The following is a 57,671-nucleotide window of genomic DNA, read 5'->3' as shown; positions in this document are numbered from 1 at the left end:
CACTTTTATCAGTGGTTGCAATCAGGCACCAACTCATCAAGCGGAGATTTTGTTTATTACGAAAGATCAGTCAGATACCAGAAGTCTTAATCCGACAAGGATGGAAGTGGCGGCAACTATGGCACTGGAGGCTTGTCGGAGCGAAAATAAAGAGGCAAAAAGTATTCATCATCATTTTATTCGATATACTGGTGACGAAACAGAAGGATACCATAAAGCGAAAGCTTATCTGGAGTCAAATCAGTCCGTAGTAGCACTGGTAGGAGACTTTAACTCCGATGGGACAGCATACGTTGCCCGGTTGGCAGAAGAGTTTCAGTTACCACACTTGTCCTTTTTTGCAACGGATATCCGTATTTTTGAGGAGCATCCACAAAGTTATTCTTATCGCAGCCAGATGAGCCATGAAACCACGGACTTAATGGCGATGGCTTCCTATGCACTAAATAAGCCGTACAAGCCTTATCAACCTACGGTGGCGGTAGTTTATAATGATTTAAGTAATATTGAAGCACGGTGGCTGGAATTTGAATCACTGGCTCCTGCTCACGGTATTCAGGTAGTCGAAAAAAGGCAGGTAAGCCGGGAAGAGCGAGATTTTCGACCTGTATTGGCAGCGTATAAAGAGCTGGAGCAGAATGTGGACAGCATCATACTTTTCCTCTCCTCCGGTCAGCTTGAACACTTTCTGCAGCAGGCAAATATGGAAAAAATCGCAACACCGATCATTGCATCACCGGTTACTTTTTCACCGGAAACGGCTAAAGAGCTTCCAAGGCTTCATATGCCCTTTTATAGTACGGTGCAGGGTATATATATGAATCTTCAGCAAGGCAAAGATGAGACGTTAGAAGGTTTTGCCAATGCTTATCGGGTGCATGTCGGCTACCACCAGATGGACGGACTGGGACCTTGGATTTATGACGGAGTAAGGCTGATCCACGAATTGACCCTTCAGGAACTAAGACCAATGGAAATCAAAGAAGCGTTGGATCAATATCATGAAAAAAGAATGATTGGCCAGGTATCCTTTGACAAATATGGCCTTATTAAAGAAAGCACTTATGTGAAAGTACTCATCGAAGACGGGTATCTAAAGGAGATAAAGGATGAAGAAAATCATTAAGTCATTAAGAGGAAAAAACAATAGTCTACAGCTTCGCTTTTTCTCATACTTTATGGTTTCTGGCCTTCTCTTAATATTGATTATTGCGGCAATGGGCTTCGGTATTGTTCATCGATATGCCATGGAACACTTCAAAAGCAATGCCGTAGAAAGAGGAGCTAACTTGGAAGTAAGGATGAAAGGATATATTGAGCGGGAAATGGAAATGCTGACAGCACTGCATCGTGCCCTTGGGCCATCAGATCCGGAGCAGATCGTGGCCAGCTTGAAGGAGACGGAACGATACCACGAATCAATGATTCTTTCGCCGCAAGGTCTGGTAAAGTGCGCATCGAATGCTGGAATTGTCGGATATCAATATGAAAACAAGGACTTCTTTCGTAAAGCAATGAAGGGAGGAAAAGAGAGCCAATTTTTGGTGATGCATGACCCTTTTGAACAGCAGGCTTTTCTTCATTTTATAATTCCTTTGATGGATGAGGAGGACAATATGGTTCACCTTGGTGTGCATCGCATGTTGCCAGCCTGGCTAAAAGATCAGATGGCGAGGGAACATCTTATCACAGATGGGGAGTTTCTGGTGACGGATGAGCAAGGAGTAGTACTCTTTTTAATTGATCATCAAGGATTTCAAGAATCAGCATCAAACCAGATAAAGCCACCCTCCATTTTTGACCATGGGATTACTTATGAAGCAGCCATCAACCCAATAGAGCCAATGGAGGAACCAGTTCATCGGCTTGGAGATGGTTATATGGTCACGTATCACAAGATGGAAGGCTCCTGGGGGATTGTGTCCGGAAAGCTAAGCACAGAAACAGTGGACAGACAGTATGCTGTTATTACAGTGGGAATCCTTCTATCCATTCTGTTGACTGGAATCATTTTTGCTTTTTTTGGCGCTTTAATGGCAAAAAGAACCATAAAACCCATTGATGATCTCACCAACCAATTGAAAGAAACCTTGGCAGGGCGTCAACCACAGATTTATCCCCAGCAAAACTTAGAGTTAAACCAACTGGTGGAAGGGTTTAATGATTCCTGGGAAGAAAATCGGCTTGCTCAGAAAGCAATCATAAAAGAAAAGCAGGCGGCAGAAATTGCCCACAGAGAAGCTGAACAGGCAAATAAGGCGAAGTCAGAATTTCTGGCTAACGTCAGCCATGAACTCAGAACCCCGCTGAATGGAATCATTGGGACCATTCAACTTGTAAAAAGCCGGACGGAGGATAAACAAACGGTAGAATTGCTGGAAAACGCTTATCAACTTTCACGACAATTACTGGGAATCATTACAGATTTATTAGACTTTTCTCATTTGGAAAGAGACGGCTTGATGTACAAAAATCAGCCATTTCAACTAGATGAAATGATTTGGAACTTGGTGGAGATGTATGATGCTCTGGCGGAAAAAAAGAATTTAGACTATGTGGTGGAAGTTGAAGATAATGTTCCGTCTGATGTAATGGGAGATGTTGAAAGAATAGAGCAGGCATTGAAAAAACTTTTGGACAATGCCTTTAAGTTTACTCAGCATGGTGCTGTGATATTGCGGGTATCCTTCAAAAACGATCATAGAGGGAATGAAAATCTCCTGTTTTCTGTTGAAGACACAGGCATTGGCATTCCGGAAGAAAAAAAAGAAATGATCTTTGATCGTTTCAGTCAGGTTGATGGCACGACGGAGCGGGAATATGAAGGACTTGGCGTTGGCCTTAGCATTGCCCAGAGTCTTGTTGAAGGGATGGGTGGAAGGATTTGGCTGGAAGGCAAAAAAGAAGGGAGTACTTTTTATGTCATGATTCCTGCCGTCAGATCAGACAATCCTTCAAGAAAAGATGAAGCGAGCTGGAAATTTTCAAGCAGACCAAGCATGAGAGAAAAACCGGCTTTTGCCAGGGAACTAATGCAGATGAGTGGGTTTGATCTGAAGGAGGGGCTGGAAAGAATAGGCGGTAACTGGGAGGTCTACCAGGAAGTTCTGTTTCGTTTTCTTGATCGGGCAAAGAGCCTTCAGCAGGAAAAAGAAGACGATCTGGACAGTCTTTACGAATTGAAGGGTTCGGCTGGGAACATCGGGGCGATCAACGTGATGAAAGCTTGTAACGATATGATTGAAGCAAAAAAAACAGGCACCGAAGCCAATTTTTATCGAAATCGACTGGAATCTGAAGTAGAACAGCTATGGCAGTTGCTTATGCCCTATAGGAAAAAAGCTTTTAGAATGATGCCGGATGAAGAGGCGATCAACGGAAGAGAAAAAATGGAGAAAGATCAAGATAAAGAAATGGAACTGAATCCTGTTATTGTACAGCGATTATTGAATGTGAAGCAACGACTAATACATGCGGAGTTTATTGAAGATGAGGAACTGCAGGAAATCAGAAAAGCATTGGAAGGTAAAAGGTCAGCCTTACGCTTGTTTGATCATATTCAAAACTCCATTACGGCATTTGAGTATGAAAAAGCACTGGAGCAATTGGACATGCTAATATCCCTGAAATCCAGTGACTGGGAAGACGTATAACCCGGTAATGACCTCACCGTCTAACATCCGGTTGGTTTTAGTGTGAAAATTTTCTAGAAGACGGGTTACTTTTTACAAAAACTGGAAAATTGGAAAATGGGAAAACTGGATGAAAAATTCCACGGGTACACGCTTTATAAGGTATGATAGGTGAAGAGTCTGGAAAACGAACCAATAGATGTCCGTTAGATGTCCGTGAAAGGCTCTGGATAAATGGGAAATGGAGAATAAGTAAATTATTCAAGCCTGACCCCAACTCCAAACGCACACTAATATGCATGACAAAGGTGGATATGATGCATGAAAAAATCAAAGCAATACCATCAAATTCAAGAGATTAACTCCATTATCAGAAAGGATCTAGGATCTCGTGGCATTATACCGCTGATAAGAGAAGAAAGTTTATGGAAAGCCTCTGAATCACTAATGCAGTCTGATCGAATTCTGATTGTCACCGGATTTTGCGTGCTAAAGCCGATGATTGGTGAAACGGACGGTCCTCCCGGCGCCCTTTCTCTAGCCTATGCCTTAACTGGAATGGGAAAAGAGGTACTGGTAACCACCGATAGATACTCGAAAAGGATGATGGAGAGAAGCGTCTCACCCAGCCATTGTCCTTACCGAATTGAATCGGTATCGGAGGGTTCGGCCGAAATCAGCCAATATATTCAAGAAACCCTTCGTCACTTTCGACCTGATCATATCATTGCTATTGAACGGCCGGGGAGAGCAATAGATGGACACAGCTATTCCATGAGAGGCGAACGCCTTGACCCAATGGTGCCTCAGCTAGACGAATTCTTTAATGAGGAATACGCACGCACCTATGGATATACAAGAATTTCCATTGGAGACGGTGGAAATGAAATGGGTATGGGAAACTATTATGATGAAATAGCCAGATCCTTAAATAACGGAAAAAAAGTTGCTTCTATAACAACCTCGGATATACTCATACCGGCAGGCACTTCTAATTGGGGAGGATATGGTCTGGCAGCAGCAATGTCGATTCTTCAAAGCGAGAGGTTGGTTCAAAGTCCAGCAGAAGAATGGGAAACAATTCAAAAAATGGTCGCGGCAGGAGCTGTTGATGGAGTATCCGGTGAATGTCAAGCGACAGTGGACGGTTTGCCTGTTCCTATCTATTTACAGGTACTGGAGGCCATTTATCATCTAGTGACGGTATCGTAATCATTCAAATATGACTCTGTCTGATTCTAACAGATAGAAGTATTTCCTAGGTGAGCGACGGCCGAATCAAAGGACTCCTTAGGCAAGCCGATTTTCATTTGACACAGCATAGGGAATAAAATATAATCAAGGTACAATTTGATAGTAATTGTTCCAGGGGAGCCAGCAAGAGCGGCTGAGAGGATGAAAGAAGCATCGACCCTTAAACCTGATCTAGGTAATACTAGCGTAGGGAAGGCATTTGGCATATCTTACAAAGCCCCGGTTCCTTGCCGTGGTTTTTTTTATTGGCAAAGTTCCCTGTGGAAAGAAAAAAGAGAGGATGAAAATTTATGAGCAAAAATCCAATGTGCTGTGGGACATCGCCATTCTTTGGTTGCCGGTTTTCTCTGTACCCCATGACGAACGAGTTTGTTCCGGTGATTCTGGACGCCATTGAAGAGATCAACCGTCCCGGTCTGAAGGTAGAAACCGATGTGGTCAGCACATGTCTGACGGGAGTAGAAAGAAATGTATTTGCAGCATTGAGGGATAGCTTTTCGAGAGCCGCTGCCACAGGAGAACATGTGGTAATGACAGCAACTTTTTCAAAGGGATGCCCAGGGGAAGGAGCAGTGAATCTGGAGGAATATGATTTTCCAGCAGAGACAGATTTTTCGGCAAAAGAAGGCAGTGATCGGGAAGTGAACGCTCAGTTTAGTGTATACCCTCTGGGAAACCAATCCTATATGAAACTCATTGGCGATGTGGTGGATCTGGTGAAACGGGCGGATGTCTATCAAGAGTCGGTTCATTTTTGTACTAGTCTGGAAGGTAGTATTGCTAATGTTTTTGAAGCTTTGGAAGAAGCCTTTTCCTATGTAAGTAAGGAAGTGGGCCATACGGTAATGACTGTCACGCTCTCCTGCAATAGTCCCAGCAAAAAGTAAAGAAATAGGTAGGCGGAAGAGAAAGAAGATCAAGAAAATGGGCAAAAATAGCACATTAAGTAAACAGGCAAGTAAACAAGCAGACAAGCAAATAAACCAATGGGATAAACAAAGGGAGAAAAAAGCAAGTAAATGAATAAACAGCCAAGCAAATGAGCAAGTAGATAAGCAAAGAAACACATCAAGTAACAAATAGATCAGTAGAAGAAACAAAGAAAAAGATAAATAAAAATCATTTCATAAATGAATGGAGGATGAGAGAATGACCGTGTTACCAAAAGATCATCAATGGACGTTGAAAGAAATCATTGTGATGAGTGCTCTGGGAGTGGCCTTTGCCCCTCTTTATATGGCGTGGATTCAAGTATGGGCCATTGCCACTGGCCTTTTAGGTCCTATCGGGCTGGATATTGTGTTTGGTTTTTGGTTTATTGTATCTATCATTTGTGCCCATATATTTCGAAAGCCGGGAGCGGCTCTTATTTCGGAATGGATTGCGGCTGTTGTCCAGATTCCTTTAGGTTCGCCATCGGGAGCATGGCTTATTGTATCTGGTTTTGTACAAGGCTTTGGTGCGGAAGTGCCCTTTTGGTTGACCAGATACAAAAAATTTAATACCAGTATTCTGATGCTGTCTGGCGTAGGCGCATCCATTGCCAGCTTTCTTTATAACTGGTTTCGTTTTGGGTACGCAGGTTTAGCGCCAGGGTTACTGATTACCATGCTGGTGATTCGAGTGATCAGTGGAGCGGTTCTTGCTGGTCTGCTTGGAAAAGGCATTGCGGAAGGCTTAGCAGCTACTGGTGTATTAAGTAGTTTCCCTCTTGGAAAAGAATGGCGGGAGAAAAGGAGAAAATCCATTCATGAAAAGTATTCTGAAGGTGCATAATCTTTCGATTCAATACCCCTATACAGCAAAACCGACACTAGAGAATATTTCCATAACCGTTGAAAAGGGTGAAGCACTGCTCATTATTGGAGCCAGTGGTTGTGGGAAAAGTTCTTTAGCGCTGGCCATCGCTGGGCTGATTCCCAGGACGATAGAAGCTGAGCAGCAGGGCAGCATTTATTTGGAAGGCAGAGATATTGCTGAAATGTCTCCTGGTGAAGTATGCCAACAGGTAGGATTTGTTTTTCAGGATCCGGAAGCTCAGTTTTGTATGTTGACGGTAGAAGATGAAATTGCTTTTGGTCTTGAAAATGCAGGTTTTTCTCCAGACCTTATAGAGGAACGGATTGAAGAAGCTCTTGAAAAGGTTGGCATGACGGAACATCGCTATAGCCATACCCACAGGCTGTCCGGAGGAATGAAACAACGGGTTGCCCTGGCATGCGCCCTGGCATTACATCCTCCAATTCTTATTTTAGATGAACCAACAGCAAATCTTGATCCGGCGGCAACGGAGGATTTTTTTCGGTTGCTGGAATCATTAATAGCAACTCGAAGTCATACCATCTTATTGGTGGAACACAAACTGGAGAAACCTGCAGCCTTGATGGATCGGGTGGTAGTAATCAATGAAGGAAAAATAGTGGCAGAAAATTCACCTCGGCATGTGTTTGCACAACAAAATCAACTGTTGATGAAGATAGGCGTATGGCAACCTTATGCTAGCGAGTTGGCAGGAAAATTGGAAAAAACAGGAATCTCCTTCTCGCCCTTTCCTCTCACTGTAGCAGAACTGCTGGAGCATGCAGAAAAAGACAGTCAAACAAGCAATGCACTGGCAAAACAGGTAGCCAGGCATATAGAAGTCACCGACTCTTTGGAGCCAGCGGCAGAGGAGATGGCTATTGATTGCCGACAGGTTTCTTTCTGCTATAAAACCCCGTTTCAAGAAGCGAAGGTTCTGGAAAACCTTCAATGGCAGGTTCGACCAGGCAGTTTTCTTGCACTTCTTGGAGAGAACGGGGTCGGAAAAAGCACGTTGGCTCGGTTGGTCTTAGGATTACTGAAACCAAGCAAAGGAAGCATTTCTCTTTTTGGGAAAAACACAAAATCCATTTCTCGGAAAAAAGTAGCGGAAATAGCCGGCTTGGTATTTCAAAATCCGGAGCATCAGTTTCTGACAGATTCGACCTGGGAAGAAATCGCTTATTCTTTGAAGCTGGCCAATATTCCCGGCACTGAAATTCCTCGCCGGGTGCAAGAATTGCTAAAAGAATTTTCTTTGGAAGAAAAAGCAGAGGCGAATCCATTTACCCTTAGCCAAGGAGAAAAACGCCGATTAAGCGTAGCTTCCATGCTGGCAACCGACCAGCAGTTACTGATATTGGACGAACCTAGCTTTGGACAGGATTATCAGAATACATACAAACTGATGAATCTGGTTAAAGCCAGACAGTTAAAAGGATGCACGGTGGTAATGATTACTCATGATATGCGACTGGTATGGGAATTTGCTACAGAGGTAGCTTTGATGTCGGAAGGAAAGCTAGCCTATACTGGCGATCCGCAAGATCTTTTTTATCAGAATACCCTTTTGGAAGCATGTTCGTTGAAGGCGCCCTTACCCTTGCATATAATGGAAGGCTTGAAGTCGGCAGGAAAAAGAGAATCTATGAAAAAACCAAGCACTCTGAAAATAGATGCGCTGAAAGTAGGTAGTCTGAATGTTTAACTATTATGAAGGACAATCTATCTTACATCAGATGAATCCAGTGTTAAAATTGGCTAGTATAGGTTTTAGTATGATTCTCTTAACCTTTTCTTTTGACCCTTTTGTTCCCTTTGTCTTGATCATCATCTTATTGAACCTGTCCTACTGGATGGGAAAAGTACCCTTTACAGCCATGTTAAAGGGGTTGCTTCCTTTTGTGTTGTTGGCCTTTGGTTTTTTTATGATGCAGGTATTATTTCCTCGTAGTGGTGATGACCTTTTATTTCTTTCAATAGGACCTTTTTCGATTTCTCAGCAGGCTTTTTGGCGGGGTTGTGCCTTAGCCTTTCGGGTGCTTGCCTATGCAGCCTATGCCCTGCTTTTCGTTGCCACTACCGATCCTACCGAATTATTGCTGAGCTTGATGCAACAGACAAAATTATCCCCTAAATACGGATATAGTATGTTGGCGGCCTACCGATTTTTTCCCCTGTATCAGTCTGAATTTGCCACTTTGAAAGAAGCACATTTAGTTCGGGGTGGTAAAGAACGAAAAGGTATAAAAGGAAAAGGCGAAGAATTGTACCGTTACGCGATCCCTTTGCTGGCACAAGCTATACGAAAAGCAGAGAGAGTAGCAATTGCTATGGAATCCCGGGGATTTACCGGTGAAAGAAGACGCTGCTATTTCAAAAGAATAAGCCTTCGCTGGACAGATTGGGTGCTGGCCATGGCCTTATTTAGCTTGGTGCCCGCCGTGATTTTAATGATGTATCATTTTGAAGTTCTGTATGTATGGGACGGGTCTTTGTTTTTCTAATAAAACCCCTGCAGTGAAAGGAAAAACTTCCTAAGACAGCAGGGGGTTTTGTTTTGGATGTCGAAGAAGCTTTTGTGAGTGATTGAGGATTTGAAGGAGAAAGCATGATGCTGCTGATTTTTTTTAGGGAAGAGGGGTAATTAATAAACAGAATATTTGTTATAAATGGATGCTTTTGTTTAGGGGGTGAAGTATGCTAGGCAATATTCTAAAAACAACTCATCAAACCTATGATGTTCAGATTGATAATATTCTGAAGCACATTCAACAGACTTTAGATCTTACGAATGAATCTTTTGAAGCCTATGGAAAGGTTTTTCCAAAGCTTAAGTTTAACAAGGAATTGTACTACTCGTATCAAGGTAAAGATTTTGAAGGAATCGATCCGGAATATAAAGAAAAAAACTGGTTAAAAGTAAATACAGGAGAATATTTTACAGAACATAAGCTGTACCAATATTCACAGGAATATTATTGGGAAATAAGTATTTATACAGAGTATCATCATCAAAAAACCTTGATAGGAGAACTTTATCTAAAAATTCCTTCTTCAGAAAGAATCCTTCAAAAGATCCAAAGTCTTTTAGATAATCAGCTTCTGGAACAGTCGATCACCATGACCATTCAGTATATCTATAATCGGATAATGCTGGGAAATTCTTTTTTATACAATATTGAAATTTACATTGATTTACTCTCTATTCGTGATCCTTATATGCCCTACCATGCACAAAATGTTTCGGATTTTTCATTAATGCTATACGATTCTCTTAACCTGGAAAAAACTTTAGTAGATCGATTGAATTTATACATTGCATCCTTACTTCATGATGTCGGAAAGTTAGTAGTGCCGGAAAAAATATTAACAAAATCTGATAAGCTAACCACTGATGAATATACCAAAATTAAATCTCATCCAGCCTTAGGCTACGAAATTGTTAAACATCAAGTAATTGGTCTGAAACTATTACAAGATGCGCCTGTTTATATTAGGCATCATTCTGAATGGTATGATGGAAGTGGATACCCGGAAGGATTGAAAAAAGGCGATATTCCTTTATTCAGTCGTATTATTATGGTAGCAGATGCGGTGGATGCCATGCTATCGGAAAAGGAATATAGGGAATCTTTTAGGATTGAAGAAGTGATCAGCGAACTAAGGAAATACCGTGGAAAACAGTTTGACCCAATGATAGCGGATAAGGCCATTGAACTGTTAAAAAACAAAAATCAGTTCCTTGATATAACCAAAAGAATGGACAGTGCATTTTTTGGAGATGTGTCCTTGAGTGTTATCAATAAAGATGCTACTGGGATCGAAACTTTCCAAGGACATTTATTTTATGGAAAAAGAGTATCATCCTTAAGACTCAATAAGCGGGATAAAGAGAAAGAAGAGCTTAAATATCTCAAAAAAGGCATTCTAAGTTTTTTTGTTCAGAAAACTTTTGTGCAATATGAAGTAAGTATTAAGAAAATGGATGAAGATAGTATTGCTTTAGAGTCTTTTGTCTGGAAACCAACAGACAAATATTTTTCCATTATGTGGGAAGAAGTTGGGTTTATGAAAGGATCTAAAGAGAAGAAAATACCTATCCATATCATAAGAGTTGGGGGGAATTCCTTAACCTTTGAAGTGATGCTTGCTAGCAGTGCTGAAGGCAATAAAGCACAAGAGCTTAAACTCAATGAATTTGTTGAAATTCATTTTAGTTTGAAAATTGAAGAGGTAAAAGAAACTTTTGCTGTTGACTGTCTCGTAGTCGATATTCATGAATTTTCGGAACGAAGATTATATAGTGTGGAATATCAGGATATTATTTCAAAGGATCAAGATCGGCTATTCAAACTGATGTTCAAAAAACAAATGAATCAAAGAAACATAAATCGATCTGCAAAATAAGAAAAAACAGTTCTGATTCTTCCTAGTTAAAAGCATCGATGAAAAGCTTCTGGAAGCTTTATCGTCCTGACCATTGATAAACCCCATATGGTCGTTAACAGCGTATCCGAAGAAATCGATCCGTGCCAACAGAACGATGAGTCGAATGGACGTAGCACCAGTGTTCATTGGTGGAAGAACTTTTGTCCCTTTACGATTCTCAACGGATAATCTGGATGCTCGGGCGGAATGGATTAATTCTACCAGAGTAGTCGTGATTATCTTCTAACAGATGCGTTACGTGTCGGATTGATAAAATTGTTTCATTAAAATAGAGGTGGTTGCTAGCTTAAAAGAATCACTTGCGTAAAGAAAGGCAGCATGCTATGATGGTTTTGAAAACTAAATCAGAAGTAAACACTGGGAGTGTCGGTTAGGCCGACTGAGAGGAAGACCCGTTTAAGTCTTCGATCCCTGTACCTGATCTGGGTTATGCCAGCGTAGGAAAGTGCTTTACATGTTAACACGTATCATGTGTTCTAAAAGCATTGCCTACCGGTAATGCTTTTTTTATGGTATTTGGTCTGGCCGTTGTCCTTTTTATCATCATCCTGATCCGAGAGGAGGAATTCAATGAATATTCGTACCCTTACCATGGCGGCCTTATTGATTGCAATTGGTGTGGTAACCGCACATACCATCGTCATTCCTGCAGGAGTTGCAAAAGCCTTCCCCATGCAACATGCGATTAATGTGATTGCAGCCATGTTGCTGGGAACCCCCATGGCTGTAGTGATAGCCTTTATGATTTCTCTTTTGAGAAATCTGCTGGGCACCGGTTCTTTGCTGGCATTTCCTGGTAGTATTTTTGGAGCTTTGCTGGCAGGATTTCTTTTTCAGAAAACAGGGAGACCTTTATTAACCATGCTGGGGGAAATAGTTGGCACTTCCCTATTAGGCGCTCTGGCCGCTTTTCCCCTAGCAGCCTATGTAATGGGCTTTGAAGGCGCCTGGCTCTTTTTTATACTTCCCTTTGGCATCAGTTCTGCTAGTGGAGCCGTTATCGGCGTTTTCGTAATGGGAGCGCTCTGCAAAAGCAAAGCCATTAATTTACGCAAAGGAGGTTGTTTGAAATGAAAAATTTGGTAACGATTGCGGGTTCTGACAGTTCTGGAGGTGCTGGTATTCAGGCAGATCTAAAAACATTCTGTGCTCATGGTGTTTTTGGGATGAGTGTTATTACGGCAGTTACAGCTCAGAATACCCAGGGAGTGACAGGAGTACAGGACATCGATCCAACTATGATTAAAAAACAGTTAGAAGCCTTGCTTGACGATATTCAGATTCATGGAATCAAAATAGGGATGGTATCAACCATCAACACGATTACAACCATTGCTTCTTTTTTACGACAGGTTAGAAACATTCCTGTGGTACTGGATCCGGTGATGGTGTCAAAAAGCGGGTTTCATCTCTTAAAGCCAGAAGCAAAAAAAGCAATGCTGGATCAGCTATTACCCTTAGCTACTGTAGTAACCCCTAATCTTCCGGAGGCAGAAGTGATTACCGGCCTACGGGTATCTTCAGAAGCAGAGATGAAAAAAGCAGGGGAAGCTATTTATCGCTTAGGTCCCTCCAATGTACTGATGAAAGGTGGCCACTTAGCGGGGGAAGAAGCCGTGGATATGTTATATGATGGAAAAAACTGGTATCGTTATGCCTGTCAACGGATCGACACGAAAAACACTCATGGTACGGGATGCACCTTATCCGCATCCTTAGTCGCTAACCTAGCAAAAGAAATGCCCATGAGAGAAGCTGTAGAAGCGTCTAAAAGCTATATGAAAAAAGCCATCGAAGAGTCTTTCGGCATTGGCAATGGTCCTGGACCGATACATCATTTTCATGAGTATTATGATCTTAAAGGAAGGAGACGGTAAAATGCAAGGCTTTCCTTTTACACAGATGATGATGGAAGCAACAAGGAAAAAACCATTGATCCATCATATTACCAATTATGTGACAGCCAATGATTCAGCAAATACGGTCTTAGCCTTTGGCGGCAGTCCTGTTATGGCGGATGAACCGGAAGAAGTGGAAGAAATGACTAGCATGGCATCGGCATTGGTGCTGAATATGGGAACCTTGAATAAACGAAGCATTAAGGCTATGTTTTTAGCTGGCAAAAAAGCAAATGAACAGGGGATTCCGGTGGTACTGGATCCGGTAGGGGCAGGGGCAACAAGTCTGAGGAATGAAACAGCCCGGGAACTCTTGAAACAAATCAACTTTTCTTTTATAAGGGGGAATGCATCGGAAATTCTTGCGATTACTGGGATGGAAAGCAATACAAGAGGAGTGGATTCAGAAGAGAGAAAGGTTTCAGACATGCAGGAAATAGCAGGGTTTCTATCTGATAAATATGGTACTACCATTGGAGTGACGGGCAAGGTAGATCTGGTAATGGGAGAAAATCAGATTTTTGAGTTAAGCAATGGAAGTGCTGAGCTGGTGAAGGTAACAGGCACTGGATGCATGACCACTTCTTTGATTGCATTATACTTGGGGGCAGGCAGCAAACCAGTGGAATCGGGAATATTGGGGATATCTATTATGGCCATTGCCGGAGAGCTGGCAGCAGAAAACGGTTCTCAGGAGATGCCCTTCACTAGTTTTCCTTTACGGTTAAAAGATTATTTGAGTGACTTTCCGGCATCGTTTATTCCGGAAAAAATAAAGCTGAGAGAGGTGGAAGAAAAGCATGACACAAAAACCTGGAAAGAAAATGACGGTAGATGAAAAAGACTATCAATTATACCTAGTGACAGATGAAAGCTTTCAGAAAGAAGAGGATTTTCTCTCGATCATTGAGGAAAGCCTTAAAGGTGGTGTGAGCATGGTACAACTTCGTGAAAAACACCTTTCTTCCAAAGATTTATACCATCGGGCTGAAAAACTGGCGGCATTGACTAGCACTTATAACATTCCGCTTATTATTAATGATCGGGCTGATATTGCCATGGCTGTAGGCGCTCATGGAGTACATCTTGGGCAGGAGGATTTACCTTTGCCAGCACTGCGAAGGATGGTAAAGGAGGAACTACTGATTGGTGTTTCGGTGGCAACCAAAGAAGAGGCGCTTCAGGCAGAAGCGGAAGGAGCCGATTATCTGGGCGTAGGCGCGTTATATCCAACAGAAACAAAAGCGAATACCAGAAAAGTAAGCTTGGAACAACTGTATCAAATTCAAAAAGCAGTAAAAATACCTATTGTAGGCATTGGTGGGATCAATGAAAACAATGTAGCGGAGGTAATGGATCAGGAGATTCAGGGGGTAGCGGTTGTTTCGGCGATCACTAAGGCAAAAAACCCAATGGAAGCAGCGAAAAAGCTAAAGCAAAGAATGATTCAGAATACAAGTATCTAAAAAAGAAAGGCTTGAACAGAAAGGGTTGAAAGGAAGATTTGCGAAAGCCAAAAACCTTTTATATAATGGAAGAAAAAAGGCAGGGACGACATCATGCGAATGATTATTTCACCGGCAAAAACCATGAATATGACCAATGACCATTTTGAGCCTCAGCAAATGCCGATTTTTCTAAAAGAGACAGAACTATTATTGGAAGAATTGAGAGAGAAAGATGACGAAGCTTTGCAAGCCATTTGGAAATGCAGTGATAAAATTGCTGCTCTTAACAGGGAAAGGATTCGCAGAATGGATCTGTACCATTCACTGACACCGGCAATCCTAGCCTTTGAAGGTATTCAGTATAAATACATGGCGCCCATCGTCTTTGAAAACAAAGATTTTGAGTATATCGAAAAGCACCTGAGGATATTATCAGGGTTCTATGGCTGTCTTCGTCCTTTTGACGGAGTGAGGCCTTATCGACTGGAAATGCAGGCAAAGCTGAAGGGGGAAAAGGTAGACTCTCTTTACGCCTTCTGGGGCCGGAAAATAGCTGATCAGCTTTTTTCAGAAAGCCACTGTATTCTAAACCTGGCTTCAGAAGAATACAGCAAATGCATTTTTCCTTATCTGACAGAAGAAATTACTTTTATCACCTGCATTTTTGGAGAGATAAAAGAAGGAAAAGTCATCGAAAAAGGAACCCTGGTGAAAATGGCCAGGGGAGAGATGGTGCGATTTATGGCAGAAAATAAGATAGAAGAAGCGGAAGAAATAAAAGCCTTCAACCGGCTGGGTTACGTTTTCTCTGAAAAACACTCGGATCACCAGACCTTTGTGTTTCTTAAAGACCAGCCGTAGAAAGGGAAAGCAGGGCCTCCAAAAATTCCTGGGCAGCTTCTTGAACAATGGTGACATCTTTGGCAAAAACAACTTCTTCCAAAGCAGCCCCATAATACTGAGCCACTCCCCGGGAGTTTCTTCCGGACCAATGCCTGATGATACGTGTCCCCTGAAGGATTGGCTGATGGAACAAAGAACAAAGTCGGGTATGGATCTGATCCTTTTCATCAATAGTAATAATATAGATCAGATAAATACTGGAATCTTCCGCCAAAAAGCGAAGCAGTTTATCGATATTATAGCCCTTAGGGTTACTGGATAGGCGTAATGCCTTCGATTTGATATCTACTTTTATATGGTAGCCGTCTATCCGGTCATTATAGTCATCCAGTTCATGGTCAACAAAAAGAGTTGGCAAAGGCGTCCCTTCGCGGAGGGCTTTCAGTAAAGCCTTATGATGGGCGTCGGACTTAGTGACCAGATATTCGATGGCCTGTCCTTTTAAGTTAACGTTACTGATGTTTTTTGCCACCGTGGCAATCTCCTGATGAACGCTGGCTACCCGTTGATCCAGATCCTCTTTTAGCTGGTGATAAGCAGAGGATTTCATAAACTGGCAGGTTCGTTCAACAGCTTGCCGAAGCGTAGCTAACTGTGAGGCGGTGGGTGTAAATATTTTTCCGGAAGGTTTGATTTGATTCGTTGCCTCTACCAGCCTAGGCAAATGATCATCAAAAGAAAAAGCCTGATGATGTTCGTATAATTGCTGGAAGTTAGACGGAGTATTTTCCAGTCCTTCAAAGATTTTCATAATGTCGGGGCCGTTAATGCTGCCTTTAATATTGTCTTCCCGTAAATCTTGAGAAGAATGACTTACCTTTTTCAGAAAAGTAGAATTCGCCAGCAGGAGATGGTTTTTTGCCGGGGTAACGCAGCAGACGATAAAAGGAAGATGATCGAGTTTTTTTATTTTAGATAACCCAATCACCGTGTTGGAAAAACTGTTAAGGGTAGCGGCTTTTGAAAAACGGATCGCATAAAAATCGTTTCGAAGAACACTCCCATCCTTTCTTAAATGAAAGGTTTTTTTAACTGATTCCTGTAATTGACTTTTGTCCTGTTTCCCGTCTTGACTTTGGATAAAAGAAATAAGCTGGGTTATTTTTTCGGGATTATACATGTTAATCCTCCTCAAAGGCTCCTATTTCCAGTTGGCAAGGGTCTGAAAGATCTGTTTTTGGCTGGTACTGATTTGTCGTTGTCTTTTGTTCGCTAAGGGAATTTCTTTCCCAGAAAACACCATCCACATATCCCTGAATGCTTGGATCTGCCTCAGCCATCTCCAGCCGTTTCTCCGTCCAAAGGCAGTATAGGGGATTTTCTTCCACACCCAAGTAACTCCGTCTCAGTTTTTTTGCCACGACGCTGGTGGTTCCGGAGCCTAAGAAGGGGTCAAAAACCACATCTCCGGCATTAGAACTGGCCAAGATCATTTTGGCAATCAGCTTTTCGGATTTTTGGGTGGGATGAGCTGTGTTTTCAGGCATCGACCAGAAGGGGATGGTAATATCCGACCAGAAATTGGAAGGACAGGTGTCTCGGTAATTGCCGGTTTCGCTTTCGACCCAATCTTTTGGTTTACCATCAACTCGGTAAGGAGCAATGACTTTTTTGCGAATTTTGACATCCTCCAGGTTGAAGGTATAATGATTGGAGATGGTAGCGTACCAAATGTCTTCTAGGCCATTTTTCCAATTTGCTTTTGCGCCACGTCCTTTTTCACGTTGCCAGGTAATTCGGTTTTTCACTTTGGTTACTTCCATTAAAACATTGCCAATGGTTAAGCTGGTTTCCCAGTCGCAACAAACATAGATAGAACCGGTATCTTTCAAAAGGGGCAACACCAGCTCCAGCCACTTTCTGGTATAGGCTTCATATTGATCCTTACTTCTTTTTGAAAAACCATTGCCATGAAAGGCTTTTGTTAAGTTATAAGGAGGATCCGCAATGATTAAATCAATGCTTTTCTCTGGTATATAAGCGGCGGCTTCAAATAAATCGCCGATAATGGTTTTATCCAGCAGATGATCCATATCAGAGGGCTGATCAAGACGGATGCATTTGTCCAGATAAGATTGCCCTTCTTCAATAGAAATATCGATGGTTTTATTTCGTGGTGCTTTTTTTTTACTCACGGTTTCACCCTTTCTCACAGTGCCAATAGAACCCAATAGTATCAATGTTTTCAGGGTTCTATACTTCTCGTATTATATCAAAGATCCAAAGGAATGACCAGTCGAATATGGCTTTTCATTTCGTTTATCTTAAGATAGATCATACTTAGTTATTGCAAAACTAAGCAAGACGTGATAAAATCCATTTAGTAAAGTTTGCCTTGTGTAAAGGGAGGTGTATTATTTTGGCTAGAACATGTTTTGTTTGTAACAAAGGAAAAGTATTCGGTAACAGTGTTAGTCACTCGAATCGACATAATAAGCGAGTTTGGTTACCAAACCTGCGGAGAGTTAAAGCGGTGGTTGACGGTTCTACAAGAAGAGTCAATGTCTGCACTCGGTGCCTTCGGTCCGGAAAAATTCAAAGAGCTTTATAAGAAGAACAGGAAATCTGTAAAAAACACAGCAAATAAAAACACAGCAAAAATCTCTTAACTGACAGTATTCAGCCTAAGGGATTTTTTGTTTTTGTGGAAAAATAGAATTGAAAAAGAGAATCAAAGGACAAAAAAATGAATACAGGATGGAGTGTGAAATAAGATGCGTTTTATACATACGTCAGATTGGCATCTGGGAAAAGTGTTGAGAGAGCAATCATTACTGGAAGACCAGAAAGATATGTTGGAAAAATTAATAGGGATGATAGAGAAAGAAAAGCCGGATGCGGTGGTGATAGCAGGCGATCTTTACGATCAATCCGTTCCTTCAGCCGAAGCGATAAAATTGTTGGATCAAACCTTACATCAGATGGTGGTTACCTTAAAAACACCGGTATTGGCCATTGTCGGCAATCATGACAGTGCGGAAAGAGTACGTTTCGGAAACCGATTGATGAAACAGGTGGGCTATCATGTAACCGGTAGTCTGGAAGAAGCCTTTGAACCGGTGGTGCTGAAGGATCAACACGGACCAGTGCATCTGTTTCTTATCCCTTATCTGACACCGGGACATATTCGGGACTATTTTGAAATGGAAAAAACCCCTAGTTATGCGGAAGCTTATCAGAAAATCATGGAAGTGATTCAGCAAAAAAGAGATCCGGCAGTACGAAGCGTGCTGGTAACCCATGCCTTTGTGACGCCCGGAGGCATAAAAATGGAAGGAACTTCCGAATCGGAACGACCCTTACCTTCTGTAGGCGGAGCAGAACAAGTGCCAGCAGAAATCTTTGACGGATTTCATTATGTCGCACTGGGGCATTTGCATCGAGAAATGAAAGTAGGCAAGGAAACCCTTCGATATTCCGGTTCTCCCTTAAAATATTCCATCAGCGAAGAAGGGCATCAAAAAGGAGTGACCTTGGTAGAAATGGATGAAGCTGGTCAGGTGTCCGTATCAAAAATGCCTATAGAGCCAAGGAGAGATTTGCGAACGGTGGAAGGAGGTTTTCAGGAGCTATTACAGCATGAAAAATCTGAGGACTATGTGTTTCTTCAATTACAGGATTTAGAACCGGTACCGGATGCTATGGAACGAATCCGGACGGTATATCCTAATGCCCTTCACCTGGGCCGAAAACATGACCGTGAGACTGGGGAAATCATAGGGGAAGCAGAAGCTATTGGGCAGAAGCATCCCTTACAAATCATTACAGACTTTTATGAACAGGTACAGGGAGAAAAGCCAGATCCATTATCCCAAAGAATAGTGGAAGAAGTCTTAGAATCACTGATCAGAGAAGAGAGGGAGGAGATTCTATGATTCTGAACCAGTTGATAATACAGGCGCTGGGACCATATAAAGGAAAAGAAGTCATTGATTTTGACTTATTAAATAAAGCACAGCTTTTTGCAATCTCCGGAAAGACAGGGGCTGGCAAAACCGCCATTTTTGATGGCATTTGCTATGCCCTTTACGGAAGAGCCAGTGGTCAGCATCGTAGCAATGCAGAAGAATTGCGCTGCATCTATGCAGAAGATCAGGACTATACAGAAGCAAGTCTGGAATTTACAGTTCGCGGTTCTCGTTACCGAGCCCGCCGGCAGATGGCTCATATTAAAAAGAACAATAAAAGCAAAACAGGTGGTGGGATTGAACTTCATCGATGGGTTTTTTTCAAAGAAAAAGAGGATTATGGCTGGGAATCCATGCTGGAATCCGGAAAAGTGAATGAAATGAACGAAAAAATCATGGCCCTGACCGGTTTAGACGTGGATCAATTTCGACAAATTGTTATGCTGCCTCAGGGAGAATTTGAAAAACTACTATTAGCAAAGGCCGAGGATAAAAAACGCATTTTACGCCAAATATTTCACACCAACCTGTATCAGCGGTTTACAGAAAAATTGGATCAGCGAAGAAAAGAAGTGGACCAAGAATATTTTCAGCTTCGTCAAAACCTTCGTAGTCGGGAAGATAGCCTGGAAGAATTGTTAAAGGAAGAGGAAGCCTTGGAAAGCAATCTACTGCTAAAGGAAAAGGAACGAAATATCTACCAGTTGATGAAGGCCTTAGCAAAAGATATGGAACGGTTAGAAGAAAGAAAAACAGGCTTGGAAATTCAATTGGAAAAACAGGACGAACTGATTCAAAAGGCAGACGAACACTATTACAAAGCTAAGGAAAACAATCAAAAATTAGAAGAACTGGAAGCGGAACGTCAAAAGATGAAGAGCCTTGAAGAACAACAGGAAAAAATGAAAAGCTGGCAGCATTCTCTGGAAGAAGCGGAAAAAGCCCAAAAAATCCAGCATTTTTATCAGCGAAAGAAAGAAACAGAAGAAATCTGCGTCCAAAAAACAAAGGTGCTGAAGGGCGCAAAAGAAGAAGCCATCAGGGTGGAAGAAAAGCGGATACAGGCAGAGAAACAATGGGAAGAAGAGGAAAAGAAAAAACCTTATCGGAAAGAAACAGAAAAAGCCTATGACCGTATCCTGGAAGCACTGCCAAAAGTGAAAGAACTATCCCGAAAGAGAGATAGGCTCCACCTAGGGCAAAAAGAAGCCGAAGGCTATGGAAAAAAGATGGAGGACCTTTCACAACGGCAGGCATTAGGGGAAAAAAGGCTAAAGGAACTTAGGAAAGAACAGGAACGGGACTCCGAAGCCTTAGAAAAAGAAGCCAGACTTATTAAAGAGCAAGCGAAGCTTCAGCAAGACTGCCAGGAACTTCAAGAGCTAATCCGAAGGAAGGAAGAGGAAAAGCTTTTAAGCAAACAGATGGAAAAAGCAGAGGCAAAACTTAAAAGTAACAGGGAAGAAGCCCGGAAAGCAGAGCAAAAGTGGCTTGACAACCAAGCCAGATGGTTAGCGATGAACTTGCAGGAAGGGGAACCTTGTCCGGTTTGTGGCAGTTTGGAGCATCCAGAGAAGGCAACTGGCATTGGAGAAGAAGTCAACCGAAAAACCATGGAAGAAGCGAAAGAGAAGGAAAAAAAGGCCAACGATGCTTACATTCAGGTAGTCACAAAATGGGAGACGGTTAATGCGGCTCTGGAAGAAGGAATACAAAAGAGAGAAGACCTGTTAGGCAAGAAGGACGGGCTGGAAGCCATCGAAAAAAGCAAACAAGAAGAAAAGCAAAGGGTTGATGAGGAACTGAAAGCGATGGAAGCCCAGAGACGGAACTATGAGCAGAGAAAAGAAGCCCTCCGAAAAGGCGAAAAAGCATTGATAGAACTGACGGAAAAACACAAAGAAATGGGAGCGAAGCAACAAGAGCTGGTATCGGAAATCGCAACCTTACAAGGGCAGGTGCAAAGCATCGAAGAAGCTTTGCCGGAGCATCTTTTAGAGCTGAAAGAATTGGAGAAGCAAAAGCAAACCCTGGAAGCAAAGATAGAAGAAGCAAAAAAAGCTTACGAAAAGGCCGAAAGCCAATATAACGATTGGAGAGAAAAACAAGCAGCCGCGACCGTGACCCTAGAATATGCGGATAAGAACCAAAAGGAAGCAAAGAAGGCTATGGAAACCGTAGCGGAGCAATGGAAAGAAAAATTAGCTCAGGAAGATTTTGAATCCATGGAGGCTTATGTGGCCGCTCATATGCCAGAAGAGAAAATGAAGAAACTTCGAGAAGTTCTGCAACAGTATAAAGAACAACGAAGCCTGACGGAAGAAAAGGTGAAAAGCTTAGAGATCCTTTTGAAGAAAGTGGAAAAAGAGGACTTGGAAGCCGTGCTTCATCATTGTCAGCAGTTGAGGCAGGAACAAAAGAAACACCAAAAGGAGTTAGGAAGAAAAGAATCACTTCTGAGAGAAACCGGCAGCTTAAAAGGTTATATTGAAAAAGAATGGGAAAAAATGCAAGAAAGAGAAGAAGAACGAAATCGAATCGCTAACCTGTATCAATGTGCCAATGGGACAGGGAACGACCAAAAATTGGCGTTGGAAACCTATGTACTACAACATTATTTTCATCGGGTATTAAAAGCGGCCAACCTTCGATTGGATCAGCTAACCATGGGAAGGTACCGGCTGGTAGCGGATCAGGAACGGGAAAAACATGGTGGACGCAGTGGGCTGGGCATTGATGTCATCGATGTTTTTAATGAACAGCAACGAAGTGTCCGGACATTTTCCGGCGGCGAAAAGTTTAATGCTTCTCTTTGTCTGGCCTTAGGTCTTTTTGATGTGATCCAAAGCGAAAGTGGCGGTACCGAAATGAAGACCATGTTTATTGACGAAGGTTTCGGCTCTCTTGATACACAGGAATCCTTACCAAAAGCCATTCAAATGCTTAACCAGATTCAGGAAACCGGTCGGGTGATCGGCGTTATTTCTCATGTCAGTGAAATGAAGGAACAGTTACCGGCAATATTGGAAGTAATCAAGGATTCGGATGGCAGCAGTACTACCAGAATAAAAGTAAATGCCTGAGAGCTGGAAAAGGATACGGTCATCTCTGCGAAAACGTCCATACCACAAGGACGTTTGAATTATATGAAATGACGAACATTTCTTTTAATTTGCTTGATTCCCTAAGAATCAAAGAAAAGACGTTTTTTTGATGATGACGGTAAAAATAATATGTTTTGACGGAAGGACAGCAATTTGTTAGAATTAAATGAAAGACATACTGAAAACGGTTGCATCATTCGTCGTTTATTTTAATATGCCGGTAGTAGAAAAAAAGGAGTGATTTGCCAATGAAAGCCCTTGTAAAAAAACATCGTAGCCCTGGAATCTGGTTGGAAGATGTTCCGGAACCAGAAGTTGGGAAAAATGACGTATTAATTAAAATCAAACAAACCTCTGTATGTGGTACAGACGTCCACATTTATCAGTGGGATGACTGGTCTCAGAAAACAATCCCTGTACCGATGACCATTGGTCATGAATTTGTAGGCGAAGTGGTGGCTATGGGAGAAAATGTTCATGATGTTCAGATAGGAGAAATTGTCTCCGGAGAAGGCCATTTAGTATGTGGGCGTTGTCGTAACTGTCTGGCGGGTCGGCGTCATCTTTGCATGAACACCAGTGGAGTAGGCGTGAATCGTTCCGGTGCCTTTGCGGAATACCTTTCCATTCCTGTTACTAATGTGTGGCACTGCGATCCGTCCATTCCTTTGGATGTGCTTAGTTGCTTTGATCCATTAGGCAATGCGGTGCATACGGCCCTTAGCTTTGATGTATTAGGGGAAGATGTTTTGATTACAGGCGCTGGGCCTATCGGCATTATGGCGGCAGCGGTTGTCCGACATGCAGGTGCCCGTCATGTAGTCATTACAGATGTGAATGAATATCGACTGGATTTGGCCCGGAAAATGGGCGTTACCCGAGCCGTTAATGTTCAAAATACGAAAGTGGAAGACGTGATGAAAGACCTTGGCATGAAGGAAGGATTTGATGTGGGACTGGAAATGTCCGGAAATGCTTCCGCCTTCCACAGTATGATTCAGACCATGTGTCATGGTGGCAAAATTGCCGTACTGGGAATCCAGCAACCGGATACAAAAATTGACTGGAATACCATTGTCTTTAACGGCCTTACCCTAAAAGGAATTTATGGAAGAGAAATGTATGAAACCTGGTATAAAATGACGGCCATGATTCAATCAGGCCTAGATATTTCACCAGTCATTACCCATCATTTTCATTACACTGAATTTGAAAAAGCCTTCGAGTTAATGGCATCTGGAAACTCCGGTAAGATTGTGTTAAACTGGGAAGACTAGGCTTATAAAAGTAGATTCGAATGTGATGAAAGGATCTAATCATAAAACCATTGAATGAAAAGTGAACCAAAATAGAATTTGAAATAGAAAGGAAGCGTATGATGTATACAACCGATCAAAAAAAGCATTACAATAATATACTTGCTGAGATAAAAGAGCAGGGACTCTGGAAAGAAGAGCGGATTATATCTGGCCCTCAAGACTCTCGAATCAACACCACCCAGGAAGAAAATGTGATTAATTTATGTGCCAATAACTACCTGGGACTTTCCAGCCATCCACGTGTTATGGAGGCGGCTAAAAGCAGTTATGAGCAATGGGGATATGGCCTTTCCTCTGTAAGGTTTATTTGTGGAACTCAGGCGGTTCATAAAGAGTTGGAAGCCAGCCTGACTTCTTTTCTGGGAACAGAGGATACGATTCTGTATTCCTCTTGCTTCGATGCTAATGGTGGACTCTTTGAAACCATTCTGGGAGAAAAAGATACGATTATCAGTGATGAACTGAATCATGCCAGCATTATTGACGGAATGCGGCTTTGTAAAGCAAAAAAATTAATCTACAAAAACAACAATTTAGAAGATCTGGAAGCTAAACTGAAAGAACGGCAAAAAGATGGGATCACACTGATTGCTACGGATGGCGTTTTTTCCATGGACGGCATTGTGGCGGACCTAAAAGGTATCTGTGATTTAGCGGATCAATACGGAGCCATGGTAATGGTAGATGACAGCCATGCTGTTGGATTTATGGGAAAAAAAGGTCGTGGAACCCATGAGCATTGTGACGTGATGGAGCGAGTGGATATCATCACAGGAACCCTTGGCAAAGCACTGGGAGGCGCCAGTGGCGGTTATACCAGTGGTCGTAAAGAGATCATTGATTTGCTACGCCAGCGTAGCCGTCCTTATCTTTTCTCTAACACCTTAGCGCCGGCCATTGCGGCGGCTTCTTTAGAAGTATTAAAGCTACTTTCTGAGTCTACGGAATATCGGGATCGGGTCCATGAAAATACCCGTTATTTCCGGGAGCGTCTGTCTGAAATTGGCTACACTACCATTCCGGGAGATCATCCGATTGTTCCCGTCATGTTGGGAGACGCTGTATTGGCACAAAAAATGGCGGATGATTTATTAACCCGTGGTTTATACGTGATAGGCTTCTTCTTCCCGGTAGTACCAAAAGGAAAAGCCCGTATCCGAACTCAGATTTCAGCAGCTCATAGTCGTGAAGAGTTGGATCAGGCTTTGGAAGCTTTTCAACAATCCTATGACAAGTTCTTAAAGGCATAATACTGTTTTCTGGCTAATACCACCAGTGAAAGCTGGTGGTTTAAGCAAAATAAAATTATTTTTGAAAGGGGCAAGGAATTATGAAGAACATGGGACTCATTCCCAAACTCATCATCGGTATTATTGTCGGGGTTATTATTGGCCTCACCATGCCGGACCATGTAGGACGTGTGCTTTACACCTTCACACAAATTTTCGGACAACTACTTGGTTACATTGTACCGCTCATCATTATCGGATTTATTATTCCGGGAATTGCTGAGTTAGGCGAAAAGGCAGGGAAATTGTTAGGTGCTACGGCAGCCATTGCTTATGCATCCACAGTGGCAGCTGGTATTGCGGCATTTATTATCTCTAGCCTAATCATTCCAGCCATTGTGACAGAAGGTGTGGTTGCAACAGAATCTACAGGAATTCAACCGATTCTTGAGTTGGATATTCCTCCGATTATGGGTGTTATGACCGCATTGATCACCGCTTTTATTTTTGGCCTGGGAATCAACTTCCTTCGTCATCAAGAAGCGAAAACAACATTGTTTAATTTTATGGAAGAATTCCGTTCCATCATTGTTTTGTTTATTAAAAATGTGATTATTCCATTACTTCCTGTTTATATCGCAGGTATTTTTGCCAACATGGCAGCTGAAGGAGACGCTTTTGCGACTCTAGGTGTATTTGCACAGGTCTTTGTGTTAATTCTTGCGATGCATATTGCTTATTTGATCGCGATTTATTTAGTGGCAGGAATGCGCAGTGGAAAAAATCCATTTACATCTCTGAAAAATATGTTACCAGCCTATGCCACGGCGCTAGGAACCATGTCTAGTGCAGCAACGATTCCGGTAACCTTAAGAAGCGCTAAAACTAATTCTATTTCTGAGCGAGTGGCGGATTTTGTGATTCCTCTATCAGCTACCATTCATCTGGCTGGAAGTACAATGACTTTAGTGGCGTGTTCCGTTGCGGTGTTGGCAATGAATGGATTAAGCCCTAATTTTTCCGAATATTTACCCTTTATTTTATTGTTAGGCGTTACCATGGTTGCGGCACCGGGTGTTCCTGGTGGTGCGGTTATGGCGGCTCTGGGACTGCTTTCTTCTATCCTTGGATTTACAGAAGCACAAATCGGTCTTATGATCGGCCTTTACATGGCGCAGGATAGTTTTGGAACCGCTTGCAACGTTACAGGAGACGGTGCCATTGCTATTATTGTAGACTCTTTTTACAAGAAAGAAACCGCTTAAGAAAAGATAAAACTTCTTTTGTTTTATGGTGGTAAATGAGATCAAAAAACCTATCGATATGAATCGATAGGTTTTTTCTTCTGTGTTTTTTATGGTGAAAGAGAATTAGCCTGTGTGAAACCCAAGGAATCGGGTATTATCTAAAAAGCTTAACAGAGAAGGGGGAGAAGGATGATTTTTCGCATTTTTGCCTTGTATCGGGAACGGTCTTCTTTTTTTGTGGAGCTGTTCATTCAGCATCTATATATAACGATGATTGCCGTTGCTTTCATTACGATCATCGGGCTGACGGTTGGAATCCTGATGACCCGGAATCGTTGGCTGGCAGGCGGAGTTCTCAGAGTCACCAGTTTTTTATATACCATTCCCTCGATCGCCCTCTTTGGCGTATTGGTATCCTTAACGGGAATAGGACTGAAAAGTGCCTTAACCGCCATTGTATTGTATGGACTGCTTCCGATGATCCGCAGCACCTATACCGGTCTAAAAGAAGTGGATAGAGAGGTAGTGGAAGCAGCCGTTGGTATGGGCAGTACTCCCTGGCAATTGCTCTATCGGATTCAGTTGCCCCTGGCCTTTCCAGTGATTTTCAGCGGGTTTCGCACCATGGTGGTGATGACCATCGCTTTGGGAGGAATTGCATCCTTTATTGGTGCCGGAGGCATGGGACGAGCCATTTGGCGCGGTATTTCCACCAATTTTCCGGAAATGACCATTGCTGGAAGTTTGTTAATTGCTGCGTTGGCGATTATGGCTGATTATTTGTTGGAAGCTTTTGAAAAACTGATACGACATCGATTTTTAGGAGAAGGAGGAAAATAAAATGAATCGAATCAAGAAAAAAAATAATAGGCGCAACCTAGAGAGTATTCATTCTTCAAGTAAAGGAAAAGCATCCTATCAAATCATCATCATGGTGCTTATGGTCACGCTGGCAGCAGGATTATTGACAGCTTGCGGTGGGTCTTCGGACAAAGAAGAGGAAGAACCGAAAAAAGTGGTATTGGCCAGCAAGCCGATGACAGAACAATATATTCTGGCAGAAATTCTGACGCTGCTGATCGAAGCAGAAACAGATATTGAAGTGGAACAAACCCTGGGAATCGGCGGAGGGACCTCCAACATTCATCCGGCTATGGAAAATGGTGAAATTGATTTATATCCGGAATATACGGGTACAGGCTGGTTATTTGTATTAAAAGAAGAAGTGCTTCGGGATCCGGATGAGCTCTATGAAGCCGTAAAGACCTCTTATAGGGAAGAATATGGCATTCATTGGTCTGGTCGTTACGGCTTGAATAATACCTACAGCATTGCTGTGACGCCGGAAGCCGCAGAAGCCTATGATTTACAGACGCTTTCCGATCTGGGAGAAGTCAGCTCTGAATTGACTTTTGCCGCTAACGCAGATTTTCTGGAACGAGAGGATGGATATCCGGGACTGGAAGAAACCTATGGTTTCGCCTTCGGGGATATAAAAGAAATAGATATCGGCCTTCGTTACCAGTCGATTCAAAGTGATGATATTGATGCGATTACCGTTTTTTCTACAGATGGTCAGTTACAGGATGCCAATGTAGTATTGCTAGAGGATGATAAAAATTTCTTTGTGTTCTATGATGGCGCTACGCTGATTCGCCAGGAAACCTTGGATGGCTATCCGGAACTGGAAGAGGTTCTGGAAAAGCTAACAGGACTAATTCCAAACGAAGAAATGATTGCTATGAACTATGCCGTAGAAATAAAAAATGAAGATCCAGCCAAAGTGGCTGAAGATTTCTTGCGGGAGAAGGGACTGCTGTAAATGGCTGTCATTGAATTTCAGAAAGTCACAAAAGCCTACGGCGATGAAGGCGATGTGCTGAAGGGACTGGATTTGAAAGTAGAAAAAGGAGAATTTCTCACCCTGTTGGGAGAATCCGGTTGTGGCAAAACCACGTTACTGAAAATCATTAACCGGATGGTTTCTTTTGACACAGGCCATGTTTGGATCAGAGGACGACTACTGAGTGAATGGGATATTGTCACTCTCCGTCGGGAAATTGGATACGTTATTCAGCAAATTGGACTATTCCCTCATATGACGGTGATGAACAACGTGGCCTATGTTCTTTCTCTACAGGATATTCAAAAATCCAAACAACGTCAGCGAGCAGAAGAGTTGGTGGAGCTGGTGGGTCTGCCCCGGGAATTTCTGAATCGTTATCCAAGAGAACTAAGTGGTGGTCAGCGTCAGCGGGTAGGAGTGGCCAGAGCCCTGGCGGCCAGTCCGGAAATTATTCTGATGGACGAACCCTTCGGCGCTGTGGATGAACAAACCCGAAGCCTACTGCAGGATGAATTACTGAAAATCCATCAGCATTTAAAATGCACGATTATCTTTGTAACCCATGACATCCAAGAAGCCGTCAAACTGGGCAGCCGGATTGTGCTGATGAACAAAGGAATTATCGAACAGACGGGAACCAAGGAAGATTTAATCCTTCGACCAGCAAATGATTTCGTTCGTCGTTTTATGGGAATCAAGGGCTTTATGGCATTACTGGATGAAAAGGAAATGAAAGCTCTTTATCAGCAAGTACTGGAGGAAAAGATTAGCCTGGAAGAGGTTTATAGGAGTGTAACGGGTTAACAAATATAAAGGTAAATACAACGATAAAGGCGGAGGCATGATGCTTCTGTCTTTTTTGTGCCTAAAAGAAAAACCTTAAGAAATATTAAGTGATAATGAATATCATTGACCTTTCTCTCTTTTTAGATTAGGCTAAATAGCGAAAGAAAAATAATGACTATTTAGGAGGCGTTAAAAGTGAGAAGACATAAAAAGAAAGGAATCCTAATGATAGGGATAATGATTTGCTTTTTATTATTTGGATGCGGTACAGAGCAGGCAACGATATCAGAAGAAACAGCACAGGAAGCAGAGACGGTTTCCCTAGTGGAAGAAGAGACGAGCCGTGATATTCAGTTTACAGATTTAGCTGGACGTGAAGTGGTGTTGGAAGATGTTGCTGAAAGAGTCTTTTTAGGATTTTATGCCGAAAGCTATTACGCCATTAACGGTAGCTTTGATAACGTGGTATGCATTGCAAAAGGAGAATGGGAAGATTTCTTTAATGCTCAGTATATGGCCTATGAATCAGCCGTGGATCATTTAGAAAATATTATTGATACGGGTTCTGTGTACAAAGGATCCTTCAGCATGGAAGCTACCTTGAGCTTAAAGCCGGATGTGGCCATTTTAGCTCCTTTTCAATATGAGACCTTGGGAGAGAATATTCATAAGCTTGAAGAATCCGGAATCACCGTAGTAGTGGTGGATTATAATGCACAGCAATTGGAAAGTCATCTGGAAAGCACTCAGATTATTGGATTAGTGACAGGTAATGAACAAAGGGCGGCCGAAATTAATAAACTTTATCAAGAATCAGTTTTAGAAGTAATGGAGCGGGTGGAATCACTAACAGAAGACGAAAAGAAAAAGGTGTATGTAGAGTTGGGAAATCTTGGTGCTCAAGAATATGGGAACAGCTATGGACCTTATATGTGGGGTAGTCTTGTGATGATGGCAGGAGGCAATAATATTGCAGCGGATCGCATTGAAAGTTTTGGTGCTTTAAGTCCGGAGTATATTTTGACAGAAAATCCGGAAGTTATCTTTCTGGCAGGATCTCGTTGGGTAAATGATACAGGGAACAGAGTCAAGGTCGGGTTTGATGTGCAGCCGGAAGAAACCATGGAAAGAATTGAGCCCTATACGAAGCGACCAGGCTGGGGAAGGATAAAAGCTATTGAGCAAGGGGATGTTTATGCCGTAGATCATGCAGGGTTAAGAAGTGTGTATGATTTTGTCTATTTACAATTTATCGCAAAATCTATTTATCCGGAATTGTTTGAAGATATTGACCCACTAGAGAATCTTGAGGATTTTTACAAACAATATTTACCAGTTACCCCGGAAGGGACATTTATGGTGAAGTATGAAAGCTAGGGGTGTAGCAACCTATCATCAGATCGCAGGGAAGCGGCGTATTATTTTTGGTGTTACGTTAGTGTCGATCATTATAGTGTTGATGGCAGACCTGATGGTAGGAGCATCTGGAATTGGCTTGCAGGAAGTAATCGAAGGGTTACTAAATGGACCTGGGGGCGACAGTATTCTAACGGCAATTATATGGAACGTTAGACTCCCGATGACATTAATTTGTTTATGCGTAGGTGCTTCTTTGGGTTTGGCCGGTTGCCAGATGCAAACCATTTTATCTAATCCGCTGGCAAGCCCCTATACCTTAGGCGTGTCTTCTGCGGCAGGTTTTGGAGCAGCCATTGCCTTTATTACAGGATTTCCCTTTGGAGGTTCCTTTAGCTGGGTGAATGCACCGGTCATTGCTTTTGTCATGACAATGATTTCAACCTTATCCATTTATTATATCGGTCGTATCAAAGGGATGCAGGCACAATCCATGATTCTCTTTGGGATTGTTATTCACTTTCTTTTTCAAGCACTGCTTTCATTGGTGCAGTTTCGATCGACTCCGGAGGTTGCAGGTCAAATTGTGTACTGGATGTTCGGCAGCCTTTTGAAATCTTCTTGGACAGGGGTATTTGTGAGCGGAGCTATTTTTATGATATGTGCCTTTATTCTGACACGGTACGCATGGCGCCTTACGGCACTTTCCGCAGGAGAAGAAAGAGCGAAAAGCTTAGGGATTGATACTGACCGGTTGCGATTGCACGTTTTTGTAATCAGTGCTTTTTTAACAGCGGGAGCTGTCTCTTTTGTTGGAACAATTGGGTTTGTAGGGCTGGTTTCTCCTCATTTTGCTCGTATGCTGGTAGGGGAAGATCAGCGTTATTTAGCACCCATGGCATCGATGATGGGCGTACTATTGATGGCAGCCGCTTCGATTGTATCGAAAATAGTAGTGCCCGGCATTATTATTCCCATTGGCATCGTAACCGCTTTAATAGGGGTTCCGTTTTTATGCTATATGATTTTAAGGAGGGTGTCCTCGTGATGCAAATGAAGCTTAGTCAAGTAGCCGTTTCTTTTCAGCAAAAAGAAGTACTGAAGTCGGTTTCTGCTGAATTTCGAGGTGGAGAACTGGTAGCGGTTATTGGACCTAATGGAACTGGAAAAACAACATTAATTAAGGCTATTGCAAAATTGAACACCTATCAAGGAAATATTGATATTGTGGATGAGCAAGGAAAAAAAGTGGACAAAAGCCAGATTGCTTATGTTCCTCAAACCAGTTCGATGCAGACAGACTTATCCGTATTTGAAATGGTTTTGCTGGGCAGGGTGAAAGATTTATCCTGGAAAGTAGAATCCGTTCACTTAGAAGCTGTGGCAGATATTTTAGAAAAGTTAGGCTTGGAAGCTTTGAGTTTGCAAGCCTTTTCTAAACTGAGCGGGGGACAAAAACAAATGGTCATTATGGCTCAGGCTCTTGTTTCAAACCCTAAGGTCTTGCTTTTGGATGAGCCTACTAGTGCACTGGACTTAAAACATCAATTACAGGTGTTGGAAATTGCAAAACAGTATTGTACTGAAACTCAGGGAATTACGGTGATTGTTTTACATGATCTGGCTTTAGCTGCTCGTTACAGCGATGAAATGATCCTATTAAACGAAGGGTATGCTGTAAAAAAAGGAAAGCCGGAAGCGGTTTTGGACATAAAACTTCTTGAAAAAGCCTACCAGGTAGAAGTGGATGTCAGCACCAACAGCAGCGGATTCATGACGGTAACGCCAGTGAAACCCAGTAAGGCGGTGGGATAAGTATTGGAAAAGCCTAATACTGGAATTTATTATGCGGTGGCTTCATCATTGACCTTTAGTTTTATGAACGTTCTAGTTAAAGCAACATCGGCCTCTGTTTCTTCCCATCAAATTGTTTTTTTTAGAAGTATCATAGGACTAATAATTGTAAGCATGATTATGAAAAAAGAAAAGATTAGCTTATCAAAGCATAATAGGAAAATCCTCGTTTTAAGAGGCATGCTTGGAGGATTCTATATGATAGCCTACTTTTTGACATTATCAAAACTTCCCTTAATCGACACAATGATTTTAGTAAACTTATCACCATTATTTGTATACATTATTTCTCGTGTGTTGTTGAAAGAAAAAGGTTTGCCGGGAACTAAGATTGCTATTTCTGTTATTATCATCGGAGCGATTACGGCCATTGCTCCTTGGAACTTTACTTCCTTTACCCTGTGGGCCATAGCGGGAATACTGGCTGCTCTTTTTGCAGGTGCATCCGCTGTTAGCATTCGCTATCTTGGACAAGAGGGACATCCATCCACAGAAATTATTTTTTACTTTATGTTGATGGCCAGCATCACATCTTTTCCACTGATGATAAAAGAGTTTGTGTGGCCATCGGTTGACCAATGGATAGCGCTGATTTTTATTGGAGTTATTTCGTTACTGGCACAGATATACTTGACAAGAGCTTTTACTCATGAAAATGCTTTTCTGGTTACGGTTGTACGATATGTGGGCATTGTTTTTAACGGAATCTGGGGATTTCTCCTGTGGAAAGAAGTACCTAGTTCTTTCGTGCTTATTGGTGGAAGCTTTATCATATCAGGCTGCATCCTGCTAAACTATTCAAAAAATCGAGTTGTAAAAACCATATCAAAGGATCACGGGGTTAGTTCAAAAGTTTCATGATGCAAAGGAAACTTTAACGTCGTTGTATACAGAGACCCTATGAGATGGCTTTCGAAAACACCTTTATGAGCGGTCATGATTCGATGACAGGTTTTCAGACCAAGACCAGTGCTTTTGTTTTTCTCTGCGCTGGGGCAACGGTGGTTTCTTTGCTCAAAGACAAGCCATCCATGATCAATATAATTAATTTGTTTGATAGGATAGGAAGGATCCGCATGTTTCATAAGATTTGAAAGCAAGTTATCAAAAAGACGTGTCATCATAAAGTCATCCATCCATATCTCTGCCGGATCATCCGTTAAGCGTTCCTGGATACGATAATGATCCGGCAAAGCACTGGAAACATAAGCTGAGAAATGACGAAACACGTCAACGCCGTTTACTTTCGTAACATGTTCCTTTTGATCTAAGCGGGCAGAAGCGTTGTAATAGTAGAGTGCATCATCAATTAAGTGAAGCAGGTAGTCGGTTTTTGTCAAAGCAGTGGCAGCATACATGGATACTTGAGGCGAGGTGGTTTTCATGAGTTCTAGGTATCCGACAATAGCGGTTAAAGGCGTCTTGAAATCATGGGAAACAGATCCCATGATATCGTCCATCATCTTTTGATATTGCAACGTTGTTGCTTGATGATTAACCAATTGTGCATGTAGTTTCCTGGTTTCATCAATCAAAGGAGAAAGTTTTTTATCGGAACAGGAAAAATCTATGCTTTCCAGCCTTCCCTCCGTTAATGACGTTAACTGACTTTTGATCTGGTCTAAGGATTGTTGCTGTTTTTTAAGGGAAAAGAGAGTAACAAGGATCCATAAGCCTAACACCAAAGCAGCAGCGCCGATAGCGGCTTTATCTCGGTAAACCATATTTGTCAGATAAAGAAATCGAACCGATTGGGATTGGTCAAAAAAATCGATAGTAAAGGTTGCGTGTGGTTGAGAAACAATGTCATAAGAAGAAGATGGAGCCAGTACCAGATAATTTCTTTGATCAGCCCAAACTGTGATACGATAATCATCAGTGCTACGAATTCTTTCGTCCAAAACAAATCGTTGAAAATCAATGGCATAATGGGATAATCTTCTTTCAGCTTGATTGTCGAGCGTGTAAACAGAAGGTATCCATCTGGCTAGAAAATACCATCCAATGAGAAAAAGGAGAATGGTAGCCATCAGTGGAAAAATTACTTTATGAAGGATGGAGTTTTGAATAGTACTTTTTAACATGTTCAAGTTGATACCCCTTTCCCCAGATCGTTCGTATTTGATATGGCAATAAAGGAAAGGCTTCAATCTTTTTTCTTAGTCCACAAATGTGAACCATTACCGTGTTTCTGGATGTTTCCCAGTAGGCCTCCTCCCAGACGGCTTCATAAATCGTCTGTATAGAACAACATTCCTCTACATGAGATGCCAGAAAATGTAAAATACGGTATTCGATATCCGTTAAATGATTGGCCAGCGACTGAACAGAAGAAGGATGATTGCTGGTTGGCTCAGGCGTTTGCTTTCCTTCATAAACAAGGTAGCGTCTAAGAAGCGCATGAACTTTCCATAAAAGAGTCTGTTCTGTGAAGGGTTTGGTAAGGTAGTCATCGGCTCCTGATAGATAACCACTTTGCATATCCTGATGATTGTTTCGAGCGGTTAAAAAAAGCACCGGCATCTGATGAGTTTTTCGAAGGTCGCGACAAATTTCAAACCCGTCTGATTCAGGAAGCATCACATCTAAAACAACTAAATCCCAGAATTGATGCAGAATTTCTTCGTAGGCTTCTTTAGCAGAGTGGACACAAGAACAGTAATAACCAGCCTTTTCAAGCATGGTTTTTAAAATGGTGCAAATATTATGATCATCATCGACGATTAGTATATTGATAGTGGTCATATCCAGTGGCTCCTTATTGAATTATTATTGACGGAAGTCAACAATGAATATCATTTTCCTTTATAATACAATATTTTGTGAAAAAAAGGTAGGGCTGTGAAAAAATAGGGACTGTAGCTGTTTTGGAGGATATTATCCCTTGGCGCAAGAAAACAGAGGTTGACAGGCAAAAAGAAGAAAGCTATAATGAAAATCATTATCAATAAAATATTTTTTTGCATGTGAACCGACGAATGCGTCGGTAAGAGAGGGTGACGTGAGTGAGAAAAACCAGTGAAGAAAGGAAAAAGGAAATTTGGCAGGCAGGGAAAGAAGTGTTTTTAGAAAAAGGTTACGACAAAGCAACCATGGAAGATATCATCAGCCGGACAAGTTTATCTAAAGGTGGATTATACCATTACTATCGCCGGCCAAAGGATATTCTTTTTGACATTATGAGGTATCATAACGAAGCCTATTTGGAAATTGATATCAATCAGAAGATCCTGCAAGAAGAAACTTGTCCACACAAACAGTTGGATAAGCTGTTAGATGCGATTATTGACAAAATGTGCCGACCAACGCCGGAAAGAAAACTTTTTGCCATCTTTATGTCTTTAATTCCGTTTGATCCGGAGGTAGAAGCTGAATATAAGCAATTACAACAATCTTTTCTAAAGGGTCTTTGTCATCGGTTGGCGATAGAAAATAAGGGCGATAAACATCAGCAATTATTGTTTATGAGTCGGTGGATTAACGGTGTTACCTTTTTTCAGAATATCCTACCGGAGCCGGATCGATTGATGAGAAATAAGGATTCATTGCGTAAAATGATGAAAGAAGAGTTAATGCTATTGATGCAAAAGGAAGAAGTGTAAAACTTCTATTAGATAAACAGGATTTTTCTAAGAAGCAAACCTGTATAAAGGAGATTATAAAGGAAATGATAAAGGGAGGAAAAAAATGGATACCTTAGCAAAGTTAAACCCATATATGAAAGGTCGCAGAGGGTTAATGCCGGCAGCCTTGTTTTTAGCCGCTATTAGTTCAATTGCTGGAATTGTACCGTATTTACTGATTTGGTTTATTATTCGAGAACTGTTTACCAATGGATCTTATTATTCTCCTGGTTTGATTCTTATTTTTGCCTGGTGGTCTGTAGGAGCAGCAATTGCCAGCATTGTTCTATACTTTATCGCATTGTCATTTTCGCACTTAACAGCTTTTCGGGTGGAGGTTAATCTGCGTAAGGAAGCGATGCGACGAGTCATAGAAATGCCTTTAGGGTTTTTTAATCAAAATACGACAGGGCGAATCCGCAAAATCATTGATGACAATGCAGGTGTGACCCATGTGTTTCTAGCCCATCAAATGCCAGATTTGGCAGCTACTTTAATGATACCGATCACCATTGTGACATTGATCTTTGTCTTTGATTGGAGATTAGGACTGGCTTGCTTAGCTCCTATTATCATGTCGCTATTTATCATGGGTTTTATGATGGGGAAAAAAGGCAAATATTTTATGGAAAGGTATATGACCTATTTGGAAGATATGAATTCCGAAGCTGTTGAATATGTGCGGGGCATTCCGGTGGTAAAAGTATTCCAGCAAACCGTATTTTCTTTTAAACATTTTCACAAAAGTATTACTGATTATAAGACTATGGTATCAAACTATGCGAAAATGTGGGAAAAACCAATGTCAGCCTATACAGTCATTATCAATAGCTTTGTATTTGTGCTGGTACCAGTAGTAATAATCATCATTAACCATACAGGAAATGTTGAAGCGACTATTCTCAATCTTTTTTTATACATCCTGATCACTCCTACATTAGCACAAAGTATTATGCGGAGTATGCACTTGAATCAAGCCGTTGGACAGGCGAGAGAAGCTATCAACAGAATTGAAAATCTAGTTGATGCAGAAGGATTAGTTGTTTCGAAAACCCCAAAACCAATAGAACGGTACGGTATACAATTGGATCATGTAACCTTTTCTTATCCGGAAAGTAACCAAAAGGCCGTAGAAGATATTTCCTTTGATATAGCGGAAGGTGAGACGGTAGCATTGGTGGGAGGCTCTGGGAGCGGAAAAACAACCATAGCGAGACTGATTCCTCGATTCTGGGATGTTGATCAGGGAGCTGTGATGATTGGTGGGGTAAACGTGAAGGATATTAGCCCTGACGAGCTAATGCAACATGTTTCCTTTGTTTTTCAAAATAATCGTCTTTTCAAGACCAGCCTACTGGAAAATATAACCTATGGAAATCCCTTAGCAAGGATGGAAGCTGTAGAAAAAGCTGTAGAAATGGCACAGTGCAAAGAGATAATTGACAGGCTGCCGGATGGATATCAAACAATGATTGGCAGCCAGGGTACCTATCTTTCAGGAGGTGAGCAGCAACGAATTATTATTGCCAGAGCTATGTTGAAAGATGCACCAATTGTCATTTTGGATGAGGCTACTGCTTTTGCGGATCCGGAGAATGAATATTTGATACAACAAGCTTTTCGAAAACTAACAGAAGGGAAGACGGTTCTCATGATTGCCCATCGATTAAACAGCGTTATTTCGGCTGATAAGATTTTAGTGATGAAAGAAGGAAAAATCGTTGAACAAGGAAATCATCAAACTTTGCTAAAAAAGGAAAATGTATATTCAACTATGTGGGAAGAATATCAAAAGGCCGTGGATTGGAAAATTGGAAAGGAGAAACCATTGTGATTAATGCCGTGAAAAATCGATTTGCTTTGTCTCATCAGGGTGCTCTTGACTTTATTAAAGGGACTGTGTGGTCCATAGTGCTGAATATAGCTTTGATGCTACCGGTAGTATTTACGGTTGTTTTTTTGGAAGAGTACTTAAATATCGCCTTTGGCGCAAGTGATATGAATAATCGTGGAGTGGGATATTATTTATTGCTTGGGATCGGATTTATGGCAATAATGTTTTGGGTGGCTATCTTTCAATATAAAAGCACTTTTGTTAGTATTTATGACGAAAGTGCCAACCGGAGAATAACATTGGCTGAAAAACTTCGAAGATTGCCGCTGGCATTTTTTAGTGGCAAAAACCTGTCAGACCTGACGGCAACCATCATGGAGGACAGTACGGATTTAGAGCATACCTTTTCGCATGCTGTACCGCAGCTGATAGCAACCATCATCAGCGTTCATTTTATGGCTCTTGGACTGATGTTTTATCATTGGCCTCTGGCATTAGCTTTATTGTGGGTAGCGCCTTTTGCGATAGGAATTATCCTGTTATCGAAAAAAATTCAGTTAAGATCCTTTAAGACTGGTTATCGGTTCAAACGAAATGTAAGCGAACAAATACAGGAAGGTTTGGAAACAATCCAGGAAATAAAATCCTACAACAGAGAAAAAACTTACCTAAATAACTTGTACAAAACAATTGATCAATACGAAAGCCAGCTTATACGTGGAGAATTAGTGGTGGGCGGACTTCTTAACATTGCACAAAGTTTTCTGAAGCTGGGACTAGTCAGCGTGATCATTGTAGGAGCAAAATTCATGGCAGCTGGAAGCATAGACCTGTTCACCTATTTAATTTTTTTAATGGTAGCATCACGAATTTATTCTCCTTTGGACATTGTGCTGTCCAATCTGGCAGTCCTATTTTATTTGGATGTTCGTATTAAGCGTATGAGAGAAATGGAAGCATTGCCTGCTCAAAGTGGAAAGACCATTTTTGATCCTGAGAACTATGATATTACCTTCAAAAATGTTGATTTTTCTTATCATAATGAAAAGCAGGTAATAAAGCAGATTTCCTTTACGGCTAAGCAAGGAGAAATAACGGCTTTGGTTGGTCCTTCCGGTGGAGGAAAGAGTACAGCAACAAAACTGGCAGCTCGTTTTTGGGACACAGACAAAGGAAAGATTTTGTTAGGCGGCTATGACATCAAAGACGTTGAACCGGAAACATTGCTGAAAAGCTATTCCGTTGTGTTTCAAGAGGTTGTTTTATTTAATGCTAGCATCAGAGATAATATCAAAATAGGGAAAATGGATGCAACAGAGGAAGAAATAATGAAGGCAGCGAAGTTGGCTCAATGTCACGATTTTGTTCATAAACTTTCAAAAGGATATGACACCGTTGTGGGAGAAAATGGGGAGACTCTTTCTGGAGGAGAGAGACAGCGCATATCAATAGCGAGAGCGCTACTGAAAGACGCACCGATTGTTTTGCTGGATGAAGCTACTGCTTCTCTTGATGCTGAAAATGAAACAAAAATACAAGTCGCTATTTCTGAACTTACTCGCAACAAAACCGTATTAATGATTGCGCATCGTATGCGCACAGTGGCTAATGCTGATAAAATCATTGTTCTGGAAAACGGAAGCATTGTGGAGAGCGGGAATCATGAGGAATTACTTTCAAAAAAAGGCGTTTATTCAACCATGTGGCAAATTCAGCAAGAGAGTCTGGCGTGGAGTGTATAGAAGTGGCGAAAATAAAAGACTATGTGAATCAAACAAGTGATGTTTCGGCAGCAGAGTAGGGATTTAGATAGATGCAGACCCAAAACCATTGTTGCTTTTAACGAATGGTAAATATTCACAGGACTTGTAATCTCTTGTGAATATTTTGTTGTTTAAGGAAAGTTACATCACTAATGTCAGAAATAAAAATGTTACTAACTATATATCGATATTGATAATATTAGGAAAAATGATATTTTTGAGATAATAAATAAGAATACTATAAAATCATTATAATTTTCCTTGTTTTGAAACAAATTTAGAGTTGTCGCGAGAGATGGAAATAAGCAATCCAGTTTTGGCAGATGATCGGCTGGTAGAAAACAAAGAGTAAAATCTTGTGTATGCCAAGATGTTTTTCTTAGGACAATAAATTTTCTAAGTGGGAAAGATTTACTAAATTATTTTAAGTGATAAAATAAAATTGTAAACATTCGCAGAATATGCTATAATTTTAAGAAGATTGATATATTTGCTACAAATTCCTGGCTAAAAAATTCGAGTGATCCGGAAAGAGGGGGGCATAACTGGCCGGAGTGGTAATGTGAAAAGATAACTTACTCTAAAAGAAAGCAAGGTGAATAAGCATTGAATAAATATGTTGCAGAACCTTATAAGGTAAAAGTGGTGGAGCCTATTGCAGTAACCACATGGGAACAGAGAAAAAAAGCAATTGAAGAAGCTGGATACAATACCTTTCTCTTAAGGTCGAAAGACGTTTACATTGATCTGCTGACAGATAGTGGAACAACGGCCATGAGTGACGATCAATGGGCAGGGATGAACCTAGGCGATGAAGCCTATGCCGGTTCGGAAAACTTTTATAATTTACTAAAAGCGGTGAAAGAAGTTTATGGATACGAATATGTAATTCCAACCCATCAAGGTCGGGGAGCGGAAAACCTTCTTTCCCAATTAACCATAAAACCAGGAGATTATATTCCTGGAAATATGTATTTTACAACGACAAGAGCACATCAGGAACTAAATGGTGGCACCTTTAGAGATGTTATTATTGATGAAGCCCATGACTCAGATTCTGAATATCTCTTCAAAGGGAATATTTGTCTGGACAAATTGAAATCCCTCATTGAAGAAGTGGGAGCCGAAAAAATACCTTATATTTGCATGGCAGTGACAGTAAATTTAGCTGGTGGACAACCAGTTTCCATGCAAAATCTTAAAGATGTTTATGCACTGGCAGGCAAACATCATATAAAAGTAATGTTTGATGCAACCCGATGCGTTGAAAATGCCTATTTTATCAAAAAAAGAGAAGCTGGATACGAGAACAAATCCATTGCAGATATTCTGAAGGAAATGATGTCCTATAGTGACGGTTGCACCATGTCCGGCAAGAAAGATTGCCTTGTGAACATCGGCGGATTTTTAGCAGTGAATGATGAAGAATTATATACAAGAGCAACACAGATGGTAGTTATGTACGAAGGCATGCCGTCTTATGGAGGACTGGCTGGCAGAGATATGGAAGCCATGGCTCGAGGAATTTATGAGGCGATAGACTATCACTATATTCATCACAGAATTTCACAAGTCCAGTTTTTAGGAGATAAATTAATCGAAGCAGGAGTTCCAGTAGTACGACCTATTGGAGGACATGCGGTATTTTTAGACGCAAGGAAGTTCTTGCCTCATTTAGAACAGGAAAAGTTTCCAGCCCAAAGCTTAGCGGCAGAAATTTATCTTAAATCAGGTGTAAGAACCATGGAACGTGGCATTGTATCTGCAGGTAGAGATAAAGAGGGCAATCATCACAAACCAGCCCTTGAGCTCGTTAGACTCACCATTCCAAGAAGGGTTTACAGCTACGCACACTTAGAAGTGGTGGCGGACGCCATTATTGACCTTTATCAGGAACGTGAGAAAATAAAAGGGTTAGAATTCGTTTATGAATCACCGGTATTACGATTCTTTACAGCTAGATTTAAGCATGTAGACTAAAAATGAAAATAGAAGAAAAGGCGCCAATATCACAAGAAGGAGTGATGGCGTCTTTTTGCAATATTAAAAGCAAAAGAAACGGGAAAGGTTCAGTGTGTTGACGAAAACAAAAAAGTGTTTTTGAAAAAGAAGTAACTGATTGACTGAAAGAAGTGAGGGTATCTTTAGAAGAAGTAAGGACCTTTTTAGAAGTAAAAAAGAGGGGTGTGCCTAAGTGCATTCAAAAGTTGCGGAGGTGGTAGGATGAACGTATATGCGGCTCGTCAGCCTATTTTTACTAGGAAGGAAGAAGTTTTTGGCTATGAATTGCTGCATCGAAAAACAGAAGAAAATCGGTTTATGGGGACAGACCACACAGAAGCAACGGCAGAACTGATTAACAACACCTTTCTAAGCATTGGTCTACAAGAATATTCCAGTAATAAAAGGCTCTTTATTAACTTCTCCAGAGATTTGATTGTCAGCAAAATCCCTATGCTTTTGCCGAAGGAGTTGATCGTTGTTGAAATACTGGAAGATGTTGAAATAGACAAAGAACTGGTAGAAGCCTGTCAGGAATTAAAGGAAGCAGGATATCTTTTAGCACTGGATGACTTTGTTTTTCGAGAAGGTTATGAAGAACTGATTCCTTTGGCAAGCATTATTAAAACGGAATATGGCAGCTATTCGCCGGCAGAACATCAAAAACTGGTTCAGCAGTATGGAAACAAAATATTGTTGGTGGAAAGAGTGGAAACAAGAGAGGAATTTGATGAGTTGGCAGGGTATGGATACCATCTTTTTCAGGGCTTCTTTTTCAGTAAACCTATTATGATGAAAGGGAAGGAAGTACAACCTTTTAATCCAGTCTTATTACAGGTGATTGAAGAACTCAATAAAGAAGATCCTCACTATGATCTGATTGCACAAAAAATAGAGAATGACCTTTCACTGACCTATAAATTTTTAAAACTGGCTAACACCATCCAATTTGGTTCGAAGTTTCCTGTTGATACAGCGAAGGAAGCCATGGTCAGGATTGGGCTGGAAAGCATACGGAAATGGATCTACATTTTGATGTTACAGGATGTAAAATTCAACCAAAATAGTGAAATGATTACCAATAGCCTGATTCGAGCAAAGATGATGGAAATGATTGCTGAGCATCAAAAGAACAAAAAAAGCCACTTCTTTTTGGCTGGCCTGTTTTCTGAACTAGATGCCATCACGGGTAAGTCCTTTGAAATTCTGGCAGAAGAATTGCCCTTGTCTCCTGAAGTTGAAAAGGCGTTGCTTCGAAAAGGTGGTAAAGTGATGGAAATGCTTCATTTCATTTTGAACTTTGAGAAGGGAAAGTTGGTCAGTCGGGATGATATGTTGAAAAATGGGAAAGAAGAACTGAATCTGTCTGATGTATATCAGCATTCCATTGAATGGTCCAATAAACTATTGGAACTGAAATAAAAAAGCGTCAAGGATAATACTTTTTTTATCCATGGCGCTTTTTTCGATAGGTATTGACAGAGAGAACGATGGTTAGAGCGGCAGCGATGAGGACGGCAATTAAAACAGCTTCCACGCCCTGTTGAATCGCTCTTTCGTAGTTTTGCTCTAAAAGGGAAAGCATTGTATAATAAACACCAAAGCCAGGAACTAAAGGAATAATGCCGGGCACCAGATATAAGGTGGCTGGTTGTTTTTCCATAACAGCAAAGAATTCACCCAGAACGGCAATGCCCATGGAGGCAATAAGGGTAGAAATAACAACGGACAGATTCAGCTGAACCATGGAATAATAAATGGCCCATCCCACGCCACCGCTGAAGCCAGCTTTTATAACAGAAGCTTTGGGAACATTAAAAAGTACGGCAAAACCTACAGAACACATAAATCCATAGATGAAATTAAGAAAATAAATCATAGGATCATCCTTTCAGCTAACCGCCATATCTGCAAAGAAGCACCTACTCCAAAAGCGATGGAAACAGCAATGATTACAGCTTCGGCGGCTCTTGCCAATCCGGAAAGTAGATCTCCCAGAATAGAATCACGAATAGCGTTAGTAATAGCAACTCCGGGAACCATAACCATAATGGCACCAATGATAATCTTATCAATATCAACGAGGGCAGAAAAAGAAGAGAAAAAGCTGGCGATGGTTGCTAATAAAAAGCCACCCAGAATATTAGCCAGGAAGACGGGCATTTTTGCTCTATTCAGGTTGGTTAAAAACCAAGTAATGATCAAACCGGTGACAAAAGCAAGGGAAGCTTCTAAAAGTGTAGCTTGAAACAGCAAGGCAAAAAAACCACTGATCACACCACCAAAAAAAGATCGGGTAGCAATGTGGTAGCTGGAACAATGGTCAATTTTTTTTAACTGATTCATTGCTTCTTCTATAGAAATATCTTGATTTACAAAAGCTCTGGAAAATTCATTTACCATAGCGACCTTATGAAGGTTGATGCTTCTTTCGTGAACCCTTTTTATATAAGAAGCCATTTTATCCTCCGTGTTTTTAGCATCAATACTAACAAAAATACCGGTAGGGATCACAAAGGTTTCTACATAAGAAAAGCCTCTGGAATAACAGAGCCTCGTAATGGTATCTTCCACCCGGTAGGTTTCAGCACCGTTCTTTAACATAATTTCTCCTGCATAAACAGCGATGATTAAAACTTGTTTTTTCGAGTTCATTCAAATTCTCTCCTTGTACCTCCTATTGTACAACCAGTGGGGGGGGACTGGCAAGAGGTGAGCTTATTATCATAACTTTCTGAAGTGGATTAAGACTGTTTTTTATGAGAGTAACCGTAAAAGAAAAAGATTCACATTGATATTATTAATGAGAGAAGAAAAAAAGATAAACAATCTTTATTGGAATACCAAAGGAGTTAAGTGGTACACTTAACGGTGGATTGATAAAACTCTATCTTTCCATAAGTAAAAAAGACTTAAAGGAGCTTTGAAATGAAAATAAGCATTGTATCTGGTTTCTTGGGTGCTGGAAAAACCACATTTTTGACAAAAATACTGCCTCTTGCGCAAGAAAAAGTAGGTATTATTGAAAATGAAGTTGGCGATGTCAGTATTGATGGATATGCATTTGAAAAAGACTTTCGCGTGACGGAGGTTTATGGTGGCTGTATTTGCTGTACCGTTGCGAAGGACCTGAAAAAGGCTGTTTTGTATCTAATGAAGGAAGAAAAAGTAGAACATATTTGGATAGAACCCTCTGGCATTGCTCATTTATCGGCTATTCTAAAAGCATTAAGCCGTATAGAAACACAATTAGAGATCGTTTTTGACTATCAGCCGGTGATTGTTTTAGTAGATGTCAAGGATTTTAATGATTACCATCAATCCATGGGAAGTTTTTATACCGATCAAATTCAACACGCTGATATCATTCTGCTAAGTCGGTTTTACAAGGAAAAACCAGAAGAGATGGATCAAATCATCGGAAAGCTTCGCCAGCATAATCTAGAAGCCTTCATGCTTCAGGAAGAGTGGTTAACCATGGAAAATGACTTGTTGGAAACCTTTCTAAGGGAAAATCAGCTAAGGACAAAGAAGACAGCCTCATCCCTGGACAGTGGGCAGGAAAACGTGGATAGTTCAGATGCGTTGGAAAAAACCACTCTTAAAAAGGCAAAACCTTTTACTCAAGAAGATTTGCGAGTGTTGGAATCAAAATTCATTGAAAAGGAATGGGGGGAGGTATGTCGGGCCAAAGGCTACTTACCCACACCAGAGGGAAAAACCATCCATTTTAATTATACGCCACAACGATTTCATTGGGAAATGAGAGAAGCTGTTATTCCTCCAGCGGTTACGTTGATTGGCACCTCCTTGGAAAAAGAAGCCATTCATACCTATTTCCATGAGAAAAAAATCTATGATTTTCCCTGTCAAAACAATGATATGGCTGGCCTTCCAGAACCAGTCATCCATGAATTAAACCTTTCTTTTCCCCAGGCTTATCAGGAAAGTGAAACCATGATGCACATTGCTTTATCCGTGAAAAAATATACAGGAAGCCCTCACTGTGAACTTCCCTTTTGCCATACTGTGGAAGGAGAAGCCCTTGGGGCGAGAATTCGATATGGAGATGAAACCGTTGGGACACGTAGTGGAGAAGCCGTATGCCGGAGCGCAGAAGACCTGTTAGCTTTGCCGCCTATGAATTTTACTCAAGGGAGAATATCGGAACTGTTACAAGCTTGTAACAAGCTGGCAGAGCAAAGAGAGCAGGTTATTCTTTACCTGTCAGGACCCCTTACTATTCTGAATACCCTTATGGATGCCCGGGTTTTATTTAAAGAACTGAAACGCAAACCAGATCAGATGAAAGCTGTTTTCGATTTTGTAAGAGGAGAAACCCTTCGGCTGATCCAAGAAGCTCAGAAAAATGGTGTGACTCTTTTTAGCTACGGAGATTCCGTTGGCGGTGCCAATATTATTGGTCCTCACTTGGCAGAAAAAATAGCTACCCAATACACCTACCCATTGATGAAAACCATCGACACTCAAGTGTTATCAGAAAACTCAATGATGATTTTATGTCCTAAAACCGCCTATGCCTTAGTAGGCACTGGATATGCCCAGTGGGAAGATTTTTTCCTATCAGCACCAATGCATTACAGTGAAGGATGCTTGGAGGCCGTATCCAGTTTTAACTTTGTGGGTCAAATGTGTATTAAAAACAGATCTTTTTACTTAGAGAATAGAATCTTGAAAGGACTTCGTCTGAAGGAATGTGGAGGATCATAGTAGTATGGAAAATGGCCTTTGAGTCCTGAGAACTTTCGATAATAGTTTAAGCCTGGGAGGATGAAAAAAGTGAGTAATCATATGGAATTATCAAAAGAAGCATTTCTAAAGAAATTATCAGATCATGTGGTTGAAATGGAAGAGGAAGAAGTAATAGAGACCTGTAAAGCCTATCTGGAGGCAGGATTTCCAGCCTTTGATGCCATTATGGAAGGTTTGGTAGACGGGATGAACCGCGCCAGCATCCTTTTTGATGAAGAAGAATATTTTGTAACAGACATATTACTTTGTTCCGATGCCATGTACGAAGGCTTGGAACTTTTACGACCCCATTTACCAGAAGAAACAGCCAATCAAATAAAGCATAAGGGAGTGATTGGGGTAGTGGAAGGCGATACCCATGATATAGGGAAAAATCTGGTGAAAATCATGCTGGAAACCGCAGGCTTTGATATGATAGATTTAGGCAGAGATGTCCCCTTGCAACAGTTTGTAGAAACAGCAAAACAAGAGAAAGCAACCTTTATCTGTATGTCGACCTTAATGACAACCACGATGCAGGGAATGAAAAGGGTTATTGAATTATTAGAAGAAGCTGGCATTCGGGATCAGGTCAAAGTGATTGTTGGTGGAGGCCCGCTTTCCAAAAAGTTTGCAGAGAGTATCGGTGCCGATGGGTATTCCACCAATGCGGTGGAAGCGGTGAAATTGATGAAAAGACTAATTCAAGTAGCTTGAAAGTAAGGTAGAAAATCAGAGAGGAGGTAGGACGGTGACACCTAAGAGTCGTTTAGAAGCTGTTTTAAGCAGAGAGCAAATAGACCGGCCTCCCTGTATTTGTCCAGGAGGTATGATGAACCTAGTAGTGAGCGACCTGTTAGAAAAAAGCAATAGTAACTTTATAGAAGCTCATCAGGATGCAAAGATGATGGCAGAAATTGCTGATGCGGTATACAAAGAAAACTGTTTTGAGAATTATGGCGTTCCCTTTTGTATGACGGTGGAAGCCGAAGAAATGGGTGCCCTAGTAGATTATGGTGACAATCACTGTGAACCCCATGTTACTCATTATGTGATTCAATCCGTTGACGACTGGCGGTCACTTCAAAGCTCAAAACCAGAAGGTGGCAGGTCGGAAGTGGTGCTAAAGGCTTTACAAATTTTAAAAGAAAAAAATCCAGAGGTGCCGCTGATTGGAAATATTACGGGCCCTATCAGTACAGCCAGTTCTGTGATGGAGCCGGTGGTATTTTACAAAGAATTACGGAAAAAGAATTCCAAGGCTCATGAAATGATGGCCTTTGTGACAGAAAAACTGACTCAATTTGCCCTTCATCAGGTGGAAGCTGGAGCAGATGTCATTGCAATTTCAGACCCCAGCGGTACGGGCGAAATCATGGGCCCAAAACTTTTCCAAGAGTTTACGGTTCCTTATCTGAACCAGTTGGTGCAGTCGATTCGAGACAAAGGAGCCGCCAGTATTGTTCATATTTGTGGTCAGATGAAACAAGTATACCCTCAAGTAGACCTGGTGAAGAGTGATGTCCTTAGTTTTGATTCGGTGGTGGCCATGAAGGATGCGAAAAAAAACCTGCCTGATAGGTTGGTGATGGGAAATGTCAGCACCTTTTCCATTGAATTTTCAACACCGGATAAAGTCATGAGCTTAACCCAAAATTGCCTTCGTTCCGGGGCGGATATAATCTCACCGGCTTGTGGCCTTGGCATGAACTCGCCACTGGAAAATGTCCAAGCTATGTTGAAAAGCCTTAAAGATGGTGGGCGATAGGATGCAAGAAATTTTAATTCAAAATCTCAATAGACGTATTAAAATGGATCCTCAAAAAAATCTCATGACACAGCTAATAGAACATCATATCTTTATCGATCATCCCTGCAATGGGAAAGGAACCTGCAGAAAGTGTCGAGTCCGACTGATAAAAGGTGACGTGACGGATTTAACGGAAACAGAAAAGCAGCATTTGTCCTCCAGAGAATTGACAGAAGGCATACGCCTAGCCTGTTTAATCTATCCTTTGTCGGAAATTACGGTAGAAACCTTAGGGAAAGAATCGACTTGTCAGGTGTTAACCCAAGGAGCATTACCAGAATTTGAATTTAATCCGTCAATAGAAAAAAAGAAAATACAGGTGCAACGACCAAGCTTAGAGAATCAAATGTCTATGGAAGAGAGCTTACTGAAGGCAGCAAAGGCACAAAGCCTTGACTGGGAGCTATTACAACAAGTGCCTTCTTATCAGGAAATACAAACCATCGTATGCCGCCATGGCCATTGCTACCAGTTGGAAAAAGGCGATACAGCGGACCAACTTTATGGTATTGCCGTGGATATAGGAACAACAACGATGGCGGTTTCCCTAGTGAATATCAGAACTGGTGCAGAGGTGGGTGTTACTTCTATGATCAATCCTCAGCATCGCTATGGTTCTGATGTGTTAACACGAATTACCTATCAAATTGAAAACCCGAAAACAGCCGTAGAGGAAATGCAAAAAACCCTTGTAGAAAAGCTGGAGGAATCCATTATCAATCTTTGTCAAACACTTCACATCAATCCAGCTTACCTATATGAAATGACCGTGGCGGCGAATACCACTATGCTACATACATTGCTGGGAATCAAGGCAGAATCTATTGGAATTTCTCCCTATGCACCTGCCTTTACAATGTCAAAAGAGTTGAAGGCAGCGGCTATTGGATTCCAAAAATTGCCGGCTATGAATATCTATTGTTTGCCCTCTGTTTCGGCTTATATAGGAGCGGACATTGTTGCAGGGGTTTTTTCATGTCAATTGCAGAAGAGAAAAGAAACTACTTTACTCATTGATATTGGTACCAATGGAGAAATGGTTTTGTCTCATGAGGGGAAATTAAGTGCTTGCTCCTGCGCTGCCGGACCGGCCTTGGAAGGCATGAATATCAGCAGCGGAATGAGGGCGGCTAAAGGAGCCATTGAAGATATTGAAATAGATTCTTCGGGAATCAAATTGAAAGTCATTGAAAATGCAGAACCGGTGGGGCTTTGCGGAAGCGGGATTCTAGCCGCTACGAAAGAATTGTTGCGGAGTGGGATGGTAAAGAAAAATGGTGCGTTTATTAAAAAAACAGAGCTGGAAGAAGAGCATCCTTTGTACCATCGACTTCAAGTCAATGGAAAAAAGCGGGAGTTTCTAATAGCCGACGGCAATCAACCCATTTATATTACCCAATCGGATATTCGGCAGGTTCAATTAGCCAAAGGGGCTCTTCTGTCAGGCTTCTATGCTCTTTTGGATCAGGCGGGAATTACCATGGATCAATTAGATGAAATCATTGTAGCTGGACAATTTGGGGCACATTTGTCAGCGGATCATTTAGTCAAAACTGGGATTTTGCCCAGAGAAACGAAGCATAAAATCAGCTATGGAGGCAACACTTCTAAGACCGGAGCTTACATGGCCTTGATGGCTGTTGATACACGAAAGGCAATGGAAAAACTAGCTCAGGAAATTCAATACAAAGAATTAAGCACCCATCCTAATTATGAAAAACTTTTCAGAGATTCTCTGGAATTTCCAAAGCTAGAAGATTAAAGGAAGAGGAAGAAGGACATCTATTACATTTCTCCATCAGGAAGGAAGATTTGATTCAGAATATTAATTTAACGAAAGGCGAGGCTTATGCTACAATTGGTATTTGGTGGCAGGACAACAAACAAATAAGAAAGGAGGGGTAGCATGAAGGAGGAAATGACACCGAAGGAACGAGTTGCTGCCTTTTCCAGAGGCGAAGCCATCGATCGGGTGATTACGGTTCCAGATATGGGGGTGACCATGACCCCTTTTCTTGGAATCAATGCAGACGATTACTATCATTCAGCTACCTTGATGGCGGAATTGGAAATTCAATTGTTTAAGAGACTCAGACACGACTCTGTCAGCATCTCCACCAGCCTTAGGGGGGTGGCAGAAGCCATGGGTGCACAGGTAGGGTATCCTAAAAACAATATTTCTTTCTTAAAAGCACCAGCCATTCAATCAGAAGAAGAAATTCATGGTTTAAAGCCGGCAGATCCGTTAAAAGATGGCAAACTACCTTTACTGATCAAGGCCATTGAATTAACACAAAATGCCATTGGTCATGAAGTGGATGTATCGGCGGCCATGTCAGGGCCCATTAGTGTGGCTGCTTCTATTATTGGTACCGAAACGTTACTGCGGTGGATGGTAAAAAAGCCGGAAGCTTTGCATGAAGTCATGGAAGTAGTGACGGAGTCGAATAATCGATACATCCAAGAAGTAGCCAAATTAGGGGTATCCATAGGCTTTGCAGATCCTGTGTCTTCAACGAGTTTAATGAGTCCCAAACAGTTTAGAGCTTTTTCGATTCCTTATTTGAAAAAGAATATCGATGAGATAAAAGAAAAAACAGGCGGGGCTCCAGGAATCCATATTTGTGGCAAAAGCAAACGGCTTTGGGAAGATGTAGTGCAGGCAGGAATTTCAAATTTTAGTATTGATAATGTGGAAGATCTGGAAGAAGCCAAAGAAATAATGGGGAAAGAGGTCATTATTACCGGAAATCTTCCACCAGTGGAGGTACTTCACTTTGGTTCAAAAGAAAAGATTTTTGAGTCCGTAAAGGAATGCATCCGAAAAGGCCACGATTCGCCGAAAGGATATATTTTAAGCACAGGATGTCAGATACCCATGAACACACCTATTGAAAAAATAGAAATGTTTATGGAAGCAGCCTGGCATTATGGGAAATATCCTATTCAAACAATTTAGGAGGACAATTAGATGAAAAACGACATCAATAAAGGTAGTTTTAGTGCCTTAGTGCCATTAATTGTATTTGTAATGGTATATTTGAGTGCAGGTATTATTTTGCAGATCGCTGGAGTGCCCATGGCTTTTTATCAGTTCCCAGCACCTATTGCAGCGGCTATTGGGGTGGTAGTGGCCTTTTTTATTATGAAAGGTTCTTTAGATGAGAAATTTGACCTTTTTGTGAAAGGCTGCGGTAGTGAAAACATCATTATTATGTGTCTGATTTATCTCTTGGCAGGTGCATTTTCTTCTGTAGCTGAAGCTATGGGAGGCGTAGCTTCAACGGTCAACTTAGGATTGACGCTGATTCCTGTTAATTTCATTGTAGCCGGTGTCTTTGTCATATCTGCTTTTATTGGAATTTCTACTGGAACATCCATGGGAACCGTTGTGGCGGTTGGACCTATTGCTGTATCACTGGCAGAAAAAGGTGGCCTTAATTTACCGATGGTCTTGGGTGCTTTAATTGGTGGGGCAATGCTGGGAGATAATTTATCGATTATTTCCGATACTACTATTGCGGCAACCAGAACCCAAGGGGTTTCGATGAAGGATAAGTTTAGAGCAAATGCAGGGTTTGTTTTCCCGGCTGCCATGGTTACCTTAGTGGTAATGCTTGTACTGGGAAGGCCGGATCAATTGCCAGAAGCGGAACAGTATCACTATCACCTCATAAAAATTCTGCCGTATTTATTTGTACTAGGAGCGGCCTTAAAAGGAATCAACGTTTTTGCCGTCCTCACCGGAGGCATTGTGATTGCAGGAGGAATTGGCTTATTTTATGGAGATTTTACAGGATTAAGCTTTGTGCAGACAACTTATGAAGGATTTACAGGAATGATCGATATTTTTCTTCTTTCTATGTTAACGGGTGGTCTGGCTCATATGGTTTCGGAAAAAGGTGGTCTGGAATGGATTATTTATAATATTCGTTCTAAAATCAAAGGGAAAAAAAGCGCCGAATTGGGTATTGGATGTCTGGCAGGCCTTACCAATATGGCCACAGCTAATAATACCGTAGCCATTTTAATTAGTGGTAAACTGGCAAAAGAAATATCAAATGAGTTTGATGTGGATCCTCGTCGGTCAGCTTCTTTGCTGGACGTATGCGCTTGTACGGTACAGGGCTTAATCCCTTATGGGGCCCAGTTGTTGGTAGTAGCAAGCTTTACGGATGGGCTGATCAGCCCGGTGGAAATTATTCCTTATAATTGGTATTTTGGGATTCTTTTATTTTTTATTGGGCTGTCTATCCTGACTCCTTTTGGAAAAGGATATATTCGAAAAGTGCCTTTCCAGCAACCAGAAGCCTAATTTTTTTGAATATCTCTATGGTTGTATAGAGGTGGAAGAAGCGTTTGCTCGTAATATAGGTGGACGATTACTTGTCAGGACATAAAGAGAGGACGCAATAAGCGTCCTCTCTTTATGTTACTTAAACAATCTTATTTTTCCTTGTTTTCTGTATCTTCATCCTGAATTGTTTCGTTGGAATTAACAGGTGATTCATGACTTTCTTTGTTTTGTAAAAGATAATTTGGCAGATCTAATCCGGCGCTGTTAAATACGTCCTGCAGAGGTGGTAACGACTGCATCATTCCTGATAAAAAGTTGGCAGTAGCTGGTTTGCCTCCATCTTTTCCGCCACCCATGTTATCCCAGACGGTTACTTTATCAATTTGTATTCCTTTAATAGCTTCTACTTGTATTTTCACCAGCTCTGGAAGTCGTTCTGCGATCATAAGCATTACGGCCTTTTCAGGAATGCCTCCTGCGGCTTCGACAAGTTTTTGGTAACCTTCGGCTTGTTTCTCAAGCATTTCTTTGGTTCCTTTAGCTTGTGCATCCATTTTACTGAAGATAGCGTCAGCTTCACCTCTAGCGGTTCTTCGTAACTCTTCGGCATGTGCTTCCGATTCAATTTCAAGTTTTTGTTTTTGAACTTCTGCATGAACAAGCACATCGGCTTCTTTTGTAGCTTTTTCTCTTTTAGCTCTGGATTTTTCAGCTTCTTCCTCAGCAGAGTAAGCTTCTTCCAATGCTTTTGCAGATTGAACCTTTTCGGCAGCACTTGCTTTTCTTTCTGCTTCCGCACTCTTCTCTCTTTTCTCTGCTTCAGAGTTAGCGACCGTAATTTTGGACTTATTCTCACCTTCAACAGCCGTAGCATCTGCTTCCGCTACTTTAACCCTCTGATCTCTTCTGGCTTGTGCTTCACCAATAGACCCATCTCTATCTTTTTCAGCAACACTCTTTTTGGCATCATTTACAGCCTTAGCAGCCGCTTCTTTTCCTAAAGCATGTATATATCCGGATTCATCGTTAATATCTGTTACGTTTACATTGATTAGACGAAGTCCTATCTTTTTAAGCTCTGTTTCCACATTGCTCGAAACAGCATCTAAAAATTTATCACGATCTGTGTTTATTTCCTCAATATCCATTGTTGCAATAACTAATCGCAATTGACCGAAAATAATATCTTTTGCTAATTCCTGGATTTCTGCAAGACCTAAACCTAGTAGACGTTCGGCTGCGTTTTGCATTACACCAGGTTCGGTTGAAATTCCCACTGTGAATCTTGAAGGGACATCCACCCTTATATTTTGTTTACTAAGAGCATTTTGAAGGTTTACTTCTATAGACAAAGGTGTAAGATCTAAAAATGCAGAACTCTGGATTAATGGCCATATAAAGGATGCCCCACCATGGATGCATTTTGAAGATCTGTTTTCGTCTCCGGCTTTTCCTACTTTACCATATACAACTAAAACTTTATCGGACGGACACTTTTTATACCTTGTAAAGAATGCAGCGATTGTCCCAAAGATAATTACTACAATAACCGTTAATAACACAACTCCTAATTGTGGACCCATTTTAATCATTCCTCCTGTTTAATTTTTCTACTAATAGAACACTACTACTTACAATATCAGTTACTACAACCATTGTTCCTCTTGGGATTATCTCCTCCTCATCTGTCATGGCATCTAATTCTCTTAAAGAATCTTGGAAGGTGATACTAACCTTTCCTACCCCTTTTTTTCCTGGTGGAATAGGCAGATATACTTCTCCGGTAGCACCTTTTGCTTTTTGTATGTTCATAGTGCCGTTATGAGCAAGTTTCGATATAGAGTAAAACAAACCCGACACAATCAGCAGGATAGCAGTACCAAGTACTGTGGACAAAAGGATAGTAGTGAATTGTCCAAGCCCAGCATGAGAAAAAGTAATTCCAGACCATCCGAATACGGCAAAAAAAGCAATGAAATTTCTCACAGTAAAATACTGTAATCCTGACTTGGAATCTCCTTCTTCAGTGATATCAATATCAATATCGATATCACTGTCGCCAATTTCGAAATCCATTTCACCACCAAGCCCTGCAAAAGTAGCGATTAGTTGAATTACTAGCAATACGGTAAAGGGTATGGCTAAATACCAATAAATCCTATCAAGTATCAAAGTTTCTGAAAAAGAATCTATCAAATGACCTCCTCCTTCGAAGTTTGATTTATTCGATTCAAGCTTTCTTTAACTATTGCTACCATTTCGCTTTCTATGCCCCAGTCGAAGTTGAAAATAGCCCCTTGTCCTCCCCCCGCTCCTATTGCAGAAACAAAAATATTCATTCCATCATCAACAATAGTCAAACTTAAGCTTGCCCTGCTTTTGTTTCGCATAAAAAACTTGTCATACACTCGGGTTACAATGTTAATATCTCCACAACTGTAAGTACTTGCATCCACCAAGTTCATGGAGATTCCATTACCACTAATATCATTTTCTAATTGTTGAAGCACTTCATCAAAATCACCTGTTAGTGTATGTTCGTATTTTGCCATGATGACCCTCCTTAATAAGTTGTATAACTTTTTTTCACAATCGCCACTTGAAGGCATCTATAATTGCCTATCTTTCAGCAAGATGGTGATTTTTTAATCAAAATGTGGTTTCTCACCAGGATTACCAAGAGTTTGCCCAGGTTTCCATCGGATAATGTGCCAGGGGAGTGTGTGATCGCAATTGTTCGCCCAGTGATTATGGTCGGGTCTTTTATACCTATGAAAAGGACAATCTGAGGTATTTAACAAGGTCCCCAGAAACACGGATGCTTGGATGATTGCTTATAAAGATCGTACCGGTGTGGAACAGATGAATAAAAGGCTTAAGTGTGATTATTCCCTGGAAGATAAGAAACGTCGTTCTTCGCGTGATCAGTTTTTTGAAGGGGTGCTGACCGCTTCTTGTTAAGGTTAGTTTAATAGCTTTGTTTTATCTAAAGGGATACTCAACAAGGGTTATAACAAATTTATTCTGATTTTGAACTGAGATTTCTATATCTAAACATGGAATTTTATGAGGCATTCTATAGTAAAGCAACAGAGAAAATTCATAAGGCAGTGATGAATTTTGCTAACTATATTAGTATGGCATAGCTTTTGTGGCTTGTCTGGACAATTTTTGTCATTTTTATTCACAATTTTTGTCGTGTTTGTGATCTTCTTTATATTTTTAGGGCTTACGGCTTATATTTTTCCTATATTTTCTTGTCGGAATTCACCTTCTGTTTTCTATGTAGCTATTGACGATTAAGAAGTTTTCATAAAGCGGTCTTGCCAGCCTCCTTTCGATACGGCCTTGGTGTTCATATTGGAATTTCTTTAATCTCAAGCTGTACTTGATGAAAATTCAGTTTTTCCATGTCTTTGGTCAGCTTTTGAATTTTCAACTGGGTATCTTACGCCTGTTCCAAGTTTTGTTGTCTTCTTTCCCGAAAAGAACCTGGGTATCGGCCATAATGCCTTCGGCGGTGCCAATACCGATTTTCCATTGTTTTTTTATCCGGTCGTTTCTGTTTGCTGTGGACAAAGTCCATTTACTCCGCCAGTCCTATAATGAGGACAGCTTTACACGAGTTGTGTGCATCAATCATGATTTATGAAGAAAATCTCTTTTGTAGAATATTGTGATTGCATTCAGATTCTTCAAACTCTAATTGTCTGTTTAGAAGGTGTTGTATTTCGCGGAGTGTTTGATATGTTTTCTTGTTGGAGGCTTATAAAAGAAACGCCCTCTGCTAAAGTAGCAAAAAGCGTTTCGGGAAGATGTTTAAATTTATAGCATATTACTGCGAGACAAACCTATTCCCATTCTCATTGGCATAGGTTTGAGCTGCAGATTTGATTGTGCCTTTGATGGTTAATTTGGATGGACTGGCTTGCCTGTTAACGAATGCTTCATAATCAATGTAGATGACGCTATCTGGGATCGTCACACTACTCAGTTGGTTGTTAGCAAATGCCTGATATCCAATGCTGGTGACACTATCAGGGATCGTTATACTACTCAGTTGGTTGTTAGCAAATGCCTGATATCCAATGCTGATGACACTATTCGGGATTGTAACGGAGGTAAGTTGGCTGCTAGTAAATGCACCATCGACAATTTTGGTGACGCCGTCTGGAATCACCAGCACACCTTGATTCCCATCAGTAATATGACCCCTTATTTCCGTTTCATCATCTCCATAGATCCAATAGTAAGGATGCCCGGCACCAAGACTCACGTCACTCTCATTCAGATCATTTCCGGCAAATGCCCTATCTCCAATACTAATGACGCTGTCCGGGATTGTAACGGAGGTAAGTTGGCTGCTAGTAAATGCCCTATCCCCTATGCTGGTGACGCCGTCTGGAATCACCAGCACACCTTGATTCCCACTAGTAATATGACCCTTAATTTTCGTTTCATCGTCTCCATAGATCCAATAGTAAGGATACCCAGCACCAAGACTTACGTCACTCTCATTCAGATCACTTCCGGAAAATGCCCTATCTCCAATGCGGGTAACGCTGTCTGGGATCGTCACGTTGTTAAGTTGGTTGTTAGCAAATGCTTGAGCCCCAATACTGATGACACTATCTGGGATCGTCACGCTGTTAAGTTGGTTGTTATAGAATGCCCTATTCCCAATGCTAGTGACGCTGTCTGGGATCGTCACGCTACTCAGCTGACTGTCGGCAAATGCCAAATTTCCAATTTTGGTGACGCCGTCTGGAATCACCAGCACACCTTGATTCCCACTAGTAATATGACCCTGTACTTCCGTTTTATCGTTTCTATAGACCCAGTAATAAGGATGGCCGTCTCCAAGAATGATATCACTTTCATTCAAATTGTTTCCGGCAAATGCCCTAATACCAATATTAGTAACGCTATCTGGGATCGTCACGCTGCTCAGTTGGTTGTTAGCGAATGCACTATAGCTAATCATGGTAACACTGTTTCCTATAGAGACGGAGGTCAGTTGGTTGTTATAGAATGCCCTATTCCCAATGCTAGTGATGCTGTCTGGTATCGTCACGTTGTTCAGTTGGTTGTTAGCGAAGACCTCAAAATCTATGATGGTGACGCTATTTCCTATGATGACGGAGGTCAGTTGGTTATCATAGAATGCAGCATAACCAATGTCTATAACGCTGTCTGGGATCGTTACGTCGCTCAGTTGGTTATTAGCGAACGCCAAGCAATTAATGTTGGTGACGCTATTTCCTATAGAGACGGAGGTGAGCTGGTTATCATAGAATGCAGCACAACCAATTCCGATAACGCTGTCTGGTATCGTCACACTGTTCAGCTGGTTGTTGTAGAATGCGCTCTCTCCAATTCTGGTAATACTGTTTCCTATAGAAACGGAGGTCAGTTGGTTGTTATAGAAAGCTCCATCTCCAATGCTAGTGATGCTGTCTGGGATCGTCACACTATTCAGCTGGTTGTTAGCGAATGCCTCAGACTCTATGATGGTAACACTTTCTGGGATTGTCACACTGCTCAGCTGGTTGTTA

Annotated in this window: 51 protein-coding genes and 2 riboswitches (1 of these 53 running past the window's edge); of the genes, 39 read left to right on the top strand and 12 right to left on the bottom strand. The window is 41.3% G+C overall.

Annotation, left to right across the window (positions count from 1 at the left end; all coding sequences use genetic code 11):
- The 14 genes from BLV55_RS12165 to yaaA form a co-directional block, all read left to right on the top strand.
- Positions 1-1,126, top strand: partial view of an ABC transporter substrate-binding protein gene (locus tag BLV55_RS12165; RefSeq protein WP_093314834.1) — the 3' portion only. It extends 44 nt beyond the left edge of the window; the window shows 1,126 of its 1,170 coding nt (coding positions 45-1,170); its start codon lies off the left edge, out of view; it ends in the stop codon at positions 1,124-1,126.
- Positions 1,110-3,653, top strand: coding sequence for a sensor histidine kinase (locus BLV55_RS12160; RefSeq protein ID WP_093314832.1), 2,544 nt, complete (start codon positions 1,110-1,112; stop codon positions 3,651-3,653). Before BLV55_RS12165 ends, BLV55_RS12160 begins: the two co-directional genes overlap by 17 nt.
- A gap of 300 nt (positions 3,654-3,953) precedes the next feature.
- Positions 3,954-4,844: a DUF4392 domain-containing protein gene (locus BLV55_RS12155; protein WP_093314830.1), complete on the top strand. Its 891-nt coding sequence runs from the start codon at positions 3,954-3,956 to the stop codon at positions 4,842-4,844.
- 145 nt (positions 4,845-4,989) lie between these two features.
- A riboswitch (TPP riboswitch) is annotated at positions 4,990-5,097 on the top strand.
- A gap of 79 nt (positions 5,098-5,176) precedes the next feature.
- On the top strand, positions 5,177-5,773 hold the full coding sequence (locus tag BLV55_RS12150; RefSeq protein ID WP_093314828.1) for a YkoF family thiamine/hydroxymethylpyrimidine-binding protein: 597 nt from the start codon (positions 5,177-5,179) through the stop codon (positions 5,771-5,773).
- A gap of 262 nt (positions 5,774-6,035) precedes the next feature.
- Complete coding sequence (locus BLV55_RS12145) at positions 6,036-6,662, top strand: ECF transporter S component (protein WP_093314826.1); 627 nt, start codon at positions 6,036-6,038, stop codon at positions 6,660-6,662.
- Positions 6,637-8,394, top strand: a complete 1,758-nt coding sequence (locus BLV55_RS12140; RefSeq protein WP_093314824.1) for an ABC transporter ATP-binding protein — start codon at positions 6,637-6,639, stop codon at positions 8,392-8,394. The genes BLV55_RS12145 and BLV55_RS12140 overlap by 26 nt, the downstream gene beginning before the upstream one ends.
- Complete coding sequence (locus BLV55_RS12135) at positions 8,387-9,193, top strand: energy-coupling factor transporter transmembrane component T family protein (RefSeq protein WP_093314822.1); 807 nt, start codon at positions 8,387-8,389, stop codon at positions 9,191-9,193. Before BLV55_RS12140 ends, BLV55_RS12135 begins: the two co-directional genes overlap by 8 nt.
- Positions 9,194-9,386: 193 nt before the next feature.
- Positions 9,387-11,096: an HD-GYP domain-containing protein gene (locus tag BLV55_RS12130; RefSeq protein ID WP_093314820.1), complete on the top strand. Its 1,710-nt coding sequence runs from the start codon at positions 9,387-9,389 to the stop codon at positions 11,094-11,096.
- Positions 11,097-11,169: 73 nt separating this feature from the next.
- Positions 11,170-11,364: a stalk domain-containing protein gene (locus BLV55_RS15055; RefSeq protein ID WP_093314818.1), complete on the top strand. Its 195-nt coding sequence runs from the start codon at positions 11,170-11,172 to the stop codon at positions 11,362-11,364.
- Between the two features lie 123 nt (positions 11,365-11,487).
- A riboswitch (TPP riboswitch) is annotated at positions 11,488-11,599 on the top strand.
- 109 nt (positions 11,600-11,708) lie between these two features.
- On the top strand, positions 11,709-12,212 hold the full coding sequence (thiW, locus tag BLV55_RS12120; protein WP_093314816.1) for an energy coupling factor transporter S component ThiW: 504 nt from the start codon (positions 11,709-11,711) through the stop codon (positions 12,210-12,212).
- Positions 12,209-13,015, top strand: a complete 807-nt coding sequence (thiD, locus tag BLV55_RS12115) for a bifunctional hydroxymethylpyrimidine kinase/phosphomethylpyrimidine kinase (protein WP_093314814.1) — start codon at positions 12,209-12,211, stop codon at positions 13,013-13,015. Before thiW ends, thiD begins: the two co-directional genes overlap by 4 nt.
- A 1-nt stretch (position 13,016) precedes the next feature.
- Entirely contained in the window at positions 13,017-13,874 is an 858-nt protein-coding gene (gene thiM / locus BLV55_RS12110; protein ID WP_207646077.1) for a hydroxyethylthiazole kinase, read from the top strand.
- A complete protein-coding gene (thiE, locus tag BLV55_RS12105) occupies positions 13,837-14,502 on the top strand; it encodes a thiamine phosphate synthase (protein WP_242870123.1) in 666 nt (221 codons plus the stop codon). The genes thiM and thiE overlap by 38 nt, the downstream gene beginning before the upstream one ends.
- A gap of 93 nt (positions 14,503-14,595) precedes the next feature.
- Complete coding sequence (gene yaaA, locus BLV55_RS12100; protein ID WP_093314812.1) at positions 14,596-15,345, top strand: peroxide stress protein YaaA; 750 nt, start codon at positions 14,596-14,598, stop codon at positions 15,343-15,345.
- On the opposite strand, the gene BLV55_RS12095 is transcribed toward yaaA, so the two are convergent.
- The 3 genes from BLV55_RS12095 to BLV55_RS15050 form a co-directional block, all read right to left on the bottom strand.
- Complete coding sequence (locus BLV55_RS12095) at positions 15,329-16,507, bottom strand: hypothetical protein (RefSeq protein ID WP_093314810.1); 1,179 nt, start codon at positions 16,505-16,507, stop codon at positions 15,329-15,331. The genes yaaA and BLV55_RS12095 overlap by 17 nt on opposite strands.
- 1 nt (position 16,508) lies before the next feature.
- Positions 16,509-17,522 carry a DNA-methyltransferase gene (locus tag BLV55_RS12090; RefSeq protein WP_093314808.1) on the bottom strand — a complete coding sequence of 338 codons (1,014 nt, stop codon included), beginning with the start codon at positions 17,520-17,522 and terminating at the stop codon, positions 16,509-16,511.
- A gap of 160 nt (positions 17,523-17,682) precedes the next feature.
- Positions 17,683-17,775: a hypothetical protein gene (locus BLV55_RS15050; protein ID WP_408645586.1), complete on the bottom strand. Its 93-nt coding sequence runs from the start codon at positions 17,773-17,775 to the stop codon at positions 17,683-17,685.
- Here BLV55_RS15050 and rpmB point away from each other — a divergent pair.
- The 13 genes from rpmB to BLV55_RS12030 all read left to right on the top strand — a co-directional run bounded on the left by rpmB (position 17,747) and on the right by BLV55_RS12030 (position 32,897).
- Positions 17,747-17,938 carry a 50S ribosomal protein L28 gene (gene rpmB / locus BLV55_RS12085; protein ID WP_093314806.1) on the top strand — a complete coding sequence of 64 codons (192 nt, stop codon included), beginning with the start codon at positions 17,747-17,749 and terminating at the stop codon, positions 17,936-17,938. The two genes, BLV55_RS15050 and rpmB, sit on opposite strands and share 29 nt — an antisense overlap.
- 163 nt (positions 17,939-18,101) lie before the next feature.
- Positions 18,102-19,262, top strand: a complete 1,161-nt coding sequence (locus tag BLV55_RS12080) for an exonuclease SbcCD subunit D (RefSeq protein ID WP_093314804.1) — start codon at positions 18,102-18,104, stop codon at positions 19,260-19,262.
- On the top strand, positions 19,259-22,378 hold the full coding sequence (locus BLV55_RS12075; RefSeq protein WP_093314802.1) for an SbcC/MukB-like Walker B domain-containing protein: 3,120 nt from the start codon (positions 19,259-19,261) through the stop codon (positions 22,376-22,378). Before BLV55_RS12080 ends, BLV55_RS12075 begins: the two co-directional genes overlap by 4 nt.
- Positions 22,379-22,647: 269 nt before the next feature.
- Positions 22,648-23,676 carry an L-threonine 3-dehydrogenase gene (tdh, locus tag BLV55_RS12070; RefSeq protein WP_093314800.1) on the top strand — a complete coding sequence of 343 codons (1,029 nt, stop codon included), beginning with the start codon at positions 22,648-22,650 and terminating at the stop codon, positions 23,674-23,676.
- A 101-nt stretch (positions 23,677-23,777) separates the two neighbouring features.
- Complete coding sequence (locus tag BLV55_RS12065; protein ID WP_093314798.1) at positions 23,778-24,968, top strand: glycine C-acetyltransferase; 1,191 nt, start codon at positions 23,778-23,780, stop codon at positions 24,966-24,968.
- 80 nt (positions 24,969-25,048) lie between these two features.
- Positions 25,049-26,212: a dicarboxylate/amino acid:cation symporter gene (locus BLV55_RS12060; RefSeq protein ID WP_093314796.1), complete on the top strand. Its 1,164-nt coding sequence runs from the start codon at positions 25,049-25,051 to the stop codon at positions 26,210-26,212.
- A 171-nt stretch (positions 26,213-26,383) separates the two neighbouring features.
- Complete coding sequence (locus BLV55_RS14800; protein WP_242870122.1) at positions 26,384-27,034, top strand: ABC transporter permease; 651 nt, start codon at positions 26,384-26,386, stop codon at positions 27,032-27,034.
- A gap of 1 nt (position 27,035) precedes the next feature.
- Entirely contained in the window at positions 27,036-28,016 is a 981-nt protein-coding gene (locus BLV55_RS14795; RefSeq protein WP_242870121.1) for a glycine betaine ABC transporter substrate-binding protein, read from the top strand.
- Positions 28,017-28,844 (top strand): ATP-binding cassette domain-containing protein, encoded by an 828-nt coding sequence (locus BLV55_RS12050; protein ID WP_093314794.1) that lies wholly within the window; start codon positions 28,017-28,019, stop codon positions 28,842-28,844.
- A gap of 177 nt (positions 28,845-29,021) precedes the next feature.
- Complete coding sequence (locus tag BLV55_RS12045; RefSeq protein WP_207646076.1) at positions 29,022-30,203, top strand: ABC transporter substrate-binding protein; 1,182 nt, start codon at positions 29,022-29,024, stop codon at positions 30,201-30,203.
- The gene (locus BLV55_RS12040) at positions 30,193-31,230 is read left to right on the top strand and encodes a FecCD family ABC transporter permease (RefSeq protein WP_093314792.1); all 1,038 of its coding nucleotides are present in this window, start codon (positions 30,193-30,195) and stop codon (positions 31,228-31,230) included. Before BLV55_RS12045 ends, BLV55_RS12040 begins: the two co-directional genes overlap by 11 nt.
- Positions 31,230-31,997 (top strand): ABC transporter ATP-binding protein, encoded by a 768-nt coding sequence (locus tag BLV55_RS12035; RefSeq protein WP_242870125.1) that lies wholly within the window; start codon positions 31,230-31,232, stop codon positions 31,995-31,997. The genes BLV55_RS12040 and BLV55_RS12035 overlap by 1 nt, the downstream gene beginning before the upstream one ends.
- Before the next feature lie 3 nt (positions 31,998-32,000).
- A complete protein-coding gene (locus BLV55_RS12030) occupies positions 32,001-32,897 on the top strand; it encodes a DMT family transporter (RefSeq protein ID WP_093314788.1) in 897 nt (298 codons plus the stop codon).
- Here the strand turns inward: BLV55_RS12030 and BLV55_RS12025 are convergent.
- Positions 32,870-34,120: a sensor histidine kinase gene (locus BLV55_RS12025; protein WP_093314786.1), complete on the bottom strand. Its 1,251-nt coding sequence runs from the start codon at positions 34,118-34,120 to the stop codon at positions 32,870-32,872. The genes BLV55_RS12030 and BLV55_RS12025 overlap by 28 nt on opposite strands.
- Entirely contained in the window at positions 34,083-34,781 is a 699-nt protein-coding gene (locus BLV55_RS12020) for a response regulator transcription factor (protein ID WP_093314784.1), read from the bottom strand. Before BLV55_RS12020 ends, BLV55_RS12025 begins: the two co-directional genes overlap by 38 nt.
- A gap of 260 nt (positions 34,782-35,041) precedes the next feature.
- Between BLV55_RS12020 and BLV55_RS12015 the strand changes: the two genes are divergently transcribed.
- From BLV55_RS12015 to BLV55_RS11995, 5 genes are all read left to right on the top strand, one after another.
- Entirely contained in the window at positions 35,042-35,638 is a 597-nt protein-coding gene (locus BLV55_RS12015; protein ID WP_093314782.1) for a TetR/AcrR family transcriptional regulator, read from the top strand.
- Positions 35,639-35,723: 85 nt separating this feature from the next.
- Positions 35,724-37,493, top strand: a complete 1,770-nt coding sequence (locus BLV55_RS12010; RefSeq protein ID WP_093314780.1) for an ABC transporter ATP-binding protein — start codon at positions 35,724-35,726, stop codon at positions 37,491-37,493.
- A complete protein-coding gene (locus BLV55_RS12005) occupies positions 37,463-39,235 on the top strand; it encodes an ABC transporter ATP-binding protein (protein ID WP_242870120.1) in 1,773 nt (590 codons plus the stop codon). Before BLV55_RS12010 ends, BLV55_RS12005 begins: the two co-directional genes overlap by 31 nt.
- A 627-nt stretch (positions 39,236-39,862) precedes the next feature.
- Positions 39,863-41,236: a tyrosine phenol-lyase gene (locus tag BLV55_RS12000; RefSeq protein ID WP_093314778.1), complete on the top strand. Its 1,374-nt coding sequence runs from the start codon at positions 39,863-39,865 to the stop codon at positions 41,234-41,236.
- Positions 41,237-41,479: 243 nt separating this feature from the next.
- The gene (locus BLV55_RS11995) at positions 41,480-42,679 is read left to right on the top strand and encodes an EAL and HDOD domain-containing protein (protein WP_093314776.1); all 1,200 of its coding nucleotides are present in this window, start codon (positions 41,480-41,482) and stop codon (positions 42,677-42,679) included.
- Between the two features lie 25 nt (positions 42,680-42,704).
- Here BLV55_RS11995 and BLV55_RS11990 read toward each other — a convergent pair whose 3' ends face one another.
- Entirely contained in the window at positions 42,705-43,136 is a 432-nt protein-coding gene (locus tag BLV55_RS11990) for a threonine/serine exporter family protein (protein WP_093314774.1), read from the bottom strand.
- A complete protein-coding gene (locus BLV55_RS11985) occupies positions 43,133-43,912 on the bottom strand; it encodes a threonine/serine exporter family protein (protein ID WP_093314772.1) in 780 nt (259 codons plus the stop codon). The genes BLV55_RS11990 and BLV55_RS11985 overlap by 4 nt, the downstream gene beginning before the upstream one ends.
- A 273-nt stretch (positions 43,913-44,185) precedes the next feature.
- Here BLV55_RS11985 and BLV55_RS11980 point away from each other — a divergent pair, with 273 nt between their 5' ends.
- From BLV55_RS11980 to BLV55_RS11955, 6 genes are all read left to right on the top strand, one after another.
- The gene (locus tag BLV55_RS11980) at positions 44,186-45,988 is read left to right on the top strand and encodes a GTP-binding protein (protein ID WP_093314770.1); all 1,803 of its coding nucleotides are present in this window, start codon (positions 44,186-44,188) and stop codon (positions 45,986-45,988) included.
- Between the two features lie 69 nt (positions 45,989-46,057).
- The gene (locus tag BLV55_RS11975; RefSeq protein ID WP_330386619.1) at positions 46,058-46,726 is read left to right on the top strand and encodes a corrinoid protein; all 669 of its coding nucleotides are present in this window, start codon (positions 46,058-46,060) and stop codon (positions 46,724-46,726) included.
- Positions 46,727-46,760: 34 nt separating this feature from the next.
- Complete coding sequence (locus tag BLV55_RS11970; protein ID WP_093314768.1) at positions 46,761-47,777, top strand: uroporphyrinogen decarboxylase family protein; 1,017 nt, start codon at positions 46,761-46,763, stop codon at positions 47,775-47,777.
- A 1-nt stretch (position 47,778) separates the two neighbouring features.
- The gene (locus tag BLV55_RS11965; protein WP_093314766.1) at positions 47,779-49,581 is read left to right on the top strand and encodes an ASKHA domain-containing protein; all 1,803 of its coding nucleotides are present in this window, start codon (positions 47,779-47,781) and stop codon (positions 49,579-49,581) included.
- Between the two features lie 144 nt (positions 49,582-49,725).
- Positions 49,726-50,778, top strand: a complete 1,053-nt coding sequence (locus BLV55_RS11960) for a uroporphyrinogen decarboxylase family protein (protein WP_242870119.1) — start codon at positions 49,726-49,728, stop codon at positions 50,776-50,778.
- Between the two features lie 12 nt (positions 50,779-50,790).
- A complete protein-coding gene (locus tag BLV55_RS11955) occupies positions 50,791-52,134 on the top strand; it encodes a Na+/H+ antiporter NhaC family protein (protein ID WP_093314764.1) in 1,344 nt (447 codons plus the stop codon).
- A gap of 131 nt (positions 52,135-52,265) precedes the next feature.
- Here the strand turns inward: BLV55_RS11955 and BLV55_RS11950 are convergent, their stop codons facing one another.
- The 3 genes from BLV55_RS11950 to BLV55_RS11940 are packed head-to-tail and all read right to left on the bottom strand — an operon-like array spanning position 52,266 to position 54,668.
- Positions 52,266-53,699, bottom strand: coding sequence for a flotillin family protein (locus BLV55_RS11950; protein WP_093314762.1), 1,434 nt, complete (start codon positions 53,697-53,699; stop codon positions 52,266-52,268).
- Position 53,700: 1 nt separating this feature from the next.
- Positions 53,701-54,312 carry a hypothetical protein gene (locus BLV55_RS11945; RefSeq protein ID WP_093314760.1) on the bottom strand — a complete coding sequence of 204 codons (612 nt, stop codon included), beginning with the start codon at positions 54,310-54,312 and terminating at the stop codon, positions 53,701-53,703.
- Positions 54,309-54,668 carry a DUF6054 family protein gene (locus BLV55_RS11940; protein WP_093314758.1) on the bottom strand — a complete coding sequence of 120 codons (360 nt, stop codon included), beginning with the start codon at positions 54,666-54,668 and terminating at the stop codon, positions 54,309-54,311. The genes BLV55_RS11945 and BLV55_RS11940 overlap by 4 nt, the downstream gene beginning before the upstream one ends.
- Positions 54,669-54,942: 274 nt before the next feature.
- Here BLV55_RS11940 and BLV55_RS14875 point away from each other — a divergent pair, with 274 nt between their 5' ends.
- A complete protein-coding gene (locus tag BLV55_RS14875; protein WP_278280036.1) occupies positions 54,943-55,077 on the top strand; it encodes a hypothetical protein in 135 nt (44 codons plus the stop codon).
- Positions 55,078-55,564: 487 nt separating this feature from the next.
- On the opposite strand, the gene BLV55_RS14645 is transcribed toward BLV55_RS14875, so the two are convergent.
- Together BLV55_RS14645 and BLV55_RS11935 are read right to left on the bottom strand one after the other, a co-directional pair.
- Complete coding sequence (locus BLV55_RS14645) at positions 55,565-55,702, bottom strand: hypothetical protein (protein WP_176968405.1); 138 nt, start codon at positions 55,700-55,702, stop codon at positions 55,565-55,567.
- Positions 55,703-55,951: 249 nt separating this feature from the next.
- Positions 55,952-57,671 (bottom strand): leucine-rich repeat domain-containing protein (locus tag BLV55_RS11935; protein ID WP_093314756.1); only part of this gene is annotated, 1,720 nt, incomplete at its 5' end.

The sequence above is a fragment of the Tindallia californiensis genome, assembly GCF_900107405.1.
In the GTDB taxonomy this organism is placed as follows: domain Bacteria; phylum Bacillota; class Clostridia; order Peptostreptococcales; family Tindalliaceae; genus Tindallia; species Tindallia californiensis.
This window is presented reverse-complemented; position numbering and strand designations above follow the sequence as displayed.

Coding starts and splice junctions, on each gene's coding strand:
- BLV55_RS12035 (WP_242870125.1), top strand. CDS start 31,230: ATGCAAATGAAGCTTAGTCAAGTAGCCGTTTCTTTTCAGCAAAAAGAA.
- BLV55_RS12020 (WP_093314784.1), bottom strand. CDS start 34,781: ATGACCACTATCAATATACTAATCGTCGATGATGATCATAATATTTGC.
- BLV55_RS11950 (WP_093314762.1), bottom strand. CDS start 53,699: ATGGGTCCACAATTAGGAGTTGTGTTATTAACGGTTATTGTAGTAATT.
- BLV55_RS12130 (WP_093314820.1), top strand. CDS start 9,387: ATGCTAGGCAATATTCTAAAAACAACTCATCAAACCTATGATGTTCAG.
- thiD (WP_093314814.1), top strand. CDS start 12,209: ATGAAAAATTTGGTAACGATTGCGGGTTCTGACAGTTCTGGAGGTGCT.
- BLV55_RS12145 (WP_093314826.1), top strand. CDS start 6,036: ATGACCGTGTTACCAAAAGATCATCAATGGACGTTGAAAGAAATCATT.
- BLV55_RS11955 (WP_093314764.1), top strand. CDS start 50,791: ATGAAAAACGACATCAATAAAGGTAGTTTTAGTGCCTTAGTGCCATTA.
- thiW (WP_093314816.1), top strand. CDS start 11,709: ATGAATATTCGTACCCTTACCATGGCGGCCTTATTGATTGCAATTGGT.
- BLV55_RS12150 (WP_093314828.1), top strand. CDS start 5,177: ATGAGCAAAAATCCAATGTGCTGTGGGACATCGCCATTCTTTGGTTGC.
- BLV55_RS12140 (WP_093314824.1), top strand. CDS start 6,637: ATGAAAAGTATTCTGAAGGTGCATAATCTTTCGATTCAATACCCCTAT.
- BLV55_RS12095 (WP_093314810.1), bottom strand. CDS start 16,507: ATGTATAATCCCGAAAAAATAACCCAGCTTATTTCTTTTATCCAAAGT.
- BLV55_RS12040 (WP_093314792.1), top strand. CDS start 30,193: ATGAAAGCTAGGGGTGTAGCAACCTATCATCAGATCGCAGGGAAGCGG.
- BLV55_RS12065 (WP_093314798.1), top strand. CDS start 23,778: ATGTATACAACCGATCAAAAAAAGCATTACAATAATATACTTGCTGAG.
- thiM (WP_207646077.1), top strand. CDS start 13,017: ATGCAAGGCTTTCCTTTTACACAGATGATGATGGAAGCAACAAGGAAA.
- BLV55_RS12050 (WP_093314794.1), top strand. CDS start 28,017: ATGGCTGTCATTGAATTTCAGAAAGTCACAAAAGCCTACGGCGATGAA.
- BLV55_RS11990 (WP_093314774.1), bottom strand. CDS start 43,136: ATGATTTATTTTCTTAATTTCATCTATGGATTTATGTGTTCTGTAGGT.
- tdh (WP_093314800.1), top strand. CDS start 22,648: ATGAAAGCCCTTGTAAAAAAACATCGTAGCCCTGGAATCTGGTTGGAA.
- BLV55_RS12075 (WP_093314802.1), top strand. CDS start 19,259: ATGATTCTGAACCAGTTGATAATACAGGCGCTGGGACCATATAAAGGA.
- BLV55_RS14800 (WP_242870122.1), top strand. CDS start 26,384: ATGATTTTTCGCATTTTTGCCTTGTATCGGGAACGGTCTTCTTTTTTT.
- BLV55_RS12010 (WP_093314780.1), top strand. CDS start 35,724: ATGGATACCTTAGCAAAGTTAAACCCATATATGAAAGGTCGCAGAGGG.
- BLV55_RS14645 (WP_176968405.1), bottom strand. CDS start 55,702: ATGGACTTTGTCCACAGCAAACAGAAACGACCGGATAAAAAAACAATG.
- thiE (WP_242870123.1), top strand. CDS start 13,837: ATGACACAAAAACCTGGAAAGAAAATGACGGTAGATGAAAAAGACTAT.
- BLV55_RS11980 (WP_093314770.1), top strand. CDS start 44,186: ATGAAAATAAGCATTGTATCTGGTTTCTTGGGTGCTGGAAAAACCACA.
- BLV55_RS12135 (WP_093314822.1), top strand. CDS start 8,387: ATGTTTAACTATTATGAAGGACAATCTATCTTACATCAGATGAATCCA.
- BLV55_RS11940 (WP_093314758.1), bottom strand. CDS start 54,668: ATGGCAAAATACGAACATACACTAACAGGTGATTTTGATGAAGTGCTT.
- BLV55_RS11965 (WP_093314766.1), top strand. CDS start 47,779: ATGCAAGAAATTTTAATTCAAAATCTCAATAGACGTATTAAAATGGAT.
- BLV55_RS11995 (WP_093314776.1), top strand. CDS start 41,480: ATGAACGTATATGCGGCTCGTCAGCCTATTTTTACTAGGAAGGAAGAA.
- BLV55_RS12080 (WP_093314804.1), top strand. CDS start 18,102: ATGCGTTTTATACATACGTCAGATTGGCATCTGGGAAAAGTGTTGAGA.
- BLV55_RS11985 (WP_093314772.1), bottom strand. CDS start 43,912: ATGAACTCGAAAAAACAAGTTTTAATCATCGCTGTTTATGCAGGAGAA.
- BLV55_RS11960 (WP_242870119.1), top strand. CDS start 49,726: ATGAAGGAGGAAATGACACCGAAGGAACGAGTTGCTGCCTTTTCCAGA.
- yaaA (WP_093314812.1), top strand. CDS start 14,596: ATGCGAATGATTATTTCACCGGCAAAAACCATGAATATGACCAATGAC.
- BLV55_RS12025 (WP_093314786.1), bottom strand. CDS start 34,120: ATGTTAAAAAGTACTATTCAAAACTCCATCCTTCATAAAGTAATTTTT.
- BLV55_RS12060 (WP_093314796.1), top strand. CDS start 25,049: ATGAAGAACATGGGACTCATTCCCAAACTCATCATCGGTATTATTGTC.
- BLV55_RS14875 (WP_278280036.1), top strand. CDS start 54,943: ATGATTGCTTATAAAGATCGTACCGGTGTGGAACAGATGAATAAAAGG.
- BLV55_RS14795 (WP_242870121.1), top strand. CDS start 27,036: ATGAATCGAATCAAGAAAAAAAATAATAGGCGCAACCTAGAGAGTATT.
- BLV55_RS12155 (WP_093314830.1), top strand. CDS start 3,954: ATGAAAAAATCAAAGCAATACCATCAAATTCAAGAGATTAACTCCATT.
- BLV55_RS12160 (WP_093314832.1), top strand. CDS start 1,110: ATGAAGAAAATCATTAAGTCATTAAGAGGAAAAAACAATAGTCTACAG.